51 protein-coding genes and 1 tRNA gene (2 of these 52 cut by a window edge) are annotated in these 57134 nt (G+C 63.1%); 22 read left to right on the top strand and 30 right to left on the bottom strand.

Features of this window, described 5'->3' with window-relative positions; translation table 11 throughout:
- From LB547_RS13420 to dapA, 3 genes are all read right to left on the bottom strand, one after another.
- On the bottom strand, positions 1-71 hold the start of the coding sequence (locus LB547_RS13420; RefSeq protein ID WP_140764136.1) for a GH25 family lysozyme. It extends 640 nt beyond the left edge of the window; only the first 71 of its 711 coding nucleotides appear in the window; the start codon lies at positions 69-71; its stop codon lies off the left edge, out of view.
- Positions 72-154: 83 nt separating this feature from the next.
- Positions 155-634, bottom strand: a complete 480-nt coding sequence (gene smpB / locus LB547_RS13415; RefSeq protein WP_140494616.1) for an SsrA-binding protein SmpB — start codon at positions 632-634, stop codon at positions 155-157.
- Positions 635-659: 25 nt separating this feature from the next.
- A complete protein-coding gene (gene dapA / locus LB547_RS13410) occupies positions 660-1541 on the bottom strand; it encodes a 4-hydroxy-tetrahydrodipicolinate synthase (RefSeq protein ID WP_140494617.1) in 882 nt (293 codons plus the stop codon).
- A gap of 303 nt (positions 1542-1844) precedes the next feature.
- Between dapA and LB547_RS13405 the strand changes: the two genes are divergently transcribed.
- Together LB547_RS13405 and LB547_RS13400 are read left to right on the top strand one after the other, a co-directional pair.
- Positions 1845-3890: a lytic transglycosylase domain-containing protein gene (locus tag LB547_RS13405; RefSeq protein WP_140764133.1), complete on the top strand. Its 2046-nt coding sequence runs from the start codon at positions 1845-1847 to the stop codon at positions 3888-3890.
- 175 nt (positions 3891-4065) lie between these two features.
- A complete protein-coding gene (locus tag LB547_RS13400; RefSeq protein WP_140494621.1) occupies positions 4066-4962 on the top strand; it encodes an alpha/beta fold hydrolase in 897 nt (298 codons plus the stop codon).
- A gap of 134 nt (positions 4963-5096) precedes the next feature.
- Here the strand turns inward: LB547_RS13400 and LB547_RS13395 are convergent, their stop codons facing one another.
- Together LB547_RS13395 and LB547_RS13390 are read right to left on the bottom strand one after the other, a co-directional pair.
- The gene (locus LB547_RS13395) at positions 5097-6164 is read right to left on the bottom strand and encodes a tyrosine-type recombinase/integrase (RefSeq protein WP_140517794.1); all 1068 of its coding nucleotides are present in this window, start codon (positions 6162-6164) and stop codon (positions 5097-5099) included.
- A gap of 241 nt (positions 6165-6405) precedes the next feature.
- Positions 6406-7548 carry a porin gene (locus tag LB547_RS13390; protein ID WP_140494624.1) on the bottom strand — a complete coding sequence of 381 codons (1143 nt, stop codon included), beginning with the start codon at positions 7546-7548 and terminating at the stop codon, positions 6406-6408.
- Positions 7549-8018: 470 nt separating this feature from the next.
- On the opposite strand from LB547_RS13390, the gene LB547_RS13385 reads away from it, so the two are divergent.
- The 4 genes from LB547_RS13385 to LB547_RS13370 all read left to right on the top strand — a co-directional run bounded on the left by LB547_RS13385 (position 8019) and on the right by LB547_RS13370 (position 11046).
- Positions 8019-8109 (top strand) — tRNA-Ser (locus tag LB547_RS13385).
- A gap of 96 nt (positions 8110-8205) precedes the next feature.
- Entirely contained in the window at positions 8206-8556 is a 351-nt protein-coding gene (locus tag LB547_RS13380) for a GIY-YIG nuclease family protein (RefSeq protein WP_411908948.1), read from the top strand.
- A gap of 14 nt (positions 8557-8570) precedes the next feature.
- A complete protein-coding gene (locus LB547_RS13375) occupies positions 8571-9719 on the top strand; it encodes a porin (protein WP_140520696.1) in 1149 nt (382 codons plus the stop codon).
- Positions 9720-9933: 214 nt separating this feature from the next.
- Entirely contained in the window at positions 9934-11046 is a 1113-nt protein-coding gene (locus LB547_RS13370; protein ID WP_140520697.1) for a pyridoxal phosphate-dependent aminotransferase, read from the top strand.
- A gap of 36 nt (positions 11047-11082) precedes the next feature.
- Here the strand turns inward: LB547_RS13370 and LB547_RS13365 are convergent, their stop codons facing one another.
- On the bottom strand, positions 11083-12087 hold the full coding sequence (locus tag LB547_RS13365; RefSeq protein ID WP_140520698.1) for a bifunctional helix-turn-helix transcriptional regulator/GNAT family N-acetyltransferase: 1005 nt from the start codon (positions 12085-12087) through the stop codon (positions 11083-11085).
- Between the two features lie 166 nt (positions 12088-12253).
- Here LB547_RS13365 and LB547_RS13360 point away from each other — a divergent pair, with 166 nt between their 5' ends.
- The 6 genes from LB547_RS13360 (at position 12254) to LB547_RS13335 (ending at position 18605) form a co-directional block, all read left to right on the top strand.
- Positions 12254-12538: an acylphosphatase gene (locus tag LB547_RS13360; protein WP_140494632.1), complete on the top strand. Its 285-nt coding sequence runs from the start codon at positions 12254-12256 to the stop codon at positions 12536-12538.
- 69 nt (positions 12539-12607) lie between these two features.
- Complete coding sequence (locus tag LB547_RS13355) at positions 12608-13258, top strand: TetR/AcrR family transcriptional regulator (protein WP_140567723.1); 651 nt, start codon at positions 12608-12610, stop codon at positions 13256-13258.
- Between the two features lie 66 nt (positions 13259-13324).
- Complete coding sequence (locus tag LB547_RS13350) at positions 13325-14488, top strand: isovaleryl-CoA dehydrogenase (protein WP_140555818.1); 1164 nt, start codon at positions 13325-13327, stop codon at positions 14486-14488.
- Between the two features lies 1 nt (position 14489).
- Positions 14490-16097 carry a carboxyl transferase domain-containing protein gene (locus LB547_RS13345; protein WP_140762549.1) on the top strand — a complete coding sequence of 536 codons (1608 nt, stop codon included), beginning with the start codon at positions 14490-14492 and terminating at the stop codon, positions 16095-16097.
- A 1-nt stretch (position 16098) separates the two neighbouring features.
- Positions 16099-16662 (top strand): O-acetyl-ADP-ribose deacetylase, encoded by a 564-nt coding sequence (locus LB547_RS13340; protein WP_140517990.1) that lies wholly within the window; start codon positions 16099-16101, stop codon positions 16660-16662.
- Positions 16644-18605, top strand: a complete 1962-nt coding sequence (locus LB547_RS13335; RefSeq protein ID WP_140494642.1) for an acetyl/propionyl/methylcrotonyl-CoA carboxylase subunit alpha — start codon at positions 16644-16646, stop codon at positions 18603-18605. Before LB547_RS13340 ends, LB547_RS13335 begins: the two co-directional genes overlap by 19 nt.
- Before the next feature lie 153 nt (positions 18606-18758).
- On the opposite strand, the gene LB547_RS13330 is transcribed toward LB547_RS13335, so the two are convergent.
- Both LB547_RS13330 and LB547_RS13325 read right to left on the bottom strand, forming a co-directional pair.
- Positions 18759-19880, bottom strand: a complete 1122-nt coding sequence (locus LB547_RS13330; protein WP_140494645.1) for a branched-chain amino acid ABC transporter substrate-binding protein — start codon at positions 19878-19880, stop codon at positions 18759-18761.
- A gap of 398 nt (positions 19881-20278) precedes the next feature.
- On the bottom strand, positions 20279-20545 hold the full coding sequence (locus tag LB547_RS13325; RefSeq protein WP_010915070.1) for a sel1 repeat family protein: 267 nt from the start codon (positions 20543-20545) through the stop codon (positions 20279-20281).
- 445 nt (positions 20546-20990) lie between these two features.
- On the opposite strand from LB547_RS13325, the gene LB547_RS13320 reads away from it, so the two are divergent.
- The 4 genes from LB547_RS13320 (at position 20991) to LB547_RS13305 (ending at position 24688) form a co-directional block, all read left to right on the top strand.
- Positions 20991-21332: a DUF2147 domain-containing protein gene (locus tag LB547_RS13320; RefSeq protein ID WP_140762552.1), complete on the top strand. Its 342-nt coding sequence runs from the start codon at positions 20991-20993 to the stop codon at positions 21330-21332.
- A 420-nt stretch (positions 21333-21752) separates the two neighbouring features.
- Positions 21753-21947, top strand: coding sequence for a hypothetical protein (locus LB547_RS13315; protein ID WP_140494649.1), 195 nt, complete (start codon positions 21753-21755; stop codon positions 21945-21947).
- A gap of 101 nt (positions 21948-22048) precedes the next feature.
- The gene (locus LB547_RS13310; protein WP_224655914.1) at positions 22049-23509 is read left to right on the top strand and encodes an AMP nucleosidase; all 1461 of its coding nucleotides are present in this window, start codon (positions 22049-22051) and stop codon (positions 23507-23509) included.
- A 141-nt stretch (positions 23510-23650) separates the two neighbouring features.
- Positions 23651-24688 (top strand): endonuclease/exonuclease/phosphatase family protein, encoded by a 1038-nt coding sequence (locus LB547_RS13305; protein WP_140762558.1) that lies wholly within the window; start codon positions 23651-23653, stop codon positions 24686-24688.
- Positions 24689-24701: 13 nt separating this feature from the next.
- On the opposite strand, the gene LB547_RS13300 is transcribed toward LB547_RS13305, so the two are convergent.
- Positions 24702-25295 carry a DUF922 domain-containing protein gene (locus LB547_RS13300; RefSeq protein ID WP_140762561.1) on the bottom strand — a complete coding sequence of 198 codons (594 nt, stop codon included), beginning with the start codon at positions 25293-25295 and terminating at the stop codon, positions 24702-24704.
- Positions 25296-25434: 139 nt separating this feature from the next.
- Positions 25435-27114: an electron transfer flavoprotein-ubiquinone oxidoreductase gene (locus LB547_RS13295; RefSeq protein ID WP_140762564.1), complete on the bottom strand. Its 1680-nt coding sequence runs from the start codon at positions 27112-27114 to the stop codon at positions 25435-25437.
- Positions 27115-27334: 220 nt separating this feature from the next.
- Between LB547_RS13295 and LB547_RS13290 the strand changes: the two genes are divergently transcribed.
- The 3 genes from LB547_RS13290 to LB547_RS13280 all read left to right on the top strand — a co-directional run bounded on the left by LB547_RS13290 (position 27335) and on the right by LB547_RS13280 (position 29813).
- Positions 27335-27979, top strand: a complete 645-nt coding sequence (locus tag LB547_RS13290) for a hypothetical protein (protein ID WP_140517982.1) — start codon at positions 27335-27337, stop codon at positions 27977-27979.
- Between the two features lie 109 nt (positions 27980-28088).
- The gene (locus LB547_RS13285) at positions 28089-28961 is read left to right on the top strand and encodes a uracil-DNA glycosylase (protein ID WP_140762567.1); all 873 of its coding nucleotides are present in this window, start codon (positions 28089-28091) and stop codon (positions 28959-28961) included.
- Between the two features lie 48 nt (positions 28962-29009).
- The gene (locus LB547_RS13280; protein ID WP_140517980.1) at positions 29010-29813 is read left to right on the top strand and encodes a helix-turn-helix domain-containing protein; all 804 of its coding nucleotides are present in this window, start codon (positions 29010-29012) and stop codon (positions 29811-29813) included.
- 9 nt (positions 29814-29822) lie between these two features.
- Here LB547_RS13280 and LB547_RS13275 read toward each other — a convergent pair whose 3' ends face one another.
- Positions 29823-30725 (bottom strand): DMT family transporter, encoded by a 903-nt coding sequence (locus LB547_RS13275; RefSeq protein WP_224655920.1) that lies wholly within the window; start codon positions 30723-30725, stop codon positions 29823-29825.
- Between the two features lie 282 nt (positions 30726-31007).
- On the opposite strand from LB547_RS13275, the gene pepN reads away from it, so the two are divergent.
- Positions 31008-33653, top strand: coding sequence for an aminopeptidase N (pepN, locus tag LB547_RS13270; protein ID WP_140520711.1), 2646 nt, complete (start codon positions 31008-31010; stop codon positions 33651-33653).
- Between the two features lie 101 nt (positions 33654-33754).
- Here pepN and LB547_RS13265 read toward each other — a convergent pair whose 3' ends face one another.
- Positions 33755-34168: a hypothetical protein gene (locus LB547_RS13265; RefSeq protein ID WP_140762572.1), complete on the bottom strand. Its 414-nt coding sequence runs from the start codon at positions 34166-34168 to the stop codon at positions 33755-33757.
- 243 nt (positions 34169-34411) lie between these two features.
- On the opposite strand from LB547_RS13265, the gene LB547_RS13260 reads away from it, so the two are divergent.
- Positions 34412-36736: a PAS domain-containing sensor histidine kinase gene (locus LB547_RS13260; protein ID WP_140494675.1), complete on the top strand. Its 2325-nt coding sequence runs from the start codon at positions 34412-34414 to the stop codon at positions 36734-36736.
- A gap of 44 nt (positions 36737-36780) precedes the next feature.
- On the opposite strand, the gene LB547_RS13255 is transcribed toward LB547_RS13260, so the two are convergent.
- From LB547_RS13255 to LB547_RS13190, 14 genes are all read right to left on the bottom strand, one after another.
- Complete coding sequence (locus LB547_RS13255; protein ID WP_140517977.1) at positions 36781-37260, bottom strand: hypothetical protein; 480 nt, start codon at positions 37258-37260, stop codon at positions 36781-36783.
- Positions 37261-37311: 51 nt separating this feature from the next.
- Positions 37312-40272, bottom strand: a complete 2961-nt coding sequence (locus LB547_RS13250; protein WP_140494679.1) for a bifunctional [glutamine synthetase] adenylyltransferase/[glutamine synthetase]-adenylyl-L-tyrosine phosphorylase — start codon at positions 40270-40272, stop codon at positions 37312-37314.
- Positions 40272-41747: a sensor histidine kinase gene (locus LB547_RS13245; protein ID WP_140580859.1), complete on the bottom strand. Its 1476-nt coding sequence runs from the start codon at positions 41745-41747 to the stop codon at positions 40272-40274. Before LB547_RS13245 ends, LB547_RS13250 begins: the two co-directional genes overlap by 1 nt.
- 8 nt (positions 41748-41755) lie before the next feature.
- Complete coding sequence (locus LB547_RS13240; protein WP_181175065.1) at positions 41756-42430, bottom strand: response regulator transcription factor; 675 nt, start codon at positions 42428-42430, stop codon at positions 41756-41758.
- A 341-nt stretch (positions 42431-42771) separates the two neighbouring features.
- Complete coding sequence (locus LB547_RS13235; protein WP_140517974.1) at positions 42772-44316, bottom strand: Do family serine endopeptidase; 1545 nt, start codon at positions 44314-44316, stop codon at positions 42772-42774.
- Positions 44317-44451: 135 nt separating this feature from the next.
- Positions 44452-44919: a cytochrome c-type biogenesis protein gene (locus LB547_RS13230; protein WP_140517973.1), complete on the bottom strand. Its 468-nt coding sequence runs from the start codon at positions 44917-44919 to the stop codon at positions 44452-44454.
- Positions 44916-46907, bottom strand: coding sequence for a heme lyase CcmF/NrfE family subunit (locus LB547_RS13225; protein WP_140494690.1), 1992 nt, complete (start codon positions 46905-46907; stop codon positions 44916-44918). The genes LB547_RS13230 and LB547_RS13225 overlap by 4 nt, the downstream gene beginning before the upstream one ends.
- A gap of 29 nt (positions 46908-46936) precedes the next feature.
- Positions 46937-47380, bottom strand: coding sequence for a cytochrome c maturation protein CcmE (gene ccmE / locus LB547_RS13220; protein ID WP_140494692.1), 444 nt, complete (start codon positions 47378-47380; stop codon positions 46937-46939).
- A 14-nt stretch (positions 47381-47394) separates the two neighbouring features.
- Positions 47395-48549, bottom strand: coding sequence for a c-type cytochrome biogenesis protein CcmI (gene ccmI / locus LB547_RS13215; RefSeq protein ID WP_140762575.1), 1155 nt, complete (start codon positions 48547-48549; stop codon positions 47395-47397).
- 127 nt (positions 48550-48676) lie between these two features.
- Positions 48677-49114 (bottom strand): hypothetical protein, encoded by a 438-nt coding sequence (locus LB547_RS13210; protein WP_140762578.1) that lies wholly within the window; start codon positions 49112-49114, stop codon positions 48677-48679.
- Positions 49115-49301: 187 nt separating this feature from the next.
- Entirely contained in the window at positions 49302-50690 is a 1389-nt protein-coding gene (locus LB547_RS13205; protein ID WP_318012534.1) for an ATP-binding protein, read from the bottom strand.
- 28 nt (positions 50691-50718) lie between these two features.
- Positions 50719-51384 carry a response regulator transcription factor gene (locus LB547_RS13200; RefSeq protein WP_140494700.1) on the bottom strand — a complete coding sequence of 222 codons (666 nt, stop codon included), beginning with the start codon at positions 51382-51384 and terminating at the stop codon, positions 50719-50721.
- A gap of 72 nt (positions 51385-51456) precedes the next feature.
- Positions 51457-51747, bottom strand: a complete 291-nt coding sequence (locus LB547_RS13195; RefSeq protein WP_140494702.1) for a hypothetical protein — start codon at positions 51745-51747, stop codon at positions 51457-51459.
- Positions 51748-51920: 173 nt separating this feature from the next.
- Positions 51921-52328: a DUF3168 domain-containing protein gene (locus LB547_RS13190; protein ID WP_140494704.1), complete on the bottom strand. Its 408-nt coding sequence runs from the start codon at positions 52326-52328 to the stop codon at positions 51921-51923.
- Positions 52329-52584: 256 nt separating this feature from the next.
- Here LB547_RS13190 and LB547_RS13185 point away from each other — a divergent pair, with 256 nt between their 5' ends.
- The gene (locus tag LB547_RS13185; RefSeq protein WP_140520722.1) at positions 52585-53373 is read left to right on the top strand and encodes a 2-keto-4-pentenoate hydratase; all 789 of its coding nucleotides are present in this window, start codon (positions 52585-52587) and stop codon (positions 53371-53373) included.
- Positions 53374-53418: 45 nt separating this feature from the next.
- Here LB547_RS13185 and LB547_RS13180 read toward each other — a convergent pair whose 3' ends face one another.
- The 4 genes from LB547_RS13180 to LB547_RS13165 all read right to left on the bottom strand — a co-directional run.
- Complete coding sequence (locus tag LB547_RS13180; RefSeq protein ID WP_140580854.1) at positions 53419-54225, bottom strand: ABC transporter permease; 807 nt, start codon at positions 54223-54225, stop codon at positions 53419-53421.
- A 3-nt stretch (positions 54226-54228) separates the two neighbouring features.
- Positions 54229-55062, bottom strand: coding sequence for an ABC transporter permease (locus tag LB547_RS13175; RefSeq protein ID WP_140517968.1), 834 nt, complete (start codon positions 55060-55062; stop codon positions 54229-54231).
- A gap of 16 nt (positions 55063-55078) precedes the next feature.
- On the bottom strand, positions 55079-56191 hold the full coding sequence (locus tag LB547_RS13170; protein WP_140494711.1) for an ABC transporter substrate-binding protein: 1113 nt from the start codon (positions 56189-56191) through the stop codon (positions 55079-55081).
- Positions 56192-56260: 69 nt separating this feature from the next.
- A protein-coding gene (locus tag LB547_RS13165; protein WP_140494713.1) for an ABC transporter ATP-binding protein crosses the window boundary here: on the bottom strand, positions 56261-57134 show its 3' portion. 221 nt of this gene lie beyond the right edge of the window; only the last 874 of its 1095 coding nucleotides appear in the window; its start codon lies beyond the right edge, outside the window — the gene reads right to left on this strand; the stop codon is at positions 56261-56263.

Genomic DNA, 57134 nt, shown 5'->3' with positions numbered 1-57134 from the left:
AAGCCGCCAGCGATCATGAGGATTGCAAAAACCAGGCTGACCGATCCCCAGAGGATGATCCGGTTCTTCAAGACTGTCCCCTCCGGTATTCTGGCTCCTTGGCTAGAACCCTGAAAGCCAAACACTTATCCGCTTGGCTACCGCCTGGTGGCGGTCACCCGCGCTCTTTCAAGAGCCTGCCCTTCTCACGCGACCAGTCGCGCTGCTTTTCCGTCTCGCGCTTGTCATGCAGCTTCTTGCCGCGACCGACGGCGAGCAGCAGCTTGGCCCGGCCCTGGTCGTTGAAATAGATCTTCAGCGGCACCAGGGTCATGCCTTCGCGGTCGACGCTCTGCGACAGCCTGGCCATCTCGCGCTTGTTGAGCAGCAGTTTGCGGCGCCGGCGCGGCTCGTGGTTGAAGCGGTTGGCCTGCAGATATTCCGGTAGATAGGAGTTGATCAGCCAAATCTCGCCGCCCTCGACCGAGGCATAGCTGTCCTGGATGTTGGCCTGGCCCTGGCGCAGCGACTTGACCTCGGTGCCGGTCAGCACCAGGCCGGCCTCGATCGTGTCGAGCACCTCATAGGAAAACCGCGCCTTGCGGTTTTCCGCAACGGTCTTGTTGTTGGGATCGGCTTTTCTGACTTGATTCATAATGCGGAGAGGTGGCGCCTCATCCCTAATTTATCAAGCCGGCGTGCTTCATCGCCGCGTCGATCTTTTCGGCCGTCGATTGTTCGACCGTGACCAGCGGCGAGCGCAGCACGTTCTCGACCTTGCCGAGCTTTGAAAGCGCATATTTGGCGCCGGACACGCCGGGTTCGATAAAGATCGCCTTGTGCAGCGGCAGCAAGCGATCCTGCAATTCCAGCGCCTTGGCGCTGTCGCCGGACAGCGTCGCCTCCTGGAATTCGGCACAAAGCCGCGGCGCGACGTTGGCCGTCACCGAGATACAGCCGACACCGCCATGCGCGTTGAAGCCGAGCGCGGATGCATCTTCGCCGGAAAGCTGGATGAAATCCTTGCCGCAGGTCATACGCTGCTCGGAAACCCGTTCGACCTTGCCGGTCGCGTCCTTGACGCCGACGATATTCTTGAAGTCGTGCGCCAGCCGGCCCATCGTCTCCGGCATCATGTCGATGACCGAGCGCGGCGGGATGTTGTAGATGATGATCGGCAGCTTGGTTGCCCTGGCGACGGCGGCGAAGTGCTCATAGAGGCCGCGCTGCGTCGGCTTGTTGTAGTAGGGAGTGACGACAAGTGCAGCATCGGCGCCTGCCTGTTCGGCATATTGGACCAGGCCGATCGCTTCCGCGGTGTTGTTGGAGCCAGCGCCGGCGACGACCGGGGCGCGGCCCCTGGCCGCCTCGATGCAGACCTTGACCACCTGACGATGCTCGTCATGCGACAGCGTCGGCGACTCGCCGGTGGTGCCAACGGGAACAAGGCCTGTCGTGCCCTCCGCAAGTTGCCAGTCGACAAAGGCGCGAAAGGCTTTCTCGTCGAAACGCCCGCTCTTTTCGAACGGTGTCACGAGCGCGGTCAGCGAGCCTCTCAGCATGTTCGTCCAACTCCTTGGGACTTCTTGTTCACGCATATCGTTATCCCAAAACCGGTAGCCACTTTTGGGCGATAGGCATGGGTGTTTTCGTCTCTGGTCTTAATGTCGCGCCTTCTAACCGAAAGCGAGGCGGCGCACCATAGTCTCGACATGGTTGCGCGGCAAGCATTGCCATGCTGCCAGCAAACGCAATTCGAACGGCCTCGATAACCTTTTGTTAACTGGCCCTTCATGACCTAAGTTTACGGTCTGGTCCAGGTCGCGAAGCTTCCGCGCCTGCTGGTGATGTGTAAAGGCTGAACGATGCCGACTAGGCGGCCTCATCTTTTCGCGCTCCTGGGCGCGGTCGTCGCGCTGATGCCCGAGATGGCGATCGGCGGCAGCGTCGACGTGCAGTTGACATCGGCCATTCCGATGCCCGGCATGCAAAGCTCGCAAGATGCGGGTCCACGCGATACGGCCCCCTCTGCCAGCATCGTGCAGTTGAAGAGCGGTCTGGACGCACTGGCGGCGGGCGACATTCCCGGTGCCCGCGCCGCGCGCGATGCCCTTTCCGCCGGTTCGCTCGACCAGCACATCCTTGCCTGGGCAATCGCGCTTTATGGCGGCGACAAGGTGCCGAGCGGCGACATTGCGGCCGCAGCGAAGATGTTGCCCAACTGGCCGGGGACAACCGCGCTGCGCAAGAACAGCGAACGCGCACTCTATCGCGAGAACCCCGCCCCCGACATCGTTGTGCAGGCGTTCGACGGCAGCCAGCCGCAGACATTCGAAGGCGTGATGCTTCTTGCCCGCGCCTATGTGGCCCTGGGCAAGGCAGAGGCGGCGCGTTCGGTGCTGGTGCCGTTCTGGCGCACCGCGATCCTGGAGGCCAAGGACGAGACAGCGCTGATCAAGGAGTTCGGCGGGCTGATCCCGGCCGCCGATCACCGATTCCGCATGGAGCGCATGTTCTACGCCGACCGGGTCGGCGCGGCGCAGCGCGTCGCCGGCCCGGCGCAAGCGGAGCAACTGGCCACCGCCTGGGCGGCGGCCGACAAGGGCGACAAGAACACCCCCAAGCTGCTCAAGGCGGTACCGGCTTCACAGCGTTCGGCCGGCTATTTCTTCGCGCAAGCCGAATATCTGCGCAAGCAAGACAATATTGCCGACGCCGCCGCCATCGTGATGAAGGCGCCGACGGATCGCGAAGCGCTGGTCGACCCGGATGCCTGGTGGGTGGAGCGCCGGGTACTGTCGCGCGAGCTGGTCGACAAGGGTGACATGAAGGCCGCCTACAAGATCGTCGCCATGCATGCGGCCGAAAGCACCGCGAACGCCGCCGAAGCCGAATTCCATGCCGGCTGGTACGCGCTGCGCGGCCTGAACGATCCCAGGCTTTCGGCAACCCATTTCGCGCGCATTGCCGACCTTGCGCAGGGGCCGATGACATTGTCGCGCGCCTATTACTGGCTCGGCCGCGCCGCCGAAGTTGGTGGTCCGGGTAACGCAAAGGATTATTTTGCGCGCGCGGCGGCCTACGGCACGACATTCTACGGCCAGCTCGCCGCCGAGCGCATTGGTCGTCCGGCGCTGAACATCGCCTATCCCACGCCGAGCGCCGCCGATCGCCAGAGTTTCGCGGGCCGCGAGGCCGTCGCCGCCATCAAGCGATTGCAGGAGGCGGGCTACGACCGCTATGCCGAGACGCTCTATCGTGACCTTGCAGGACAGTTGACCAGCCCGGGCGAACTGGCGCTGCTGGCCGTGCTGGCGGAAAAGCAGGGCAACCACTTCATGTCGCTCAAGATCGGCAAGATCGCCGGCGCGCGTGGCATCGACGTCGGAGCGCTGTCGCATCCTTTGGGGGTCATCCCCGACAGCGCCGATATTTCCGGTTCGGGCAAGGCGCTGGCCTATGCCATCGCCCGCCAGGAAAGCGAATTCAACATCGGCGCCATATCGAGCGCCGGCGCGCGCGGGCTGCTGCAGCTGATGCCGGCAACCGCCAAGCAACTGGCGAAGAAGGCCGGGCTGCAATTCTCTCAGGCACGCCTGACCACCGATGCCGGCTACAATGCGACGCTGGGCTCAGCCTTCCTCGGCCAGCAGCTCGATCGCTTCAACGGCTCCTATGTGCTGACCTTCGCCGGCTACAATGCCGGCCCCAGCCGCGCTGCCCAATGGGTGGCGAAATACGGCGATCCGCGCGGCAAGGACATCGACGCCGTCGTCGACTGGATCGAACGGATTCCTTACACGGAAACAAGGAGTTATGTGCAGCGCGTGATGGAGAACTACGAGGTGTACAAGATGCGCATTTCCGGCAAGTATGACATTTTGGGAGATCTTGTGAACGGGCGAAGTTGACGGCTTTCGTTTCCTTGCGAGAGGAGTTGGCCTCGCGCGGATCCACTCGCCTTGGCTGAGTGAAGGGCCTCGCCACCTTCGGCCCGCAAGAGGAGAAGTAACTGCTCCATTTGACCATCCCTTCCCTCGCCTGTAGCAGACGGACCATCCGGCGAGAGCAAGGGGCAGCATTCCAATGGCGAGCGAAGGTTTCTCCGATTTCTTCTACGCGGGACCCAATGGGCTGAAGCTCCATGCCCGGATCTATGGCGACGCAAATTCGCGACATTGGCCAGTCGTCTGTCTGCCCGGGCTCACCCGCAATGCACGCGACTTCCACGAACTCGCGCTCTATTTGGCCGGCAAAGCGGGGAGCCCACGCAAGGTCGTCGCCTTTGACTATCGCGGCCGCGGGCAGTCCGATTATGATCCCGATGTCAGCCGCTATAATGTCGGCGTCGAAGCCGGCGACATTCTTGCCGGACTGGCGGCCTTGGGAATCGAGGAAGCCGCCTTCGTCGGCACCTCGCGCGGCGGCCTGATCATTCACGTCCTGGGTGCGCTGCGGCCGGCCATATTGAAAGCGATCGTGCTGAACGATATCGGACCGGTGATCGAGCCGGCCGGCCTTGCCCATATCCAGTCGTATCTCGAACGCAAACCGAAGCCGAAGACCTTCGCCGAAGCAGTGGCAGCCCAGCGCCGCGTTCACGGCCGGGATTTTTCAGCGCTCGCCGATGCGGACTGGGAGCGCATGGTGCTGGCGCTCTACCGCGAAACGGATCAGGGCCTGCTGCCGGATTTCGACCCGAAGCTGGTCGACACGGTTGCAAATCTCGACCTGACGCAGCCGCTGCCGGCGCTGTGGCCGCAATTCGACGCCCTCTCGGCCCTTCCCATGCTCGCCATACGCGGCGCCAATTCGAGTTTGCTGTCGGTGGGCACACAGCGGCAGATGCGGGAGCGCCATCCGGCAATGCAGACGATCACCGTCGAAGGCCAGGGTCACGCCCCTTTTCTCGAAACCGGAACCTTGCCGGGCGACATCGCCGCTTTCCTCGACAGAGCCGAGCGGCTGCCGACTCGCCTTTAAAAACCGTTGCCGGCGAGGCAAACGACAGCAGGGCGACCAAGGTAGGTTCCGAAGCCGGAATAGCATGCCTGAAATAACCCGCAGATCGGGGGATCCACGGAATTGGTTGTCCACAGCGTCTTCAAAGCGTGAACTTATCGGGACTTTGAGGCCTTCTTCATTGCCTTAGCCGTGGTCTTCACGGCTGCCGGCTGGTCTGCCGCACCGCGCGCGGCAGCGCGCGGGGACGGTTCGGGCGCTGCCTTCACGCTGTCGGCGCCGCCAGACCGGGGTACTTCCAGCACGGTGACGCAGCCGTCGAGGTCATTGGTGGCCAGATGCGCATAGCGCATCGTCATCGACAGGGTCTGGTGGCCGAGCCACATCTGCACGCGCCTGATGTCGATACCGCCCTGAACAAGACGCGAGGCGCAGGTATGGCGCAGAATGTGCGGCACCACCTGGTCGTCGGCGGCCAGACCGACTTCGGCCTTCGCATCGTTCCAGATGGCACGGTATTGAGCCTGGCTGAATGTGGTGAACGGGCCTTTCGGCCGACGGCCTTCGCCGGGAGGCAGCTTGATCACTTCCTTGACACGCTCGGTCATCGGAATGGTGCGGCTTCGGCCGGACTTGGTGATCCAGAAGGAGACGCGATGCTCCTGGATGTCGTTCCAGATCAGCCCGAGCGCCTCGCCAAGGCGGCAGCCAGTGTCGACCAGGAAGACGGAAAGCCGGTAGGCATTCTCGCTGCGGCTCCTGATGGCAGCAAACAGCCTGGCCTCCTCGTCCCTTTCAAGGAAACGAATCCGTCCCGACCGCTCCTTCTGGCGGCGGAACTCGGGCAGGCTGTGGATATCTCCCATCTTGTAGGCCTTGCGCAGCAGTTTGCTGAGGGCAGCCATCTTCCGATTGATGGTTGCGTTGCTGTTGCCGCGCTGGCGCAAGGTGCCGATAAGGTTGTCCAGGGTACTCTGGTCAAAGGCGCTGAAACGCTCCCCGAGCAGAATCTCGTCTATCTCGCCGATGAACGAGCTGACATTGTATTTATGTCGCCCATCATCCCACAATATATCTCGATATGCCGAAAAAAGATCTCCAACCCTATGCGATTTTACTTCTCGTATCCTATTGTAGGTGTAGTTAAACTTTGAGTTCTGAGAAGAAAACATCGAAAAATGATCGGAGGGCTCGCCCTCTTGAATCGCTTCGGTCGTCATCATTTGCCACACCCCCGAGTGGGATAGATTCAGCCCTATCCGCTTGGGAGCGTCCTTTCAAGAGATTTGAATCACGCAGTTGTGATTTCATCCGCCATCAGCGGATCCCACGAAACCATCCCACGGACTCTATTCAGCTACCGTTACCCCCTGTTCCTTCTGTTTGCCTTGATCCAGTCACGAAACAAAAACAGCCCGGGCGTTGATGCGCCCGGGCTGGATTTCACCTGTATGGAACCAGCCCTTAGAACGAGCGCTGGAAGCGGAGGATACCGCCGATGCTGCTCTTCTTGTCGGCGCCGGTCCAGTTGGAGAAGTCGGCGTCGTCGAACCTGCCTGCATTGAGGTAGTCGACTTCGGCCGTGACCGTGAAGCCCGGGACGACGTCGTAGGCGATGTTCGCCGCGATGCCCAGGTTCTTCCAATCGTCATACGACACCTGCGCGTTGAACGAGGTCTTCTCGTTGAACTTGTAGGTACCGCCGCCCCAGACAGCCCAGTTGCCGCCCCACTGCTTGTAGAAACCGCGACCATGGGCGTCGACAAAATTGCCGGCGTCGTCGTTGAGGTTGTCATCGGTGCCGTAACCGCCCATGACCCACAGCGACAGTGCGTCGTTGACGTTCACGTCCAAGCGAACCTTGCCGGCAACTTCTTCGTAGTTGCTGTCATAAGCGACGACACCGCTGATGGCGCCCCAGCCCTGCGTCCACTTCAGACCGCCGACGACATGCGGAACGTAGCTGTCGATCGTGCCGACAACGCCCGCGCCTTCTTCGAGCGAGACCACGGCCGAGAAGCCGTTGCCAGCGTCGAAGTAGTACTGGACGACGTTGGTGTCGAAATCGCCGTAAGGAACAAGCGTATCCTGGATCACGTTGCCGGCGTAGCCGACGAACGTATCGAAGGCCGATTCGTCCTTACCAACGCGGAGACCACCGAGCTGGATCCAGGCGAAGTTCAGCGAGACGTCCTTGTTATGGGCGGTGTTGAACGGCTCGATTGCGTTGTCGTTGCCGAAGTTGAAGCGGGTCTCGGTGTAGGTCTTCAAGGTGCCGAGCTCGGTTTCCTGGCCGGTCCAGGTCTTCAGCGTGAAGCGGGCATTTTTGTGCCAGGCATCATTTACCGAGCCGTCCTGGTGATCGGCAGTCTTCGAACCGTTGAACGTGCCGACGTCGCCGCCGCCGATGTCATAACGGATGTAGCCGCCGATGCGCAGGCAGGTCTCGGTGCCGGGGATGTAGAAGTAGCCAGCGCCGTAGACGTCGCAAATCTTGACGTATTCAGCGGGCTCCGGCTCGGCGACGACGACGGCGTCGGCGGCGCGCGCACCGGAAACTGCGATCAGGGCCGCAGCGGAGCCGAGAAGAAGGCTCTTGATGTTCATTTTCTGACCTCCAGTCAAAAGTTAAAAAACGGGTCTGGGTATTCTTTGCTGAAGGACAGCGTTCCCTGCCCCATCCCCACTACCGAAAAAGATGCGCACCGCGCCGCTCCTTCGAAATCGACATTACCCATGAGCAGACGGGGTTCAACCACGATCGTACCGGCGAAAGGGCTGTGCGGCTGCTATCCCCCAGCGTTGTTGCACAAATGACACGATTTGGCCTCACTCAGAAAGCTCTCATTAACCTTCGGCCCGCCCCAGCCCCTTGTTTACGGGCGAATCCGGCGATCGGCTGACGGAATCATGGCGAGGCCTTGAGCCGCCAGCCAGGGAATCGCCGCAGAACCGCCGCATCGCGGAAGGCCGCAGGCCGGTGCGTTCTTATTTTTCCGTATAATGGCTTCTTTTTCCGAGATATTGGCTGGGGCTTGTTGATTGTGCCGGCGCTTTTCTTTATCCAGCGGCGCAACGGAGAGGTGGCCGAGTGGTCGAAGGCGCTCCCCTGCTAAGGGAGTAGAGGTCAAAAGCTTCTCGTGGGTTCGAATCCCATCCTCTCCGCCATCCTGCTTCGCTCTTCGAGCTTCGCAGGACAAGCCCAGACCAGACCTCAGCGCGAAGCAGGATGCCCTCCGAAGCCTTGGCAAAGGAGGGCCGGTCGTGTGGTATGTATACCTGCTGGAAAGCAAGACTGCCGACGGTGAGCGTTATGTCGGCATCACGTCCGACTTGAAGCGACGGCTTGCCGAGCACAATCACGGAAAATCCAGTCACACATCCAAGTTCCTGCCATGGCAGATCGTCACCTATGTGGCGTTCTCGAATCAAGCCAAGGCGACTTCATTGAGCGTTATCTCAAATCCGGTTCCGGGCACGCCTTCGCCAGCAAACGTCTGTGGTGAATGCCCCTTCCTTGTGAAAAAACCCAGGGATTCCCGGAAAAACGCAGCAATACCAATTGTTTGCTGCAAAAACACGCACCACCAAAACGGTTGTTTCGTTCGATTCTGACTGGAGGTCAGAAAATGAACATCAAGAGCCTTCTTCTCGGCTCCGCTGCGGCCCTGATCGCAGTTTCCGGTGCGCGCGCCGCCGACGCCGTCGTCGTCGCCGAGCCGGAGCCCGCTGAATACGTCAAGATTTGCGACGTCTACGGCGCTGGCTACTTCTACATCCCCGGCACCGAGACCTGCCTGCGCGTCGGCGGCTATGTCCGTTACGACATCGGCGTGGGCGACACCGGCTCGTTCGACGGTGCGAAGGCTGCCGATCACCAGGATGGCGACGACCACAACACCTACTACAAGAACACGCGCTTCACGCTGAAGACCTGGACCGGCCAGGAAACCGAACTCGGCACCTTGAAGACCTACACCGAGACCCGCTTCAACTTCGGCGACGACAATGCCTTCGACGAGCCGATCAACGCCGCCCACAACCGGGACGTCTCGCTGAACTTCGCCTGGATCCAGCTCGGTGGTCTCCGGGTTGGTAAGGACGAATCGGCCTTCGATACGTTCGTCGGCTACGCCGGCAACGTCATCCAGGATACGCTGGTTCCTTACGGCGATTTCGACACCAACGTCGTCCAGTACTACTTCGACGCGGGCAATGGCTTCTCGGCCGTGGTCTCGCTCGAAGAAGGCACCGGCACCGACACGATCGACAGCTATGTTCCGCATGTCGTCGGCGGCGTGAAGTATACGCAGGGTTGGGGCGCCATCACCGGCGTCGTCGCTTATGACAGCAATTACGAGGAAGTCGCCGGCAAGGTTCGCTTGGACGTCAATGTCAGCGACGCACTGTCGCTGTTCATCATGGGCGGCTACGGCACCGATGACAACCTCAACGACGACGCCGGCAATTTTGTCGAAGCCCATGGTCGCGGCTTCTACAAGGCGTGGGGCGGCAACTGGGCAGTCTGGGGCGGCGGCACCTACAAGTTCAACGAGAAGACCTCGTTCAACCTTCAGGTGTCTGCTGACGACTGGAAGAACGTCGGCGTTGCGGCGAACGTTGCTTATGACGTCGTTCCCGGCTTCACCGTCACGGCCGAAGTCGACTACCTCCATGCCGGCCGGTTTGACGATGCTGGCTTCGTCAACCCATCGTTTACGCCTGCCGATAAGAAGAACAGCGTCGGCGGCATGCTCCGCTTCCAGCGCTCGTTCTAACAGCTATCGCTTCGAATATAGAAACCCGGCGGGCAACCGCCGGGTTTTTTCATTGGGAGTTTCGACTGCGCGATTCCGCAGCGGACGATGATTGCTCTGGGATGCATCAGGTGTTTGGATCAGGCGGGCGGCAACGATTGCTCATTGCGCGCAACTTGCACCCGCCTACTGACCGCGCTAGCAAGAAGCCCCTTCCCTCACGCGAGCTTTTGCCATGCGTCTGCGCCCTCCCCTTATGCCGCTCGTTGCAGCGCTTCCGTCGACCGTGCCGTTTGTCGGCCCCGAAGCGCAGGAGCGCGAGCGCGGGCGTGCATTCCGCGCCCGCATCGGCGCCAATGAGAGCAGCTTCGGACCCTCGCCGCGCGTCATCGCCCGGATGGCCGAGATCGCGCGCGACATGTGGATGTATTGCGATCCGGACAATCACGACCTGAAGGTGGCCGCGGCAGCGCATCATAATCTCAAGGTCGAGAACGTCGTGGTCGGCGAAGGCATCGATGGCCTGCTTGGTCTGGTGGCGCGCATGTATGTTGCGCCTGGCGATGCGGTGGTCACCTCGCTCGGCGCCTATCCCACCTTCAACTTCCACATTGCCGGTGTCGGCGGAAGGCTTGTCACCGTGCCCTATGCGAACGACCACGAGGATTTGGAAGGGCTGCTGGCTGCGGCCGCCAGGGAGAAAGCGCCGCTGGTCTATCTGTCCAATCCGGACAACCCCATGGGGAGCTGGTGGGAAGCGGCCGAGCTGACGCGCTTCATCGAAGCGCTGCCGGAAACCACCATGCTCGTGCTCGATGAAGCCTATGGAGAATTGGGGCCGGCCTCCGCACTGCCGCCCATCGACGTCTCGCGGCCGAACGTCATCCGCATGCGCACCTTTTCGAAAGCTTACGGGCTTGCCGGCATACGCTGCGGCTATGCGGTCGCCGAGGCCCAGGTGATCAGCGATTTCGAGAAGATCCGCAACCACTACGGCGTCAGCCGCATGGCGCAGGTGGCGGGCGTCGAGGCGCTCGCCGACCAGGATTATCTGGATTCAGTGGTGGCGCGGGTGGCGGCAGGGCGCCGGCGCATCGCGCAGATAGCCGAACAGAACGGGCTGACGCCCCTGCCGTCGGCGACCAATTTCGTCACCATCGATTGCTGCCGCGACGGCGCTTTCGCGCTGAAGATCCTGCAAGGCCTGTTGTCGCGCGACGTCTTCATCCGCAAGCCGATGGCGCCGGGGCTCGATCGTTGCATCCGCGTCAGCGTCGGACTGGACCACGAGCTTGACATTTTTGCCGAGGAACTGCCCGGCGCACTGGCCGCCGCCCGTGGAAACTAAACGAGCGTTGCCATCGCGGCGACACTTGCCGGCCGGTTAGAGATCGAGCTCCCAGTTCTGGCCGGTGAGTTCCTTGCCGAAACTGTGATGGCGCTCCTGTGAAACCAGTCTGAACCCGGCGCGCTCATAAATCGCGCGGGCGGCGACCAGAATGTCATTCGTCCACAGAACGAGCTTGATGTAGCCGCAGGCGCGCGCCTGGTTCACGCATTCCGCAACCAGGCGCTTGCCGATGCCCAACCCGCGCGCCGCAGCCTCGACATGCAGCAGCCGCAGTTTCGCGACCTCGTCGTCCTGGTGAACCAGAAACACCGCGCCAAGCGGGAGGCCGGCGCGTTCGGCGATCCAGCAGAAATCGCGCCCTGGCTTGAAATTGCGGATGAAGTCGGCTCCGATTTCGGCAACCAAGGCTTCGAACTCGATGCTCCAGCCATATTCCTCGGCATAGAGCTGGGCCTGACGCTGAACCACCCAGCCAATGTCGCCGACGCGATGCGGACGCAACGTCACGACGGGGGGCGCCGCCTGGCCTTCAGCCGCCGGATCGCCCAGCAGCTCCGCTGCCTTGCGCAAGGCGTCGCCGAGTTCGGCCAAGCGGTGGTCGGGCAGGTTCTCGATAAGCCGGGAAGTGTCGCGGTCCGCCGCGGCCTGCAGACCGGCAAGGGCGTCCCGCCCCCTTGCCGTCAGCGACAGGATACGCCTTCGCCGGTCGACCGGATCGGTCCGGGTCTCGGTCAGGCCTTCGCCGGCGAATTTTCGCAGGATCCGCGTCAGATAGGCCGCGTCGAGACGCAGTTGCCTGGCGATGTCGGAGGCGGCCGGGCCGACATCGATGTCGAATGTCTCCGAAAGGAAGCCTCGCTCGCCGGCGATTTCCGCCGCCGCCGGGCGATCCCGATGACCAAGCTCGAACAGGACGCGCGCCTCGGTGAGCGTGAACGGGCTCTGCGTCAAGGTCTCGTCGAGAAGGCCGACAGTGCGGGTGTAGAAACGGTTGAAGTGCCTGATATCGGCCACCAAAGCACTGCGTTGGTCCAGCATCTGCGTTCAGCCCTTGGGTGATGATAGCCACAGTGTTAGAAATTTAGTGGACTGAGTCAATTAAATTCGAGTTCGACTCGGGCCCCCTCCATCCTCGTTCGACCGGCCTGTTGCATTCCCCGTCGCCTGCGCCAGATTCCAGCAGACGAGCCTCGGGAGAGACGCAATGGCTGACGATCGCAAGGCAGTGCGTGTGCGGGCCCACGGCAAGGTGCAAGGCGTCGGCTACAGGATCTGGGTCCGAAGCCAGGCCGCCAGCCTTGGGCTTGCGGGCTGGGTGCGCAATGAAGCGGATGGCTCGGTGACCGCTGAGATTGCCGGCACAGGCGAAGCCGTCTCGACCATGATCGGCCGGCTTTGGAAAGGACCGCCGGGAGCGTCCGTTTCCGGGGTTGACGTCGAGGATGCGGTATCCAGCAATCCTGTTACCGGCTTCCGGATCGATGCCTGATGCGGCTTCGGCATACCTCTTGAATTAATTGAACGTTCGTTTTATTAATTCGCAACAAGGGAGGCTCTTTTGGCGCGCACGACAGGATCCGATGGCGGGAAGACCGAGGCGGCAGCCCGCGAGGCGGCGGTCAACCTGATCGCGCGGCTCGGCTATGAGGCGATGTCGATGCGCCAGCTGGCATCCGAAGTAGGCGTGCAGGCAGCCGCGCTTTATCGCTATTTCCCGACCAAGGAGGATTTGCTGTTCACGCTGATGCGCGAGCATATGGAAGAGCTGATCGCAGCCTGGAACGCCGCACGGCCCGCCGATGCCGATCCGGCAAGCCGGCTTTCGGCCTATGTCGAGAACCACATCGCCTTCCACATCGCCCGCCGCCATGCGACGCATGTTTCGAACATGGAGCTGCGCAGCCTGTCGCCCGAAAGACTGACCCAGATACTGCGGATGCGCACGGCCTATGAGAAGGAACTGCGCGCCATTCTGCGTGACGGCGCCGAGGCAGGCGTGTTCGTCGTCGAAGACACCGGCCTCACCGCCATGGCGCTGATCCAGATGATGACCGGTGTCATCGTCTGGTTCCGGCCGGGCGAGCGGCTGTCGATCGCAGAAGTCACAGCGACATATCTTTCGATGACGATGCGGCTCGTCGGCGCGACGATCGACACCTACAGCGCCGCACATCCGTTTGGACGCGCAAACGACGCCGTGGGATTTTAGTTTCGCGCATGATCTTTTCCGAAAATCCAAGTCGATTTTCGGGGGTCATGCGGCAGGAGGAACCGGATGTACACGAACACGCTCAGCTTCGGGCATGACGAGGATGTCGAGGCATTGCGCGAGCTGGTGCGGCGCTTCGCCCAGGACAGGATCGCGCCGATCGCGGCGGAAATCGACCGCTCGAACGAATTCCCGGCGCATCTGTGGGCGGAACTCGGCAATCTCGGCCTCCTCGGCATCACCGCCGATCCGGAGTTCGGCGGCAGTGGCATGGGCTATCTCGCGCACGTGATCGCCGTTGAGGAGATATCAAGGGCCTCGGCCTCGGTCGGCCTGTCCTACGGCGCCCACTCCAATCTCTGCGTCAACCAGATCAACCGCTGGGCAACGCCGGCGCAGAAGGAGAAATTCCTGCCGCCGCTTTGCTCGGGCGAGCGCGTCGGCGCGCTGGCCATGTCGGAGCCCGGCGCCGGCTCCGACGTCGTCTCGCTCAGGCTGCGCGCCGAAAAGCGCAACGACCGGTACGTGCTCAACGGCACCAAGATGTGGATCACCAACGGCCCGGACGCCGAGACGCTGGTGGTCTATGCCAAGACCGATCCGGAGCGCCATGCCCGCGGTATCACCGCCTTCATCGTCGAAAAGGCCTTTGCCGGATTTTCGGTCGCGCAAAAGCTCGACAAGCTCGGCATGCGCGGCTCCAACACCGGCGAACTGGTTTTCGATAATGTGGAGGTGCCGTTCGACAACGTGCTGCACGAGGAAGGGTGTGGCGTCGAGGTGCTGATGTCTGGTCTCGACTATGAGCGCACGGTGCTGGCCGGTGGCCCGATCGGCCTGATGGCCGCCTGCCTCGACGTCGCGGTGCCCTATGTGCATGAGCGCAAGCAGTTCGGCCAGGCGATCGGGGAATTCCAGTTGGTGCAAGGCAAGCTCGCCGACATGTACACGACGATGAACGCCGCGCGCGCCTATGTCTACGCGGTCGCCGCCGCCTGCGACCGCGGCCAGACCACCCGCAAGGACGCCGCAGGCTGCATTCTGTTTGCCGCCGAAAAAGCAACGCAGATGACGCTTGACGCACTCCAGCTTCTGGGTGGCAACGGATACATCAACGACTATCCGACCGGCCGGCTGCTACGCGACGCCAAGCTCTACGAAATCGGTGCCGGCACCAGCGAAATCCGGCGATGGCTGATCGGCCGCGAGATCATGGCGGAGGGGGTATAGCATGGCCGTCCTCCGGACCCAGATCTCCCCTTCCTCCGATACCTTCCACACCAATGCCGAACGCATGCGGGCGCTGGTCGGCGATATCGCCGAAAAGGCCGCGAGCGTCGAGCGCGGTGGCTCGGAAGAGGCGCGCGAGCGACACGTCGCGCGCGGCAAGCTGCTGCCGCGCGAGCGGCTGGCGCAATTGCTCGACACCGGGTCGCCCTTTCTCGAGATCGGCCAGTTCGCCGCATGGTCGATGTATGGCGAGGACATTCCCTCCGCCGGCATCATCGCCGGTATCGGGCGCGTCGAAGGCACGGAAGTGATGGTCGTCGTCAATGACGCCACGGTGAAGGGCGGCACCTATTACCCGCTGACGGTGAAGAAGCATCTGCGCGCGCAGGAGATCGCGCTGCAGAACAATCTGCCTTGCGTCTACCTGGTCGACAGCGGCGGCGCCAACCTGCCCAACCAGGACGAGGTGTTTCCCGACCGCGAGCATTTCGGGCGCATATTCTACAACCAGGCCAACATGTCCGCCTCAGGCATCCCGCAGATCGCCTGCGTCATGGGTTCGTGCACGGCGGGCGGCGCCTATGTGCCGGCAATGTCGGACGAGACGATCATGGTGCGCAACCAGGCGACCATCTTCCTCGGCGGTCCCCCGCTGGTGAAGGCCGCCACCGGCGAGGACGTCAGCGCCGAGGATCTCGGCGGCGCCGACGTCCATACACGGCTCTCCGGCGTCGCCGACCACTACGCGCTCGACGACGAGCATGCGCTGGCGATCTGCCGGCGCATCATCAAGAACCTCAATCGGAACAAGACCGTAAGCCTTGCCGTCCAGAAACCGATTCCGCCGCTTCATCCGGCAGATGAGATCTACGGCATCGTGCCGACGGATCTGCGCCAGCCCTATGACGTGCGCGAGGTGATCGCGCGCCTCGTCGACGGTTCGGAGTTCGATGAGTTCAAGCAGAATTACGGCACCACGCTCGTCACCGGCTTTGCCCATCTCCACGGCATGCCGGTCGGCATCATCGCCAACAATGGCGTGCTGTTTTCCGAAAGCGCGCTGAAGGGCGCGCATTTCATCGAACTGTGCTGCCAACGCAACATTCCACTGGTGTTCCTGCAGAACATTACCGGCTTCATGGTGGGGCGCAAATATGAGGCAGGCGGCATCGCCAAGGACGGCGCCAAGCTGGTGATGGCAGTCGCCACCGCCCGCGTGCCCAAGGTCACCGTGATCATCGGCGGCTCGTTCGGCGCCGGCAATTACGGCATGTGCGGGCGTGCCTACTCGCCCCGCTTCCTGTGGATGTGGCCGAACGCCCGCATTTCGGTGATGGGCGGCGAGCAGGCGGCGACGGTGCTGGCCATGGTCAAGCGCGAGGGTATCGAGCGCAAGGGCGGCGAATGGAGCGCTGAGGAAGAAGCGAAGTTCAGGAAGCCGATCCTGATGAAATACGAGCATGAAGGCCACCCGCTCTATTCCTCCGCAAGGCTATGGGACGACGGCATCATCGATCCGGCCAAGACGCGCGAGGTGCTGGCGCTCAGCCTCTCGGCCGCGCTCAACGCGGAGATCGAGGAAACGCGCTTCGGCGTGTTCAGGATGTGAAATGGGCGAGGTGCAGGACAGGATCCGCATTAACGTCGGCGACATCACCAAGTTGGATGTCGACGCCATTGTCAACGCGGCCAATTCCTCGCTGCTCGGCGGCGGCGGGGTCGACGGCGCCATTCACCGGGCGGCGGGGCCGGAACTCCTCGCCGAATGCCGCACGCTCAACGGCTGCAAGACCGGCGATGCAAAGTTGACCAAGGGCTATCGGCTGCCGGCCCGCTACGTCATCCATACGGTCGGTCCAGTCTGGCAGGGCGGCGGCAAGGGCGAGGCGGAGTTGCTCGCCTCCTGCTATCGGCGTTCGCTCGAAATCGCCGCCGAGAAGGAATGCCGCTCGGTCGCCTTTCCGGCGATCTCGACGGGCATCTACCGCTATCCGAGGGATGAGGCGGCAGCAATTGCAGTCGGCGCCGTAAATAGCTTCCTGAGCGGAAATACGACGCCGCAGACCGTCATCTTCTGCTGCTTCGACGAACAAATGGCCGAACTATACCGTGAGGCCGTTGCTTCCTCGAGGCGAACGCAGTCTACGGAGGTTTCATGTTCACAAAGATCCTGATCGCCAACCGAGGCGAGATCGCATGCCGGGTGATCCGCACGGCGCGCAGGATGGGGGTGCGCACGGTTGCCGTCTATTCCGATGCCGATGCGAAATCCCTGCATGTCGAGATGGCCGACGAGGCGGTACATATCGGTGCCTCGCCTGTCAGCGACAGCTATCTGCGCGGCGACAAGATCGTCGCGGCCGCCTTGGCGACAGGCTCGCAAGCCGTTCATCCCGGCTATGGCTTCCTGTCGGAAAATCCTGATTTCGTCGACCAGGTGGCGGCCGCGGGGCTCACCTTCATCGGCCCGTCGGCGGCCTCTATCCGCGCCATGGGGCTGAAGGATGCCGCCAAACGGCTGATGGAAAAGGCCGGCGTGCCCGTCGTGCCGGGCTACCATGGCGAGGCACAGGAGATCGTGGTCCTGGCCTCTAAGGCACGCGAAATCGGCTACCCCGTGCTGATCAAGGCGCGGGCCGGCGGCGGTGGCAAGGGCATGCGCCGGGTCGAGCACCCCGACGAGTTTTCCGAAGCGCTGTCGAGCGCACGACGCGAGGCGAAATCCGCTTTTGGCGACGACCGTGTACTGGTGGAAAAATATATCGACAAACCGCGCCACATCGAGGTGCAGGTTTTCGGCGACAATTTCGGCAATGCCGTCCATCTGTTCGAACGCGACTGCTCGGTGCAGCGACGCCATCAGAAGGTTATCGAGGAAGCCCCCGCCCCCGGCATGACGGAGGCGTTACGCAAGGCGATGACCGAGGCGGCGGTGAAGGCCGCCAAGGCGATCAGCTACTGCGGTGCCGGCACCATCGAATTCATCGTCGATGCCTCGCAAGGCCTGACGCCTGACCGCTTCTGGTTCATGGAGATGAACACGAGGTTGCAGGTCGAGCACCCGGTCACCGAGATGGTCACCGGCACTGATCTGGTAGAATGGCAGTTGCGGGTCGCATCCGGCGAGAAGCTGCCGAAAACGCAAGGCGAGATAAAGCTAGCCGGCCACGCCTTCGAGGCGCGCCTCTATGCCGAGGATGCCGCAAGGGAGTTTCTGCCTGCGACCGGCACGCTGCATCATCTGAAATTTCCCGACATGGTTCCCCAAGGGGCCGCCATGCGTGTCGAAACCGGGGTGCGGGCCGGCGACGCCATTTCTCCCTATTATGATCCGATGATCGCCAAGCTGGTGGTGCATGGCGGGGACAGGCCGGCTGCGCTGGAGGCACTCGGCGCGGCGCTTGCGCGAACCGAAGTCGCCGGTTCGATCGTCAATACCGCCTTCCTCGCCGCGCTGGTGACCGATCCGGACTTTTCGGCGGGCGACGTCGATACCGGCCTGATAGGCCGCCACCAGCAGGCGCTGACCGAGATTGCGCCGCCGAGCGGCGAAACGGTCGCGGCCGCGGCCATAGCGGCCTCCGGGGCGGGCGCGCTGCCGGCATCGGATGATCCATGGTCGTCACTTGCCGGCTACACGCATTTCCATGGCATGGCACGACAGATCCGGCTGAAGTTTGGCGAGGACGATATTCTGGCAAGGGTTTCGGTACGACCAGACCGGCGTTCCCAGGTGACGCTCCATGCACCCTATGACAGCGCCAATTCGCATGACCTTCGCGCCGTTCCTCGCCTCGCCCGCTGGCCAGGCCACATCACGATATTCGAAGGCGCGGCCGGCTATACGTTCGCGGTGCCGGACCCGTTGGCCAGAGGCGATGATGCGGCGGCGGCGTCAGGCAGTTTGCGCGCGCCGATGCCGGGACTGGTCAAGCTTGTGCGGGCGACAAAGGGCGATACGGTGATGAAGGGGCAACCGCTGCTTATTCTCGAGGCGATGAAGATGGAGCACACCATCGCCGCGCCCCATGATGGCGTGATCGCCGAGATCGCCACCGAGGGCGCGCAGGTTACCGACGGCACTGTGCTGGTGCGGTTCGAGGATATGCAAGGCTGACAGCCTCGCTGCCGGACGCCAAGCGTCCCTGTCCTGCCGGACAGAGAGAGGCGCCGTAGAATGTCGACCGCCGTTATATGTCCATGGCAAGACACACAGGCAGAAATGAAATGGCCGGGACGAGCCCGGCCATTTCATCGATATAGGCAGCGATTACGGCTGGATCGGCGCATACTTGCCGTCGTGCCACTGGTTGATGTCGTAGCTGGCGTTCTTGAGGTCGCCCTTCTCGTCGAAGGTGACATTGCCGACAACCGTGCTGATTGGCTGCCCGTTCTTCAGCGCCTCGGCGACCTTGGCCGGATCATCGCTGCCGGCACGCTTGATGCCTTCCGCAAAGGCCTGGATCGTGGCGTAGGAGAATAGCGTGAAGCCTTCCGGCACGAAACCGCCGGCTTTGATCTTCTCGACGGCTGCCTTGGCTTCCGGCTTTGCCTGAGGATCCGACGGGAAGACGAACATGGTCCCTTCGCCGGCCGGGCCGGCAACCTGCCAGAATTCCGGCGAGGCTATCGAATCCGGCATGATCAGCTGGAACTTGATGCCCTGTTCCGCCGACTGGCGCAGGATCAGGCCAGCCTCCGGGTGGTAACCGCCGAAATAGACAACGTCGGCCTTGAGGTCCTTGAGCTTGGTGACGAGCGCCGAATAGTCCTTTTCGCCGGCATTGATGCCTTCATAGTCCACTTCCTTCAGGCCGCCGGCATTCATCGTGGCCTTGACCGCATCGGCAACGCCCTGACCGTAGGCACTCTTGTCATGCAGGATGACGACGTTCTTGCCGGCATACTTCTTCGCGATCCAGGGGCCGATGAAGGCACCCTGCGCATCGTCACGCGTATAGAGGCGCATGATCGTCGGCCAGCCGGCCTTCGCTGCGGCGTCGGTCAGCACCGGGTTCGAGGAGGCCGGGCTCATCATCAGGGCACCGGCTTCGGCATAGACGGCGGAAGCCGGAATGCTCGAACCCGAGCAAGCGTGGCCGTCGATGAACTTGACGCCATTGGCGACGATACGGTTGGCGACCGAAACCGCCTGCTTCGGGTCGCACTGGTCATCCTCGATATCGAGCTTGATCTGGCGACCGTCGACACCGCCGGCAGCATTGATCGCGTCGGCGGCAGCCTGCGCGCCCTGCTTGAACTGATCGCCAATGGTGGCGAGCTGTCCGGTCATCGGACCGACCACCGAAAAGGTGATGTCGTCGGCATAGGCGACCGGCGCGCTCATCATCAGGCCGAAAATGGCCGCGTTCAAAATACTTAATTTTTTCATTGCGGTATGACTCCTCCACTCACGCGCGGCCGCCCCGGCCACGCTTCTTCCAGAGAGGCCGGACAATTTCATCCTTCGTGTGGCCTGTCTAGGCGCATTGGCGGCGCTCGATTAGGCCTGCGGAGCATCTCTGGAGCAAAAAGGCAAAAGCCGCGCCGGCCTTGTTCCGGCCGGTCGCGGCTTTGCCTGTCGAGCTGTTTCTCAAGCGCCCCCGCACTCGAACCCAACTCGCCTTCCCTGTCTTCCTGCTGGCCCTGATCTTTCCGAAACCGGATCATGGCCGCCGCGCCGCTGGCCCTGTCGGGCGTGCCGCGTTCTTGGTTTTGTCACGTGGCCGTCTTACCGCGGCCTTGTCCTTGCCTGGCGGACCAGAAGGCCGCCCTGCCTTATCTCTAAATTCAGTGCATCGTCATCCATTCGCGGGCTTCGCGCAGCGCCTTGGCGATCTCGACCTTCGACATCGCAGCCGACAGTTCCGAACGCAATTCCGCAGCGCGGGCCGAACCCTTGATCGCGGCGATGTTGAACCATTTGTGGGCGGCGACGACATCGGTCTCGCAATCGCGGCCCGTCGCATACATCATCCCCAGTTCGAAAAGAATGTCGGCCTGGGCAGTTGCCCCCATGGCGCCGAAGCCTGCTTCAAGCATTTCAAAACGTGCCATTTTTCAATCCTCTCTTCCGGCCCTGTCTGGCTCCCGAGAGCTGCCTCCGTTTGTCTGCCCGGGCTGCTCTTTCGATGCTTTCGAGAATGCCGCTCAGGCTTGAATCCGTCGTTAAATGGCGTGCTTAATTTGAGGAAAACAAAGCTAAAACAATAGGTAAACGTGGAAATTCGTTAAGGATACAAAGCCAGCGATTCAGCCGGATAGCGCCAAATTTGACGAAAATTTTCGCGAGCGGAATCAACACTCTGCTAACCACGCGAAACAAACGCCGCGCATGCATGCATTCATTTCCCTGCCGACATTGCTTCCGTCGGCGCATCTGAATTGCCAAAGCTTCCGCTGCGGCACCGCTTTTGTTTTGCAGGGAGCTGGATTAGCTTACGTTTGCGTAAGCGGCAGACCGGCGAGGCGTAGCCTCCTGCCGGTATCCAAGGGAGGAAAGATGTTTCGAAAAGCAAGCCTGGCCCTGGCGGCCACTTTGATCCTGACCGGTCTGGCCTGGGCCGATCCGATCGAGGGAAACTGGAAGACGCAGGCCGGCGATACCGCGGCCATCGGGGGCTCGGGTTCATTTTCCATCACGCTGAAGTCTGGCAAATATGCCGGCAAGACCATCGGTTCGCTCAAGGCGTCCGGCGACAACAAATACACCGGCAGCATAACCGACCCGGCAAACGACAAGACCTACTCCGGCAAGGCGACACTATCGGGCACCTCGCTGAAAATGAGCGGTTGCGTGCTCGGCGGGCTGATCTGCAAGAGCCAGACCTGGCACAAGCTCTGATCGACCCCATCCTTGCGACATGAAAACGGGGCCGGCAGGCCCCGTTTTCGTTTCATGATCCTGGCATGCTGTGCCGGCAGCCATGCTCCTTATGGCCAGCGCCGCCTCAAAATCCATCAACCGATTTGAACGGCAGATGAACGTCGGCATCAGAGCCGGTTCAGTCGTGCCCGGGCATTCTCCTGCGTATTGAAGGAGACACGACCAATGCTCGCCCGCCGCTTCACCATCGTCTGCCTTGCTGGTGAGCCTGTTTGGAATGTTCTTCGCCATCCTCGTCGCCGAAGCGGGCCGTCCGGCCCGTTCCTGGGACGAGGCCAGTTCCAGAACCTGCCGCCTCGCCTGCCCGACCACCCTTCGCCCCTGAGACAGAAACCAAAGACCTGACCAAACCAAGACCTCGAAAGAAAAGCAAAGACCATGAACCGCATCGCCGCCAACCTCTTCAAAACCGTTCGGCTTCTGCCGCGGGCGGCGCTCATCCTGGCGTTTCTTGCCGCGCCGGTCCTGGCCGTGCCGATGATGCGTGCCGATGCCGGTTCCACGATCGACGCGCCAGCACTGAAGAAATCCGGCGTCGGTTTCGTGCTGCTGGTCAGCCTGCAGCGCGGATAAATTGCGCCTTCGATCGGGACACCCCTCCCAACCGCCTTTCCAAATCTCTATATTGAGCCATGGAAAAGCGAATCTATCCCCAAGCCATCGAATCTGTCGTCATGCCCGAGCCTTTTGGCCGGCAAAGCTTCGACACCGCCGAAAAGGCCGTCGCGGCGCTGCAATCCCTTTATGACCGCAACACCAAGTTCCTGCGCGACTCCTTCGCGGCGCTTGCGGCCGGCGGCGACAGCAGCAAGCGCTACCGCGCCTTCTACCCGGAGATCGGCGTCACGACCAACTCGTTCACCCAGATCGATTCGCGCCAAGCCTATGGCCACATGCCGACGCCGGGGCATTTTTCCACCACCATCACCCAGCCGAGCCTGTTCGAAAGCTATCTGGTCGAGCAATTGCGTCTGATCATGCGCAACCACGGGGTCGCGGTCACGGTCTCGGAATCGACAACGCCGATCCCGCTGCATTTCGCCTTTCTCGAAGGCACCCATGTAGACGGAACCGCGGCCGAGCGTATCCAGCGGCCTATCCGAGACCTGTTCGACGTGCCAGATCTCGACGGTACAGACGACCAGATCGCCAACGGCACGTTCGAAGTGGCGTTCGGAGAACCAAGGCCGCTGGCGCCCTTCACCGCGCAGCGGATCGACTATTCGCTCCACCGCCTGTCGCACTATACCGCGACCACGCCGCAGCATTTCCAGAATTTCGTGCTGTTCACCAACTATCAGTTCTATATCGACGAGTTCGTGGCGCGCGCCCGTGACCTGATGGAGAATGGCGGCGGCGGATATGCCGAATTTATCGAACCGGGCAACGTGGTCACCAAAGCCGGGCAGAGCGCCCCGAGCGAAGGGGTGGCGCCGCAGCGCCTGCCGCAGATGCCGGCCTACCACTTGAAGAAGCCGAACCATGGCGGGATCACCATGGTCAATATCGGTGTCGGACCCTCCAACGCCAAGACGATCACCGATCATATCGCTGTGCTAAGGCCTCATGCTTGGGTGATGCTCGGCCACTGCGCGGGCCTGCGCAATACGCAGGCGCTGGGCGATTATGTGCTGGCGCATGCCTATGTGCGCGAGGATCACGTGCTGGACGACGACCTGCCAGTCTGGGTGCCGATCCCGCCGCTGGCCGAAATCCAGGTGGCATTGCAGGAAGCGGTGGCCGAAGTCACCGGCCTGTCGGGGTACGATCTCAAGCGCATCATGCGCACCGGCACTGTCGCCACCATTGACAACCGCAACTGGGAACTGCGCGACCAGCGCGGACCGGTGCAGCGGCTTTCGCAGTCGAGGGCGATCGCACTTGACATGGAATCGGCAACGATCGCGGCCAATGGCTTCCGCTTCCGCGTGCCTTACGGCACGCTCTTGTGTGTCTCCGACAAGCCGCTGCATGGCGAGTTGAAGCTGCCCGGCATGGCGACCGAGTTCTACAAGCGGCAGGTGGCGCAGCACCTGACCATCGGCATCCGGGCGATGGAAAAGCTTTCGGAAATGCCGATGGAGCGGCTGCATTCGCGCAAGCTCAGAAGTTTTTCGGAAACGGCCTTCCAGTAGCCGATCTGCGCGCCGCCAGAGCTATTCGCCGTCTTGCCGGCGATTCGCCATCTTGCCCGCAATTCGCTATCTTGATTGAGCCGCATTTTTGCCGATAACCGGGCGAGGACCATCGCTGGCAACTCATGCAGATCTGATCCGATGAAACGCAGTCGAGACATGGCGGCTTCACTGGTATTCATCGTGATGATGACGCTCTCGGTCGCGCTGGTGGCCGGCTTCTTCGGCGCCTTGCACCCGGCGCTCGATTCCTTTTCGCATTTCCGCATCCACCTCGCCGTGCTGATGGCGGTTTGCGCGCTGCCGCTGCTGGCGACATCGTTTCGCCTGCAAGCGGCCGCGGCTCTGGTTTTTGCCGTGGCCGCTCTTGCGACCGCTTCGGCCGCCTTGCCTCGGCCGTGGCCGGTTCAGGCGGTCGCCAAATCCACCGACCAGACCGACCAGGTAGTCTACAGCCTGCTGCAGATGAATTTGCGCTACGACAACCCGACGCCGAAGAAAGTGCTGTCACTGATCGGCCGGACCAATCCCGACGTCATCACCCTGGATGAGGTGTCGGCGATGTGGGCGACGGAGCTTGGCTACATCGCCAGCGCCTATCCATACCGGATCCTCTGTCCTTATCCCAACGGCGTATTCGGCGTCGCGCTGCTCTCGCGGCGACCCTTTGTCGCCGGAACCGCGCCACATTGCGAGCGCCGGGGCGCAATGGCCATTGCGACCATCGATTTCGGCGGCAGGAGCGCCGACGTCGCCGCCATCCACCTCAGCTGGCCGTGGCCCCGGGAGCAGTATTGGCAGATCGGTGAACTCTCGGAGCAGCTTTCATCGCTCGGCCAAACCGCCATCATGGCCGGCGATTGCAACGCGGTGCCATGGAGCGCCGCGGTGCGGCGCGTCGCCGCTCTCGGCGGACTGACGGTCATGCCGTCGGCTGGGTCGACCTGGATTCACCGGAAGCTGCCCGACTTCCTGCGCCGCTATGCAGGCCTCCCGATCGACCAGGCGTTCAGCAAGGGCGGCGTGACCATTCTGTCGTCAACGCGACTGGAAGATACCGGCTCCGACCATCTTCCCGTACTCGTGGAGTTCTCGCTTCGCCCCGACGACAGGCAGCCCCATGACGAGCATGAGAGCGCGCTCGCGGCGAGCGACCTTCAAAACAATCCGCGCGGTTGATGCTTCGGCATTCTCAAGGCTTGGTCAACGCTTCGACGAGGTGCTCGACAGGCCCGCCGCCGCGATGCTCGCGCGCATCGAAAGCGTTCTGCCTGGCTTCGTATTCGACATAGATGGCCTTGATCCGGCGCCGCGCCTCGAGATGCGTGCCGGTGCAGAACCAGTTGTCCGGGCGCCGCAGTCCGGCAAGCGCGGTCTCGGTGGCCCGCATCATCCGCCTCGCGATACCGCCATGCGTCTGCTCGTGCTTGCGAACGCCGACCATGAAACGGTCCCAACGCTTGCGCAGGACTGGGCTTGCCGACGAGAGCCGCGGGAAAGTGTAGGTCAGGTTGAGCGTCCCGTTGGCCTGCCGCAGATGGCAGGCTCCATCCTCCCGGACAATATCGAGATCCCAGTGCACGGCGTAACCGGTTTCTGCGATGGCGCGCGTCATATAGCCGTGCTTGGGTCCCAGCCGGTCCATCGCCTCGACAAGGGCGGCTCCGGTATTTCCAGCGACATCATAGGTGCGGGTGTGAACGGTGAGCTTTGTGCCCGCCGATGCGGCTGATGCGCAAAGCAGCATGAAGGCCATGGCGAGCATCGTGGGGCTGGTCAGGCGCATGTCCGCCTCCTTTGTCGGAGCCGAGCAGACCACACTCGGCGGGAGGCTTCAACGGGCTTGATCGAGGCAGACGGTCGACGGCGACAGACAAGTCCGCCGCCGCTCGCATGTTCTTCGTGTCGGCTTAGCCCGGCACGGCTCACATGTTCTGATAGACCGGGCCTTCGCCGCCCTGCGGCGGCACCCAGTCGATATTCTGGTTCGGATCCTTGATGTCGCAGGTCTTGCAGTGGACGCAGTTCTGCGCGTTGATGACAAAGCGCACGTCCTTGGCCGCCGGATCGGCAGCGGCATTGCCGTCCTTGTCGACCCATTCGTAGACGCCTGCCGGGCAGTAGCGCGTCGAAGGTCCGGCAAAGACGTCATGCTCGGAACGCTTCTGCAGCTCCATGTCCGCCACCAGCAGATGCACCGGCTCGTTTTCCTCGTGGTTGGTGTTGGACAGGAACACCGAGGACAAGCGGTCGAAGGTCAGCACGCCATCGGCCTTGGGATAGTCTATTTTCTTGTGCTTCGCGGCGGGCTCTAGCGTGGCGTAGTCGGCCTTGCCATGCTTCAGCGTGCCGAAGGGCGAGAAGCCGAACAAAGTGTTCAGCCACATGTCCAGGCCGCCGATGGCGACGCCGGCGATGGTGCCGAAGCGCGACCACAGCGGCTTGACGTTGCGCACCTTCTTCAGATCCTTGCCGATGTCTGTCGCCCGCCACGCGGCTTCGTAAGCGGAGAGCTCGTCATTGGCGCGGCCGGCGGCGATTGCCTCGGCGACATGCTCGGCCGCCAGCATTCCCGACAACACGGCATTGTGCGAGCCCTTGATGCGCGGGACGTTTACGAGGCCGGCGGCGCAGCCCATCAACGCGCCACCCGGGAAGCACAGTTTCGGCACCGACTGCCAGCCGCCTTCGGTAATCGTGCGCGCGCCATAGCCCAACCGCCTGGCGCCCTCGAAAGTACCGCTGATCGCCGGGTGGGTCTTGAAGCGCTGGAACTCCTCGAACGGCGACAGCCAGGGGTTCTTGTAATTGAGGTGGACGACGAAGCCCACCGCCACCTGATTGTCGTCCAGATGATAGAGGAAAGAGCCGCCGCCGGTCTTGAGATCGAGCGGCCAGCCGAAGGAGTGCTGGACGAGACCCGGCCTGTGCTTCTCCGGCTTGACCTGCCACAGTTCCTTGAGGCCGATGCCGTATTTGCCCGGCTCGCGGCCCTCGGAAAGCCTGAACCTGGCGATCAACTGCTTGGCGAGCGAGCCGCGCGCGCCCTCTCCGATCAGCACATATTTGCCCATCAGCGCCATGCCCGGCGCGAAACCCGGGCCGTGTGTGCCATCCTTTTCGACGCCCATGTCGCCGGTGACAACACCGGTGACGGCGCCTTCCTCGTTATAGAGCAGGCCGGCCGCGGCGAACCCCGGATAGATTTCCACGCCGAGCGCCTCGGCCTTGGCCGCCAGCCAGCGGCAGACATTGCCAAGCGAGACGATGTAGTTGCCGTGATTGTTCATCAGAGGCGGCATCATCATGTTGGGCAGGCGGAAAGAGCCGGCGGGGCCAAGCACCAGGAAATGGTCCGCCGTGACCGGCGTTTTGAATGGATGGTCTTGTTCGTCGCGCCAGCCCGGCAGCAACCGGTCGATGCCGATTGGATCGACGACGGCTCCTGACAAGATGTGGGCGCCAACCTCACCGCCCTTTTCCAGCACGACCACGGAAAGCTCGGGATTGACTTGCTTCAGGCGGATGGCGGCGGCGAGGCCGGCCGGGCCCGCACCGACGATCACCACGTCGAATTCCATGCTTTCGCGTTCGATATCGCTCATCAACCCCTCCGCACTGGCTTGTCGCTATTGCGCGTATCTTGCTGGCTCATGCGCTGCATAGCGCATCAAGTCGCGACAGGAAACCGGCGCGTCTGTGACAACGCGGATTTGGCCAAAAAGTCGCGCATCGTGCCGAAGGACACCCGTTTTGCGCCGGCCTGCCCGCAACGCGTACGTTTTTAATTGTTCGACGGCTTGCTTATCGGCCATACTTCACACCATGCGCATTCCTGGGCCAGCCGGCTTCTCATCAACGCGCTTCCCATCGACGCCCGGCAGGGCCTGCCGGGCGTTCCTTTCGGCCCTCCCCCTGCTGGCGCCGGTCCATGCCTTTGCAGACGAGGTGAAGGTCTGGGCCACCGGTGCCTACTCCTTCTCCGACGAGCTTGGCGGGTTCGAAATCACCGGCGCTTCCGGCACCGGCACCAAGGACGATCCGCTCGTCATCACCGAAGAGCTGAATTCAGCGACGCCGGTGACGTTGACCATCCGTGCAACCAAGCCGATCCAGGCGTTCGGCAAGGCGGGCGAGTTCGCCAACGGCATCATGTATTTGCGCTTGGACGTGCTCAACAACAGCGGCCAGGCCTGGATCGAATTCCAGTTCGAGCTTCAGGAGGTCCTGAATCAGCCGAGCGTCTTCGGCGACGGGCTTTCGTTCGACCAGCGCAACAAGACGCCTGACAATATCTGGTCGAGCAATTTTGCCGATTTCGACCGCGATTTTGAACCGTATGACCGTCTGCTGTTCAAGAACGGCAAGGTCGACCCGCTAAAGACCGCCAGGTTCGAATTCCTGATCACCGACTATACGCCGCGCTGGACCTTTTATCTGGTGCAGGACCCGCGCATACCGACGGGTTAGGTTGCGGTGAGCGTATGACGCTGCCACAGACAGGCCGTCATTGCCCGGTTGTGCCAATGTCCCCAATCACCAACTTGCAATATGCGACCAGTCGAACGATGGTGGCGCCATGACTGCCGCTTCCCCAAACAGCCGACCTGATATCGCCGAGCTGCTCGCCTTCTATGCCAGCGCGGGCGTCGACGAGGCGTTGGAGGACGCGCCGGTGAACCGCTTCGCGGAAGCCGCGCCCAAGCCGGCGGAGCGGATGCCGGCTGCCGCGCCGAGCGATAGCAGAGCACCGGAGCGGCCCGCCCAACCGCGTCTCAATGCGAGCGCCGTGCCTAACGCTCCGCCGGCGCGCCCGCCCATTTCGGCGGTACCCGACGAGGCGCAGGCGGCGCTGGCGCGTGAATTGGCCTCGGCTGCCTCGACGCTGGACGAGCTTCGCCAGCACATGTCGACTTTTGACGGCTGCAACCTGAAGTTCACCGCCAAGAACCTGGTCTTTGCCGACGGCAACCCGGATGCATCGGTGATGCTGGTCGGCGAGGCGCCCGGCCGTGACGAGGATATAGAAGGCCTGCCCTTCGTCGGCCGCTCCGGCCGGCTGCTCGACCGCATGTTGGCCGCGATCGGGCTAGACCGGACATCCGTCTACATCGCCAATGTCATCCCCTGGCGGCCGCCGGGAAACCGCACGCCGACGCCGCACGAAACCGAGATCTGCCGGCCGTTCATTGAAAGGCAGATCGAACTGGTCAAGCCGAAGGTGCTGGTCAATCTCGGCGGGCCCTCGGCCAAAACCCTTCTGAATACAAGCGAAGGCATCTTGCGGCTGCGCGGCAACTGGCGCGCCCACACGACAGCGTCCGGCGTCGTTATTCCGGCGATGCCGACGCTGCACCCGGCCTATCTATTGAGGACGCCGGCGCACAAGAAGCTGGCTTGGCGGGATTTTCTCGAGGTGAAGGCGAAGCTAAGAGCGCTCACCTCTCCATGACCTCGCGGATAATTGAAATGCGCCTGCCGTCGCCCTAACCATGCCCTCATGATATCTCCTCAAACCTCCGCCGGCAGCCTCATCCGTGAATGGCGCACGCGACGCCGGATGAGCCAGCTCGACCTCGCCACGGAAGCCGATATCTCGCAGCGGCATCTGAGCTTCGTCGAGAGCGGGCGGGCCGCGCCCTCGCGCGACATGGTGCTACACCTGGCCGAGCAGCTTTCGATCCCGCTTCGCCAGCGCAACCAGCTCTTGCTGGCGGCGGGCTTTGCGCCGAGCTTCAGCGAAAGGCCGCTGACCGACATTTCGCTGGCACCGGCCATGGCGGCGGTCGAGACGGTGCTTCGAGGGCACGAGCCGTTCCCGGCGCTCGCGGTGGACCGGCACTGGAACCTCGTTTCGGCAAACACTGCCATTGGGCCGTTCCTGGCCGACGTTTCCGAGCCCTCGCTGCTCAAGCCGCCAGTCAACGTGCTGCGGCTCAGCCTGCACCCTGGAGGTGTCGCGCCGCGCATCGTCAATCTCGCGGAGTGGCGGGCGCACCTGCTGGAACGCCTGAAGCACCAGAACGACGCGTCAGGCGATCCGGTGCTGATCGAACTGGAGCGTGAGTTGCGCGGTTATCCCTCCGGCCTGAAGAGTGGGCGGCCGGCGCGGGTCGAGCCGAGCGGCATCGTGCATCCGCTGCGGCTTGCCCATGGGGATCAGGTGCTGTCGTTCATCAGCACCATCACCGTGTTCGGCACGCCGCTGGACGTGACGCTGTCGGAGCTGGCGATCGAGTCCTTCTTTCCGGCCGACGAGCAGACGCGGACGGCGCTGGTAAGATTGGCGAAAGAGCGGGCCTAACGGTGCTGATCACCCCTGCGGCGGGGCGGCCTTGCGCGTGCGGGTGCGTTCCAGGCCGAGTTGACGCTCGCGCCAGATGATGAAGATGCCGGCGGCAACGACGATCAGACCGCCGGTCAGCGTGTTCAGCGTGGCGACATCGCCGAAGACGAGATAGCCGACCAAGACGCCGAGGATCATCGAGGTGTATTCGAACGGCGCCACCACCGATGCCTCGGCATGGCGGTAAGCCGAGGTCATCAGGATCTGGCCAAGGCCGCCGCAGAAGCCGGCGGCGACAAGAAGGACCGCCTGCCGCGGCGTCAGCGCCTGCCACCCAAACGGCAGCGACAGCAGCGCCATGACGCTCGCGGTGACCGAAAACCAAAGCACGATCGTGGCGGTGCGCTCGCTTTGCACGAGATTGCGCACGAGCAGCATGGCGACGGCCGAAATCGCCGCCGCTATCAATGCGGCGATGACGCCGAGCACCTCCTGGTCATCGAGCGCCTCGCCGGAACTCAGGAGCGTCAGCTCCGGCCAGGAGATGATCAGCACACCGACGAGGCCGACGGCGACCGCGCTCCAGCGATAGACACGAATGGCTTCGCCGAGGAAAATCGAGCTGAACACCACCACCAACAGTGGCTGGGCGTAATTCAGCGTGATTGCTTCTGGCAGCGGCAACCGCGTCAGCGCGAAGAAGCCGAGCCCCATGGCGCAGACGCCGACGACGCCGCGCGCGATGTGGTTGAACGGACGGCTTGTACTGAAAGCCGTGCCGAGATTTCCCTTCAAAGCCAGAAAGGCAATGATCGGAAAGATAGCGAAGAAGGAGCGGAAGAAGACGATCTGTCCCGCCGGCACAGTGCCCGCCGCCTTGATGCAGGTCGACATGCCGACGAAGACCGCCACCGAGACGATCTTCAGCATAATGCCGGTGAGCGTGTTGTGCCCTACGGTATTGTCACTGTTGTCGCGGCCTGCTGTCACGCTCCCGCCGCTTCCCTCGTCGTTGCCCAGGTGCGCGCCGGCGTTGCCGGTCTCTCGATATGCCTGACGTCGTAGACGGCGGCCATGACTGCCTCGCGATGCTGGAAAGGAAGGTCTGAATAGACCTTGTCGCAGTTTTGTCGAGCCGCCGGTTCGTGTAAAGAGCGCGGACTTCAAAATTTTGGACGGGCAGGACAGGCCCGGAAAGACAGGAACCAAGGAATGCGCACCGACACTGGCCAGGTCTTCAAACTCGAAGACTATCGCCCCAGCGACTATCTCATTCCGGAAACGAACCTTGAATTCCGTCTTTCGCCAGGCGCGACGATCGTCACGGCAATTTTGACCGTCGAGCGCCGGGATGGCGTCGCGGCCTCTACGCCGCTTGTGCTGGATGGCGACGGGCTGACGCTCAGGCGCGTCGAGATCGACGGCAGGAAAGCCAAGCCGACGGATTTTGCCGTGACGCCCGACCGACTGACCATCCTCAGGCCCCCGGCGGCGCGTCGCTTTCGGCTGTCGATCGAGACCGAGCTGGCGCCGTCGGGCAATGAAGCGCTGATGGGCCTCTACCGCTCAAGCAACGTCTATTGCACGCAATGCGAAGCAGAGGGCTTCCGCCGCATCACCTATTTCCTCGACCGCCCCGACATCCTTTCCGTCTACACCGTGCGGATCGAAGCCCGCCGCGACGAGGCGCCGCTGCTTCTGTCCAACGGAAACCCGGTCGACAAGGGCAATCTCGGCGATGGCTGGCACTATGCCATTTGGCACGATCCCTTCCCCAAGCCATCGTATCTGTTCGCGCTGGTCGCCGGCAATCTCGGCCGGGTCGCCGACAGTTTCGTTACCATGTCCGGCCGCACGGTCGAGCTCGGCATCTATGTCGAGCCCGGCAAGGAGAAGCTCGCCGGCTACGCCATGGATGCCTTGAAGCGATCGATGCAATGGGACGAGGAGGCATTCGGCCGCGAATACGACCTCGATGTCTTCAACATCGTCGCCGTGTCCGACTTCAACATGGGCGCGATGGAGAACAAGGGCCTCAACGTCTTCAACGACAAATACGTGCTGGCCGACCGAGAGACCGCGACGGACGCCGATTTCGCCAATATCGAGGCGATCATCGCGCATGAGTATTTCCACAATTGGACAGGCAACAGAATCACTTGCCGCGACTGGTTCCAGCTTTGCCTGAAGGAAGGGCTGACCGTTTATCGCGACCACGAATTCTCGGCCGACCAACGTTCGCGTGCGGTCAAGCGCATCGCCGAGGTGCGCACGCTGCGCGCGCATCAATTCCCCGAGGACCAGGGGCCGCTGGCGCATCCGGTCAGGCCGCGCCGCTATCGCGAGATCAATAATTTCTACACGGCGACCGTCTACGAAAAAGGCTCGGAGGTGGTGCGCATGATCCGTACCATCCTCGGGCCTGATAGCTTTCGCGCCGGCATGGACCTCTATTTCGAGCGGCACGACGGCACGGCGGCGACGATCGAGGATTTCCTGACAGTGTTCGAGGAGGTGTCCGGCCGCGACTTGTCGCAATTCGCGCTCTGGTACCATCAGGCCGGCACCCCTAACCTGGCGGTGAGCTCGACCTATAACCGGGCGGAGCGGGAATTCACTCTGGAAATCGAGCAATCGGTGCCGCCGACCCCGTCGGAAAGCCGCAAACGACTGATGCACATACCGCTCGCCTTCGGTCTGATTGGCGCCGGTGGCGAGCCGGTCGCCTATGACACGGTCGACGGCGCCAGCGTCGAGGACGGCATCATCCACATCCGCAAGCGCCGGCATGTGGTGCGCTTCTCAGGCGTCGCCGAGCGTCCGGCGGTTTCGCTGAACCGCGGCTTCTCGGCGCCGATAACGCTTGCCGTCGAGCAGAAGACCGATGACCAATTCTTCCTTGCCGGCCACGACAGCGACAGCTTCTCGCGCTGGCAGACCTTCAACACGCTGCTTACGGATGCATTGATCTTGGCCTTCCGCCAGATTCTCGACGGCGCCGAGCCTGGCTTCACCGCGCGGCTGACCGAGCTTGCCGGCAGGATCGCGAGCGACGAGACGCTGGAGCCGGCCTACCGGGCGCTGGCGCTTTCGCTTCCGGGCGAGACCGACATAGCGCGCGACATCGGCAAAAACATCGAACCCAACGCCATCTTCGCTGCGCGCGAGGCGCTGGCGCTGGCAATCGCCAGGGCTAACCGCGACGCGTTCGCCGGCCTCTACGAGCGGCTTGCCGACGCCGGCCCGTTCAGCCCGGACGCAGCTTCCGCCGGACGGCGGGCGCTGCGCAACGTCATGCTCGATTATCTCTCGCTGCTGTCAGATGGCGCCGGGCTTGCGGCGGAGCACTTCCGGTCGGCCACCAATATGACTGACCGCGCGGCGGCACTGACCGTGCTCGCGCACCGCCACCATGGTTCGCCGGAGGCAAACAAGGCACTGGCGGCTTTCGAAGCGACATATGCGTCCGACCCGCTTGTGATGGACAAATGGTTCCAGATTCAGGCCAGCGTACCCGGTCCGCAGGCGGTGGAGACGGTTCGCGCCCTGACCACGCATCCGGCCTTCTCGATGGCCAATCCGAACCGGGTGCGCTCGTTGATCGGCACATTCTCCAGTGCCAACCAGACCGGATTCCACCGCGCCGACGGCGAAGGCTACCGATTCTTCACGCAGACCGTGCTCGAGGTCGAAAAACGCAATCCGCAGGTGGCGGCAAGGTTGGCAACGGCGCTCCGGTCGTGGCGTTCGCTCGAACCTGGCCGGCAGGCCAAGGCCAGGGAAGCGCTGCTTTCGATTGCCAATGCCGAAAACCTGTCGGCGGATTTAAGCGATATCGTCGAGCGTACGCTGGCGTGAGCCAGACCCAAGCGGCCACCATGGTGGTCGGCGGCAATGCCAAGGCAACGCCACCGGCCCGTCAGGCTGTGCTTCTGCTGCTCGAACGGATTCCCGCCTCCCTACGCGGGTATCAACATGGCGATGCGATGCACGCCGACCTCGGCGCTCGTATTCGTCGCCTCGTCGGTCTTGCCCTTGGCGCAAGTGTATATGTCGCCTTCCTTGAGCTTGAACTCCCTGTCGGCCTTCTTGATCGTGAATTCGCCCGCAGTGATGGTGCATACCATGTCGTTGTCCATCACCATCGCCGGCGCATGTGTGCCGGGCTGAAACACGACATCGACGATTGAGATGCTTTTGTAGGCAGGAATGTCTGAGTTTCCCGTGCCTACCTCCACCACTCTGATGCCGGGCGCAATCTCCTTGCCCTCCTTCGGGCCGTATGTCCTCGTTTTTACCGACGCCGCCAGGGCGAACAAAGGCGTTACCGCTGCCGCTGACACGCCGAGAGCAATTGCAGTTCTGCGATTCATGCTTTCCTCCCAATGTGCAATCCCGCACGGAATATGCGTGATTTCTAATATTATTCCCTTTCCACGGTAATCGCCATCGCATGCCTCTGCTCGGTTGGCGGAAAAGCCGCTATTTTAGTCGATTTTTAATCTTTTTTCGCCGGACCACTGGACAAGGCGAATCACCTTTGATTCTTTAATGGCGATTCGGAAGTGCGGCGTTTGCCGGATCATCAAGCATAGGCAAATCGGGGAGTGCCATTTATGGCGAAGGCGGACGCGTGGGGCGCGCCCGGAGGGATAGCTTTTGCGCGTCGCGAGACGCCGCGAGGCGACGGCCTTGCCGGGAATACGCGGCTCATCGCCGAACCGGCCTACAAGCGGCTTCTGGCGGCGGAGCCATTGCTGCGCCGATCGATACCGGCTCTCATCGTCATCTTCCTGATCGCGATCGCGGCGCTGCGCGTCCTGTCGCTGATGAACGAACGCGACGATATCGAGCGCAACGCCAAGGCGATCCTGATGCTGGCGTCCGGTCAACTGGCGAGTTCGCTGGCCACCACGTCCGACACCGCGCCGGGCGCCATCCAGGACCTGTTGGAAACGACCAGCCGCCAGGGCGCGATGAGCCGCGGCCACGTTCTTGTCATCACCGACAGCGCCTTCAAGATCACCGCGGTGACGCCGCGCTCGATGTCCTGGCAAGGCCGTTCGCTGGATAGCCTCGCCCAGGGCGGCCAGCCTCTGTTCATGTTCGGCGACCGCGCCGGAGTGATGGAGGTCGATATTGGCGGGCAGGACTGGTATGCAGCGGTCAGCCTGACGAACGGTCGCAAAGGCGCGGCAGCGGCGCTGGTGCCGCAGGACGCGGTTTTCGACGCCTGGCGCAAGACAGTCTCGCTGAATGTGACGCTGTTCGTACTGACGGCCGGCGTGCTGATCATCATCCTCTATGCCTATTTCGGCCAGGCGGCGCGCGCGCAGGCGGCCGACCGCATCTATCTCGAAGCGCATCAACGCATCGACATGGCGCTGGTACGCGGCCGCTGCGGCTTGTGGGACTGGGACATGGTGCGCGGCAAGATGTATTGGTCGCGCTCGATGTACGACATGCTGGGCTACGAGCCATGCGACACGATGCTGTCCTTCGGCGAGGTCGACGAGATCATCCATCCCGATGATGGCGACTTGTTCCAGCTCGCCAACAAGATCGTCGCGCGCGAGATCGATCATATCGATCAGGTGTTCCGGATGCGGCATGCCGACGGGCAGTGGGTATGGATGCGCGCAAGGGCGCAGGTCATGGATCCGGAAGCACCCGAAATCCAGTTGATCGGCATCGCCGTCGACGTCACCGAGCAGCGTCACCTGGCGCTTCGTTCCGAGGCAGCCGATTTGCGCCTGAGGACGGCGATCGAGAACATCAACGAGTCCTTCGTGCTGTGGGATGCCGCCGAGCGGCTGATCATGTGCAATTCCAAATACCAGAAGGACAATGGCCTTTCGGACCGTGACGTGATGCCAGGCGCCGTGCGCGCCACGCTGGAAGAGCGCATGCTCGCTTTCGCTTCCGATCGGCGGCTTGCCAACAGCAATGGACCGCAGGGCGGCGCGACGTTCGAACGGCAGCTGGCCGACGGCCGCTGGTTGCAGGTCAACGAACTCAGAACCCGCGACGGCGGCATTGTCTCGGTCGGATCCGACATCACCCAGATCAAGCTGCATCAAGAAAAGCTGGTCGACAGCGAGCGCCGGCTGATGGCGACCATACACGATCTCAGCCTCGCCCGCCGGGCCGAAGAGGAGCGCGCGCGCGAACTGGTCGAGCTCAACCGCAAATACATGAAGGAAACCGAGCGCGCCGAAGCGGCGAACCGGGCCAAGTCCGAATTCCTGGCCAACATGTCGCATGAACTGCGCACGCCCTTGAACGCCATCATCGGCTTCTCCGAGCTGATGGAACAGGGGCTGTTCGGCCCGCTGGGATCGGAGCGCTACGAGGAATACGCCACCGACATCAACAGCAGTGGCAAATATCTCCTGGGCGTCATCAACGACATTCTCGACATGTCGAAAATCGAGGCCGGCCAATTCTCGCTCGACCGCGAAGAGATCGATCTCGGCCCGCTGATCAGCGAGACGGTCAGGGTCGTCTCGCTGCAGGCCGCACAGAAGGCGATCACCGTGGAGACCCGCATCGCCGACGCGCTGACGCTGTTTGCCGACCGCCGAGCGATCAAGCAGATCGTCATAAACCTTTTGTCCAACGCAGTGAAATTCACCGGCCAGGGCGGCCACATATCGGTCAGGGCCCGCAATACCTCAGGGGCGCTGGTGCTGACGATCGAGGATAATGGCTGCGGCATCCCGAAGGAGGCGCTCGGCAAGCTCGGACGGCCCTTCGAACAGGTGCAGAACCAGTTCTCCAAGAGCCATGCCGGGTCCGGCCTCGGCCTCGCCATCTCGCGCTCTCTGGCCGAACTGCAAGGCGGTGCCCTGAAAATCCGCTCAACCGAAGGTGTCGGCACGATCGTGTCGGTGCGCATTCCGGTGAAGAAGGCGACGCCCGTGGTCAAGGTCGCGGCTTAAGCAACGGGCTCCGGCGATGTCGCCGAAGCCCGTGCCGGAAGGCGTTATTGCATGCTGCCGTCGTCGCCTTCGTCATCCCACTGACGGTGTAAGCCAAAGCGGCCGCCCTTTGGCAGTTCGCCCTTCTTGATCTTTCCGTCGTTGTTCTTGTCGAGCAGGGCAAAGAGCTTCTTGTCGCGACTGGCGATGTCGTCCGTCGTCAGCGTACCGTCGCCCTTGTTGTCGTAACGCGCGATGATGCGCCTGGCCATGTGCTCGAAGCGGGCCTTTTCCAGCGCTGCGGTGAGCTGCTCCACCGTGAGCTTGCCACCATTGTCGGCGACCAGCTTCTTCAACCGCGAATCCATGACGCTTGAGAACTGGTCGAAGCTGATGGTGCCGTCATTGTCCTTCATCGCCTTGTTGAGGCGCATCATCGTGCGCTCACGCATGTTTGCGCTGTCGATGTTCTCGGCATAGGCCGCAGTGCCGACGGCTCCTGCCAACGCGATGAAGGCGAACGCGAGCTTGGTTGTCTTTCTCATGGTCTTCTCCTGTTGCATCGTCACCCCCGATGCGATCCGCACGGCCGTTGATCACGGCCGCCCGGCACGAAGCAGAAGGTTGAAATCCTTCCTGACCTTCCGCGACGTCTCCTTGAGATGTGCTTCCAGCACACCGAAATCCGGCAAGTCGGTGACCGCCAGAAGCAGATCCGAAAGCCCCGGCGGCACATCGTCCCGCTCGAACTGGCCGGTGAGGCAAAGCCTGATCATCTGGGTCAGCGCCAGATAGAGGCGGTAGGCCTCGCTAAGCTCCTCCCTGACATCGGCGGCTGCGAATTGTGGCGCAAGGCGCGACAATACCTCCGCGGTTGCCGTGACCCTGCGGCCGGACTCGACATTGCCCGTGACGACGGCCACCTGGGCGATGAATTCGAGATCGATCAGGCCGCCGGCAATGAGTTTGATGTCCCAGAGGTCGCGCGGCGGCTTTTCCTTTTCGATCATGGCGCGCATGTCGGACGCTTCCGCTTTCACCTTTGCTGCGTCGCGCAATTGCCCGAGCACCGCCGCAACGTCGGCTTCGACCTCGGCACAGAGCCTGGCATCTCCGGCAATGGCGCGCGCCCGCGACAGCGCCATGTGCTCCCAGGTCCAGGCCTCCTGGCGCTGGTATTTCTTGAAGGCGTCGACGTGGGTGGCCACTGGCCCCTTGTTGCCGGACGGCCGCAGCCGCAGGTCGAGTTCATAGAGCACGCCTTCCGCGGTCGGCGCGGAAACGGCCGAGATGAGGCGCTGCGTCATCCTGGTGTAGTAATGCGAGGGCGCCAGCGGTTTTTCACCGTCGGATTCCTCGGCGTCCGCATCGTGATCGTAGAGCAGGATGAGGTCGACATCCGACCCCGCCGTCAATTCACGGCTGCCGAGCTTACCCATGCCGAGCAGCGAAACCACGCCGCCGGCGATTGTACCATGGCGCGCCTCGAATTCGGCCATAACCGCGCGCAACGCGGCCTCAATGGTGAGGTCGGCCAGGTCAGAAAAGGCGCGGCCTGCGCGGGCCGGATCGATCGAGCCGGCGAGCAGCCGCACGCCGATCAGGAATTTCTGCTCGGAGGCAAAGATGCGCAAACGATCGAGAACGTCCTCATAGGCGCGGTCGCCTTCGAGGAAAGCGGTAAGCCGTGCCGATAGATAGCCACGATCCGGCAATTCGGTGAGAAGAGCGGGATCGAGCAGGCCATCGAACACATGTGGCCGGCGCGTGATGATCGCGGCCAGTCGTGGCGCGGCGCCCATGATCGTCGCCATAAGCTTCAGCAACGCCGGATTGGACTGGAGCAGCGAGAAGAGCTGGATGCCTGCAGGCAGGCCGGCGAGGAACTCGTCGAAACGGATCAACGCCTCATCGGCCCGACGCGTCTGGCCGAAAGCCTTGAGCAGCGCCGGCGTCAGTTCCGTCAGTCGCTCGCGCGCCTCAGCCGACTGGGTGACGCGGTAGCGACCGAAATGCCAGCCACGGATCACGCGGCAGATGTCGCTCGTTCGCTGGAAGCCGAGACCGTGCAACGTCTGCAGCGTATCGGGGTCGTCGACGTCGCCGGTGAAGACCAGATTGCCGATGCCTGCCGAAAGCTCCGGCGCGGTTTCGAACAGCGCCGCGTAGTGACGTTCGACCTGCTGCAGCGAGGCGCGGAAGCCCAGGGAAAAAGCAGCCGCATCGGCAAAGCCCAGCATGCGCGCGATTCGCTCCAGCCCTTCATCATCCTCCGGCAGGGTGTGCGTCTGCTCGTCGGCCACCATCTGGATGGCATGCTCGACCCGGCGCAGGAACCAATATTGCCGGGCCAGTGCGTCGCGTGCCTCGGCGGTGATCCAGCCGCGCGCGGCCAGTTGGCCGAGCATCGGCACGGTCTCGCGGCCTCGCAGTTCCGGGAAGCGGCCGCCGGCGATGAGCTGCTGCGTCTGGACGAAGAACTCGATCTCGCGGATGCCGCCGCGCCCGAGCTTGACGTTGTGGCCCTTGACCGCGATTTCGCCATGCCCCTTGTGGGCGTGGATCTGGCGTTTGATCGAGTGGACGTCGGCGATCGCGGCATAGTCCATGTATTTGCGCCAGATGTAAGGTTGGAGCTCCTTGAGGAAAGCGGTGCCGGCGTCCAGATCGCCGGCCACAGGACGCGCCTTGATCATGGCAGCGCGCTCCCAGTTCTGGCCGCGCGCCTCGTAGTAGCGCAGCGCCGCCTCGACCGGGATCGCCAGCGGGGTCGAACCGGGATCGGGACGCAGCCTGAGGTCGGTGCGGAAGACATAACCATGTTCGGTGCGGTCCTGCAGGATGCGCACCAGACGGCGCGTCAGCCGCGAAAACAGCTCCGTCGCATCGAGCGGATCGACGACGGCCGACGCTTCCGGGTCGAAGAAGACCACGAGGTCGATATCGGAGGAAAAATTGAGCTCATGCGCGCCAAGCTTGCCCATGCCGAGCAGGATCCAGCCCGACCGGTTCGAGGGATTGGCGGGATCCGGCAACTTCAGCTTGCCCTGGCCATGCGCGTCGCGCAGCAGAAAATCGACGGCGGCGCGCGTGCACGCATCGGCAAGGTCGCTCAACCGCCGCACCGTAAGCGAGGTCTCGGCCTCGGCGGCCAGATCGGCCAGCGCGATCAGGAAATGCGCATCGGCCTTCCATTGCCGCAGTTCCATCATCAATCTGGATTCGGAGATCGTCTCGGAGAACGATGCCCGGTCGATCGCCACGATGATCGCCTTCAGCCGGGCCTCGACCGGCTGGTCGAAAAGCCCATCCAATATCTGCGGCCGGCGACGCGCCATGTCACGCAGGAACGGCGACAGGTCGAAGACAGCGGCCAGGAAGTCCTGCGCCTCACCCGTTCCAGCCAGGAATTTCGCCAGCCGTGTCAATCCTTCTTCGCGTGCCAAGGTGGCGATCTCGGCCAGCTCCTGCCGGGCCCGGCTGTCGTCCAGAGGAGCAAGCCTTGCCGCGGGCTTCAACAGCCAGTCCTTCGCCGTCCGCTTTGCAGCCGCCGCCATCAATGATCCTCCCGCGCGGGAAAACTCATGACCACGGATAATCCGGGATTACCAGGCAACAGATCAAGCCGGCCATAGTGGAATGTCATGACCGCCTTTGCGAGGCTGAGGCCAAGCCCGGAACCTGGCTGGGAACGGCTCTTCTCGAGCCGCACGAACCGTTCGGTCGCCCGGGCGCGATCGGCATCGTCCGGAATGCCCTGGCCATTGTCGGCGACGACAAGCCTGATTTCGCCATGCGTGCGTTCGAGCGTCACGCGGACAGTCGGCTTGGAGGTGGAATCGGTCGAGTACTTGATCGCATTGTCGACGATGTTAGACAGCGCCTGGCCGATCAGCTCGCGGTTGCCGTCGACAAGGAATGCGCCATTGACCGCGGCTTCGAGCGAAACGCCAGCCTCTTCCGCCACCGGCTCGTAGAGTTCGACGACATCGCGCACGGCTGCGGCCAGATCGACGCGACTGGTGCTTTCGGAGGAATAACCCGCCTCCAGCCGGGAGATCATCAGGATGGCGTTGAAGGTCTTAATGAGCTGGTCGGACTCGGCGATGGTGCCTTCCAGCGCCTGGCGGTAGTTCGACGTCTTGTGCTTGCCCGAAAGCGTCGCCTCGGCGCGGTTGCGCAGCCGGGTCAGCGGCGTCTTCAGATCATGCGCGATGTTGTCGGAAACCTGCTTCAGCCCCTCGTTGAGCATGGCGATCCTGGCCAGCATGGCATTGAGGTTCTCGGAAAGCCGGTCGAATTCGTCACCGGCGCCGGTCACCGGCAGCCGGCCCGAAAGATCGCCGCCCATGATGCGGCGGCTGGCTTCCGAAACGCCATCGATGCGCTTCAGCGCGGCGCGGCCGACGAAAAACCAGATCAACAGCCCGCCCAGCCCCATCATGCCGAGCGCCAGCATCAGGGAGCGGCGGATGACGGCGCGGAACCGCTCAGGTTCGCCCAGATCGCGGCCGACCAGCATGATCATCTGGTTCGGCAGGCGCAGCACCAGGGCGATCGCATTGTGGCCCTTCTCGCCTTCGGATCGGACCGCCGTATCGCCGGCTTGGGGCGTGGTCTGATCGGAAGGTGTGCTGCGCTGCCGGTCGAGCTCGCCTTCGCCGAAACGACGGTAGGAGAACGGCTCGGTCGTCCAGCCTTCGGTTTCGATCACCCCCGGCTCCAGGCTCTGCACGTTGCCGGTCAGGATCTGGCCGTTGGCGTCGGCGATCAAATAGAGATTGGCGCCGGGCTGGCGCGAGCGCTGCTCCACCACGCGCACCAGGACCGGCAGGCCGCCGCGCTGGTAGGCGCGGGCAAGGCCGAGCACCTCGTCGTTGATGGTCTCCTGCGTCTGCGCGGTCAGCATGCGCGCCGAAAGCGAGGTCATGTAGAGGACAAGCAGCACGGCGCAGAGTGCGAAGAGCAGGAGATAGAGCGCCGAGAGCCGCGCAGCCGTCGTCTTCATGATGGCAGGCACGGAAAGGGCCATGCCGCCGCCTAACCGGCCCTAAGCATGTAGCCGGCGCCGCGAATCGTATGCAGGATAGGCTTGTCGAAGCCTTTTTCGATCTTGCCGCGCAGTCGCGAGACATGGACGTCGATGACGTTGGTCTGCGGATCGAAATGATAATCCCAGACATTTTCGAGCAGCATGGTGCGCGTCACCACCTGACCGGCATGGCGCATCAGATATTCAAGCAGGCGGAACTCGCGTGGCTGCAGCGTGATCTCGCGTCCGCCGCGCCTGACCGAATGCGAAAGCCGGTCAAGTTCGAGATCGCCGACGCGGTAGACGGTTTCGGCTTCCTTGGCGCTGGCCCGGCGGTTCAGCACCTCGACGCGGGCGAGCAGCTCGGAAAAGGCATAGGGCTTGGTCAGATAATCGTCGCCGCCGGCGCGTAGGCCGGTGACCCGATCGTCGACCTCGCCCAGCGCCGACAGGATCAGCACCGGCGTGGCGTTCCCCCTGGAGCGCAGGCCGGCGATGACCGAAAGGCCGTCGCGGCGCGGCATCATGCGGTCGATGACCATCACGTCGTAGTCGCCGGCATCGGCGAGCGCGAAGCCGGTCTCGCCGTCACCTGCGACATGCGCGGTGTGCCCGGCCTCGGTAAAGGCTTTCTGCAGATAATCCGCAGCCTCGCGATCGTCTTCTATGACGAGAATCTTCATAGGACCGTTATACGCGATTTCGCTGGAAGATTGAGTAGCCGGCATCTGCATTTTAGCCTTCGCCAAAGCGCATCGCGATCAAGATGATCCAGGCCGCGCGCGATAAAGTCTTGGTTCTCTGGTGTTACTGTCCCAGCATGCTGCCGGCATGCCGTTGCCACCAAAGCGCTCCGCTTGTTCGCTCAGCCTGAGCGCATGGTCTGCGGGTGAGTGCGGCAGCGGGCGATGGGAAGCCCGCTGCCGCCGGAGGGGAGCACGATGACTGACTAACGTGCTCGGCTCCATACTTCCCGTGCGGCGGCTCGGGGGTGTTTGAAACCGCCGCACTGGAAAAGTCGTTGTCAGCCCTTGGCGACGGGCAGCGCCACAAAGCGGTTGTTGTCGTCGCGGGTGATCTGCATCAGGACAGCCTTGCGCCCGGATTTCACCGCTTCGTCCATGGCCTTGGTGACGTCGTCGGTGCCGTTGACTTCCATCGAATTGACCGCGGTGATGATGTCGCCCGGCTGGATGCCACGGTCGGCGGCATCGCTGTCGGGATCGACATCGGTCACCACCAAACCCTTGCCGTTCTCGGATTTGGTGACGGTCAGACCGAGATCGGCGAGCGTATCGGCCTTGGCCGGAGCCGCAGGCTTGTCGTCGGCCGAGGCCTGCTTGTCGCTTGAAGGCAGCTTGCCGAGCTCGACCTTGACGCTCTGGCTCTTGCCGTCGCGCCAGACCGTGACGTCAACCGACTTGCCCGGCGAATAGGCGCCAATCAGGCGGGCGAGCTCCTTCGGCGAAGCAACATCCTTGCCGTCGACCTGGGTGATCACGTCACCTGCGGTAATGCCGCTCTTCTTGCCGGGGCCGTCGTCCTGTGCGCTGGATACCAGTGCGCCGTTGTTGGACTTCAGGCCGAGCGATTCGGCGATATCTGATGTGACCGGCTGGATCTCGACGCCGAGCCAGCCGCGCTGCACGGCACCGCTCTTCATCAGATCCTCGACGACCTGCTTGGCGGTCGAGGCAGGAATGTCGAAGGCGATGCCGACGCTGCCGCCGGAAGGCGAGAAGATAGCGGTGTTGATGCCGACCACCTGACCGCTGAGGTTGAAGGTCGGGCCGCCAGAATTGCCGCGGTTGACCGAGGCGTCGATCTGGATGAAATCATCATAGGGACCGGCGCCGATGTCACGGCCCCGCGCCGAGACAATGCCGGCGGTGACGGTGCCGCCGAGACCGAAGGGGTTGCCGACGGCCACGACCCAATCGCCGACCCGAACCTTGGAGTCGTCGGCGAAGTCGACATAGGTAAATTTGCCGCCACCCTCGACCTTGAGCACCGCGAGGTCGGTGCGCGGGTCGGTACCGACCAGCTTGGCGTCGAGTTCCTTGCCGTCATTGGTCACCACGGTGAAGGCGGTGCCCTCTTCGACGACATGGTTGTTGGTGACGAGATAGCCATCCTCGGAGATGAAGAAGCCCGACCCTTGAGCCACCGGGCGCGGCTCGCCATTACCGCGGTCACGATGCCCGAACCGGCGGTGGCCATCGTCGTTCTGGCCGCCCTGATCGCCAAACCCGCGGAATTCCTTGAAGAAGCGGCGCAGCTGCGGATTGTTGGGCAAATTGTCGAAACCGTCCTGGCCGTCGGAGCCGTCATCGGCGGTGGGCTGGACCTTGGCCTTGACCTTGACGCTGACCACGGCGGGCGAAACGCGCTCGACGACATCGGCGAAGCTGGGGACCTGCGGCGCCTCGACGCGCACGGCATCGGCCAGAACGGGGCTGGTTCCGCTGGTCAACGCACCAACGCCGATCGCGCCGGCAACGGCGACGGAAGCGACGGCAGCCAGGAGACGCTTGCGGGTGCGGGAATATGAATTGGGAGCAATATTCATGGGGTCTCGTATCCTCTTTTCGAAGGGACGCGCCTTGTCGGCATCCTGAGGAAGAGAATTAGAGCGGCGTACATTACGACGCCATTTCCGACGCATGAAACTTTGGTAATGTTGGCGAACGATCGCCGCCTGCGCTCAATCGCGGCGCAGGATCGCCTCCAGTGCCGCCCGCTCGTCGGCGGAGAGGGATTTTGTCGCCAGTGTCCGACGCGATCTCGCGCTGATCACGACGAACAGGCCGCCGGCCAAAAGCAGGATCACCGGCGTGCCCCAAAGCAGAGCGTTGCGCAGGTCGAAGCGCGGCTTCAGCAGCACGAACTCGCCGTAGCGCGAAACCACATAGTCCATCACCTGCTTGTCGGTATCGCCAGCGACCAGGCGCTGGCGCACCAGAACGCGCAGGTCACGGGCAAGGTCGGCATCGGATTCGTCGATCGACTGGTTCTGGCAGACCATGCAGCGCAGCCCTTCCGACAGCGCTCGCGCCCTCGCTTCCAGCGTCGGATCGGCAAGCATCTCGTCGGGCTTCACCGCCAGCGCCGTGCCGGCAAAGGACAGCGCCAGCACCATCACGAGCGACGCGATGGACAACTTCGCCTTCATGGCAGGCCCGCGGGGCTCATGGCGCCGGCCTGCTTGCGGCGGCGCGAGGGTGCGCCGACGCGCAGGCGCCTGTCCATCAGCGACATGGCCGCACCAACCATCATGACCAGACCGCCGCCCCAGATCAGCGTCACCAGCGGTTTCCACCACAGGCGCACCACGACCGATCCGTCATTGCCCTCGTCGCCGAGCGAAATGTAAAGCTGCGAAAGGCCCATCGTCCTGATGCCTGATTCCGTCGTCGTCGTCTGGCGTACCGGATAGAAGCGCTTGGCCGAGCTGATTTCGCCAACCGGACTGCCGCCGACGCCGATCAGTTGGAAGCGACCGCGATCCTCGCTGTAATTCGGTCCCTGCGCCGGATGGAGCCCGACGAAACGCAGAGTGTGGCCGGACAATTCGACGGTTTGCCCGGCATGCATCGACAGGATCTTCTCGGTGCCGAAGCAAAGCGTGCCGACGATGCCAAGCGTGGTCAGGCCAAGACCGAGGTGGGCAAGCGCTGTGCCGAAGACCGAGCGCGGCAGGCCGAGCAGGCGCCTGACCATGACCCTCGCAGCCACATTGCCGAACCCCGCCTTGACAGCGAGGTCGGTGAGAGCGCCGAGGATCAGCCAGACGGCAAGACCCACGCCAAGGGCTGCGAATACCGAAGCGCCGTTGATGAACAGGGCGGTGACCAGCGTTGCCAGAAGCGCCGCCGCGAAGGCCGCCATCAGGCGCTGCGCGACGGCGAAGACGTCGCCGCGCTTCCAGGCCAGCAGCGGCCCGAACGGAACCATGGCCAGCAACGGCACCATGAGCGGTCCGAAGGTGAGGTCGAAGAACGGCGCGCCGACCGAAATCTTGTCGGCCGAAAGGGCCTCGACGGCCAACGGATAGAGCGTACCGACGAGTACGGTGGCGGTGGCCGTGGTCAGGAACAAATTGTTCAGCACCAGCGCGCCTTCGCGCGAAACCGGATGAAAGAGGCCGCCGGCCGTCAGCCTCGAGGCACGCAGTGCAAACAGCGTCAATGATCCACCGATGAACAACGTCAGTATGCACAGGATGAAGATGCCGCGCGTCGGATCGGTGGCGAAGGCATGCACCGAGGTCAGGACGCCCGAACGCACCAGGAAGGTGCCGAGCAACGACAGTGAAAAGGTCAGGATGGCGAGCAGCAGCGTCCAGATCTTCAGTGCCGAACGCTTTTCCATGACGATGGCCGAATGGAGCAGCGCGGTGCCCGCCAGCCACGGCATGAAGGAGGCGTTCTCGACCGGATCCCAGAACCAGAAGCCGCCCCAGCCGAGCTCGTAATAAGCCCAGTACGAGCCCATGGCGATGCCGCCGGTCAGGAACATCCAGGCCACCAGGGTCCACGGCCGTACCCATCGCGCCCAGGACGCATCGATGCGTCCGTCGATGAGCGCGGCTACCGAGAACGAGAAACAGATCGAGAAGCCGACATAGCCGAGATAGAGCAGTGGCGGGTGCACTGCGAGGCCGAGATCCTGCAAAATGGGATTGAGATCGCGCCCTTCGATGGGCGCCGGCGAAAGCCTGGCGAAGGGATTGGACGTTGCCAGGATAAACAGGAAGAATGTCGCGCCGATCGCACCCTGCACGGCAAGCACGTTGGCGCGTAGCGTCGCCGGCAGGTTGGAGCCGAAGGCGGCGACCAGCGCACCGAAGAAGGTCAGGATCAACACCCAGAGCAGCATCGAGCCTTCGTGATTGCCCCAGGTTCCAGTGATCTTATAGATCATCGGCTGCAGCGAATGGGAATTTTCCCAGACGCTGGCGACCGAGAAATCGGAGCTCGCATAGGCGCTGACCAGTGCGGCGAAGGACAGCGCCGTCAGGGCAAAGCCGGTGATCGCGACGGGAGCGCCGACCGCCATCAGGCGCTGATTGTTGGTGCGGGCGCCAAACAGCGGCACCACCGTCTGCACCAGCGCCAGCGCGAAGGCCAGGACCAGCGCGAAATGTCCGGTCTCAACCATGATCGCCAACCCGGCTATATCGAGCCTGCCTATTCACTCTTGCTCTCCTGCCAAACGCCCTTGGCCTTCAGCCCATCGGCCACTTCCTTGGGCATGTAGCGCTCGTCGTGCTTGGCCAGAACGCTGTCGGCCACAAAGACGCCATCCGGGCCGAACGTGCCCTCGGTAATGACCCCCTGCTCCTCGCGAAATAGGTCAGGCAGGATGCCTGTATAGGTGACCTTGACCGATTTATGGGTGTCGGTCACAGAAAACGCCACTGTCGCCCCCTGCCCGCGCTGGATCGTGCCTTTTTCCACCAGGCCGCCCAGCCTGATGCGCTGGCCCGGCTGAACCGTCGCCGTGGCCAGATCGGCGGGCATGTAGAAATAGGACGCCTTCTGGCCGAGCGCATAGAATGTCAGGCCGGTGGCGGCGCCGAGGAAGGCCAGGCCGCCCGCGATCACCGACAATCGTTTCTGTTTGCGTGTCATTGTCCGGTCCAGCCCTATTGCGTCGCCGTCAGGCCGAGCGAAGCGGCAAAAGCGGTGAATTTCCTGGCTTCGTCACTGTCGGCTCCAAAGACGGCAATAGCTCGGCTCAGCGCCTCGCGCGCCTGGTCGGCCTTGCCCAGCACGATGTAGGAACGAACGAGCCGCATCCATCCTTCCGGGTCGCGCGGATTCTGCCGCAGCTTCTCGTCGAGCCCGGCGACCATGGTGTTGATCATGGCTTCCCTGTCCTGCGGCGACATCGATGAAGCGGCATCGATATCGCCTGCGGTCGGTCCGTTTGCCGGCTCGCTCGAAGCGACGCCTGCATTGCCGGCGCCGGAACTATCGGACTTGGCCAGCGCCTGCTCGATCGCGCCGCGCCATGGCGAATCCTTCGGCAGCGTGCCCAGCATCGCCTGCCAGGCCGCGGCCGCCTCCTTGCTGCGGCCCTCCTGCGCCAAGGCCATAGCCAGGTAGAAGCCGGCCTTGGCATTGGCCGGGTCAAGTTTCAGGGCCGCCTCAAAGGCCTCCTGGGCATCCGCCGAAACGATGCCGCCGGCCGCGCTGGCGATCGCCTCGCCGAGACCGGCCCGGCGAACAGCGCTGTCGCCGTCGAGGCGAATGGCGTTGCGATAGGCGGCGACCGCGTCGGAAAAGCGCTGCATGCGCAGATAGACCGGCGCCAGCACGTCCCATCCCCTGCCGTCGGACGGATTGGCGGCAAGATGGGCTTCGGCGCGAGCCACAAGTTCGTCGACCGAGCTGTCGGCCGGATTCTTGGCCAAGCGCTCGCTGAGCGGCTGCGAGGGCAGATCAGGCGAGCCGATGTTGATGTAGAGGCCCCAACTGACCAGCGGCACCGCCAGCACGGCCGCGGTGGCGACAAGCCGCGTCGCGACGGATGTGCGTCCGACGGATGCGCTGCCGGCCTGGTCCGCATTGTCGAGGCGAAGGATGCGCCGGGCGATCTCGGCGCGCGCCTCATCGGCTTCGGCAGGCTTGATCAGGCCACGGGCGGCGTCGCGGTCGAGTTCGGACAGTTGATCGCGATAAACTTCCAGATCGTGCTCGCCGCTCGAAGACGCGCTTCTGGCGCCACCGGCCAGCGGCAGCAGCACCGCCAGGCTGGCGCCCAGCGTTAGGATTGCGGCTATGACCCAGAACAGCATGGTTCTTCCAATAACGTCAGAGCCTTGCCCTGCCAACACAAGCATACTGCGACGCTTTGACGGCGGGCGCGCCGCATATCCTTCATCGACATCAACCGGCCGGGTCCGAAATGGACCGGCTAGCCTGTCAGGTGAGCGGCGTCCAACTGCCATCGGCGTTGCGGCAAGCCGTTCCACGCGCCGTGACCCCTGCCCCGCCGATAAAGACGGTCTGCGTGTACTGGCGGCAGTCCTGTGAGCCGACGCGGTAGGGCTGAGCCGGAACCACTTCGCCATAACGAGACGCCTGGGTGCCCTTCCACGTCACCTTCTGGCCGCTCGTGGTGTATTCGAGCGCCTTGTATTCAGCCTCGAGCGCGCTGCGCTTTTCGGCGTCGCTAAGCCCGCTGCCGATCGACCCGCCGATGAGGCCGCCGCCCATCGCAGAGATAATCGTCGTGGCGACTTTGCCGCCGCCGGATGGCGTCGAGGCCGGCGTCGCAGCGATGGTGGGAGCCTTGCCGCCCAAGGTGGTGCAGCCAGAAACGGCCATCAATGCGGAAACAAGCGCGACGCGAATCTTCATGCCAACAACCGGTTTTCTTGAGCTGGAGCCTGTCATGGATGAGCCGGGGGCCGCGTCATCGGAGAAGTCGGCGAGCCTATAATGTTGATATTTGTCGGAAATTTGGCCGTTGGGCCCGCTACGGAGCCAATCGGTGCGCCGCCATAACATGCCCAGCCCGTCAATGTCGATCGGCCGGGGAAAGGCATCACTGAAGGCTCCGCAATCGCACTACCGCCTTCAATCCGCCCATGCCGGACCGTTCGAGCAGCAGTATGCCTCCATACTCGTTGACGAGGTCGGCGACAATGGCCAAGCCGAGACCCGTGCCCGGCTTGGTCTCGTCCAGGCGTCGTCCGCGTTTCAACGCTTCGCGCGCTTTTTCCTCGGGTATGCCCGGTCCGTCGTCTTCGATGGCGATCTCGAACATGTTGTCGTCCTTGTCACCCACGGGAACGACGGAAATCGAAACCGCGCTCTTCGCCCATTTCATCGCGTTTTCGAGCAGATTGCCGAGCAACTCCTCGAGGTCCTCGCGCTCGCCGGCAAAGACGATCTCGATCGGCGGCAGCGACAACGACAGGTTGGTCTGCGGATTGAGCTTCTGCAAGACCCTGACCATGCGCTGCACCAACGGCGCTATCGGCGTGCGATAGACGACGCTGTCGCGCTGCGCCGCGACGCGGGCGCGCTGGAGATAGTGATCGACCTGCTTCTGCATGGAAGCGGCCTGTTCGGCGATCAGTTGCCCCTTGGCGCCACCAAGCGCCCGCCCCTCGTTGAGCAGCACCGCCAGCGGCGTCTTCAGGGAATGGGCGAGATTGCCGACCTGAGTCCGCGAGCGCTCGACGATACGCCGGTTGTTCTCGATCAAGGCATTGGTTTCGTTGGCAAGCGGTTCAATCTCGGCTGGAAACTGGCCGTCAAGTCTTTGCGCGGTGCCTTCGCGCACCATGGCGAGCGCGTTCCTGACCCTTCGTAGCGGTTGCAGGCCGAGCAGGATGGCGATGGCGTTGATGGCGATCATGCCGACGCCGAACAGGGAAAGGTAGGTCAGGAGGCGGCGCTGGAAGGTGGCGATCTCCTGTTCCAGTTCGGTCTTGTTGCCCATGACGCGAAAGCGGGCGGCGCGGTTCTTGGCATCGAGAACGAATTCGCTCTCGAACACGACCAACTCCTCGCCATCGATGCCTTGCGCCGCGTAGCTGCGCTGGAAATTGGCGTTGAAGGGAACGTCCGCCACATCGGGCGACGGGATCGTCCTGGTCATCGACGATGAGTGGAGATTGCCGTGCACGCCTTCCGAAGCGGGTTCGACGGACCAGTACCAGCCCGAATTCGGTTCCGAGAAGCGGAGGTCGCCGAGATCCGGAGCGCCGGTGAGCGCGCCGGTGTCGGAAATGCCGATGGAGCCGATCAGGTTGAACAGATGCGCAGAAAGCAGGCTGTCGAAACCGCGCTCGCTGGCCTGGCGGTAGAGCGTGGTAATGAGGGTGAAAATGACGATGAGGGTCAGGATCGCCCAGACCGTGGAAAAGGCGATGACGCGGAACGTCAGCGAGCGCGGCCACAGGCGCAGCGAGAGCCGCTTGCTCACGGTTGGGTTGGTAGGGAGCGGTTCCGCCTTACGCCTCCGGCTCACGCATGCGATAACCCATGCCGCGCACGGTTTCGATCATGTCGATGCCCATTTTCTTACGGAGCCGTCCGACAAACACCTCGATCGTGTTGGAATCGCGGTCGAAATCCTGGTCGTAGAGATGCTCTACCAGTTCGGTCCGCGAGACGACCTCGCCCATGTGATGCATCAGGTAGGCAAGCAGGCGGAACTCATGCGATGTCAGCTTCAACGGCACGCCGGCGACATCGGCCTTCGAGGCCTTGGTGTCGAGGCGTAGCGGCCCGCAGGTCAGTTCGGATGAGGCGTGGCCGGCGGCGCGGCGGATCAGCGCCCTGACCCGCGCCAGGACCTCCTCGATGTGGAACGGCTTGGTGACATAGTCGTCCGCGCCGGCGTCGATGCCGGAGACCTTGTCGCTCCAGCGGTCGCGGGCGGTCAGGATCAGCACCGGCATCTTGCGGCCGCCGCGCCGCCAGCGCTCGACCACGCTGATGCCGTCCATCTGCGGCAGGCCGATGTCGAGCACGACCGCGTCGTAGGGCTCGGTGTCACCGAGAAAATGGCCCTCCTCGCCGTCATATGCCCGGTCGACGACATAGCCGGCGTCGACCAGCGCATCCGATATCTGCCGGTTGAGATCCTTGTCATCCTCGACGACCAGTACGCGCATGCGAAGACCACTGCCTGTTGACCGATTGCTTCAGCTATAGGCCGATTCCGCCGGCCTGGGAAACGACGGGGGTCAGTTCTGCGGGACGACGATCTCGGAGCGGCGCGGACGCTGCCCGTTCTTGCCCGGAACGAGCACGACGATGACGCAGACCGGCTGCCCGCCTCGCGTCGACTGCGAGGCCTTGGCAAGCGTCCCGCCATTCTGCTCGGCCACCTGCTGGCCGATCGCGTAGCAGTCGGCCGCCGCCACGACAATCGATTCATCCTGCGCGGCTGCCGGCGCAACGCTTGCCGGCACCGCAAGCAGCCCGGCGCAGAGCGCCAGGGTCGCGGTTCGGAAATGGGAGCGAAGCGTTCTCATGGCCAGCGTTGTAACGCATCGGCGCTGAACGTGAAATGAACGGTGATCGCCGCTGAAACCATGCTCGCCACCCCTGCAATGCGAGACAAACAAATTGAGATTTCACCGCCCAACCCGATGAAACCCATGAAGTTCCAGTCTAGACTCCGTTTCGTTCATATTGAAAGCGCGCGTCAGGCGTTTTCCTGGGTCAGCGCCCGAAAACGCAGCAGGCCGTGATGGACAAGCAGTTCCTCGTCATACCGCGCCTCGCTGAATTCGAGCGACAGGCGTGTCTGGCCGCGAGCACCGACCTCCAGCACCGCGTCGGCAAGGCGCGCCTCGATGGCATCCATGATAGCCCGCGTTTCGGCTTCGCCATGGGCCTTCGACCAGACATGCAGCGTAATAAGTTGATCGTCGCGGTTCTCGGCGCCAGTGTCCCAGTCAAAGGCGCAAGTCTGGCCGCATGTGACATAGGGAAAGGCGACGTTGTCGGTTGGTTGTTCGCGCAGTCCGGCGCCGCCCAGCAGAGCCGACAGGGACGGATCGCTTTTTAGCCTCAGAAACAGTGCCTGTTGCAAATCGCCGGGCGCCGTCATCGTTTCTCCCTCACCCGGTGCGCTATCGACCCTGCTCGCCAGAAGCTCTTCCGCACTCCAGACGCTTTGCCATATAAAGCCATTTACCGAACGAACACGATTGCCGATTCGTTGTCACGATGATGAATGTCGATGATCTCGAAAATACGACTTCCCGACAATCTCGTCAGCGACGATGAATAGCGGGTACCCTTTGCGAACCGCAAGCATCAGCAACGCCCGGCAGCGCCGCATTTCCTAATTTCAGGAGCTGATCATGCTCGATCCAGAAAAGGCCAGGGCCGCGTCGCGCCTCCTGGTAGGCCATTGGGACAAGGGCACCCGCCTCGACGCTATACCCGAGGAATTGCGGCCGAAGACGCGGGCCGAAGGCTACGCCATCCAGTCGCACGTCATGGATCGCTCAGTGGCTCCGCTCTTCGGCTGGAAGATCGCGGCAACCAGCCTGGCCGGCCAGCGGCATATCAACGTCGACGGCCCGATGGCCGGGCGCCTCCTCGCCGAGAAGGCGGTCGAGGTTGGAGGCTCCGTTTCCCTGGCGACAAGCAAGATGCGTGTCGCCGAGATCGAATTCGCGTTCCGGTTCGGCCGTCAGTTGCCGCCTCGCCCGGCGCCTTATGAAATCGGTGATGTAGTGGACGCCGTGGCGAGTTTGCATCCGGCGATCGAAATACCGGACTCCCGCTATGACGATTTCTGCGCTGTCGGCGCGCCGCAGCTCATCGCCGACAATGCCTGCGCCAATCTGTTCGTCATCGGCGAGGCGGCGGAAGACGATTGGCGTGACGTAGATTTCGCGAAGCACCCGGTGGCCGCTTCTGTCTCTGGAAGGTCGCAGCATATCGGATCAGGAGCAGCCGTGTTGGGCGATCCGCGTGTTGCGCTGACCTGGATCGTCAACGAATTGTCGGGGCTGGGTATAACGCTCCAGCCGGGGCAAGTGGTGATAACCGGCACCTGCGTGACGCCGATAAATGTCGAGGCCGGCGACGAAGTCATCGGCGATTTGGGCAGGTTCGGCCGGGTCTCGGTGCGCTTCTGCTAGCAGTTTTACCCCTGTGACAATCCCCTGAGGCAGACAGGCCCCCGGTCATTGTCCTCCACGCAGCCGCACCACAACGCTGCGCACTGCAAGCACCAGCACGGTGATGACGATCAGGATCACTGAAAGGGCCGCGATCGCCGGGTCGATATTGTCGCGCAGACCCATCCACATCAACCTGGGCAGCGTGATGGCGTTGACCGAGGTGATGAACAGCGTGACGCCGATTTCCTCCCAGGAGAGCACGAAGGACAGCAGTGCCGCGGTGACGATGCCGAATTTGATGTTGGGCATGATGATGCGCGTGGCGCGCTCCCAGACGCTGGCGCCAAGGCCACGCGCTGCGAGGTCGATACGGCGGTCAAGCTGGCTGAGGGAGACCAGGATCAGCACCGTGGCGAAGGGCACCGTCATCACCGAATGCGCCATGGCCACACCCAGCCAGGTGTCGTAGCCGAAAAAGGAACTGACGCCGGAGATCGAGGTGAGCAGGAAATAGAGCGTCACCGCCGAGACCACCGGCGGCACCACCATCGGCAACAGCACGAAGCCGACCAGAGCCGCGGTGAAGCGCGGCTGGAACATCCACACGCCAAGGCTGAAGCACAGTGCCAGCACCGTCGAGATAACACTGCTGACGATGCCGATCCTGATCGAGAGCAGGATGGACTGAAGCCAGCGCGGATCCTCGACCAGCGAGCGGTAGTGGCGCAGCGACAACTCGCCCGTCGGCATCGCCAGCATCCGGCTGGGCGTCAGCGAGACCGGGATCACGGCCAGCAGCGGCAGGAGCAGGAACAGCGCCACCATGACGGCGAGGGCAAGCGAGACGGGACCGGGGCGATAGGTCGGCATAGGCTACACCAATTGCTTCGGTCTGACGTAGCGGAAGAGCAGCGCCATCAGGATGCCGACGAACAACACCAGCACCACGCTGATGGCAGCACCCAGCCCCCAGTCCGGGCTCTGGAAGATGCGGAGATAGATCAATTCGGCGATCATGACGCTGCGGCCACCGCCAAGGATCGCCGGCGTAACGAAGAAGCCGAGCGAGAAGACGAAGACGATCAGCGCGGAGCCGATGATGCCGGAGCGCGTCATCGGCACGAACACCGTCCAGAAGGTGCGCATGCGGCTGGAACCCAGCCCGCGCGCGGCGAGCAGCACACGCTCGTCGAGGCTGCGCATGGAAGACGCCAGCGGAAAGACGGCGAAAGGAATGAGGAAGTGCGTCATGCCGACGATGACGCCGAATTCGTTGCGCACCAGCGTCAGCGGTTCGCCAATGAAGCCGATCGACTGCAGCCAGGTGTTGATCAGGCCGCGGTTGGAGAGAAGCGCCACCCAGCCGAAGGCGCGCGTCAGCACCGATATCCAGAACGGCACCAGGATGCAGAATTCGGCCAGCACCCGCTGCGCCGGGCTGCCGCGCACCCAGACCACGGTGATGGCGTAGGCAGCGGCAACCGACACAACGGTGACGATCGCCGCGATGCGCAGCGTGCGGACGAACACCGACTGTACCAGCGGGTCGGTTATCAGCGCGCCGTACTGGCCAAGCCCCGGCGTCGGCAGTGTGAAGCTCCACTTCACCACGCCGAGGAACGGCCAGGCATAGGCGAGGCCAAGGAACAGGAGCAGCGGCGCCATCAGCAGCGCCGCGCCCATCCTATCCGAGAGAACGCCTCTCATGTCAGCCCAGCGCCGGTCAGGCGGAGATGATCTTGGTATATTCGTCCAGCGCCGCCCCGTAATTCTTGGCGTACCAGTCCATGTCGAGCGGGATCTGCTTCTTCATGTTCTCGGGATCGACCGGGTTGATGCGCTTCTTGTCGGCGGGAACCAGAGCGTCGGCAGCCGGGTTGGCCGGGCCCTGACCGAGCTTGTCGAACATGACAAGCTGCTTTGCAGGGTCCTGCGCGCTGGCGATGAACTTCATCGCCGCGTCCTTGCCGCCGGGGTTGTTCTTCAACACGGCCAGTGCGCCGGGCGAAATCAGGCCCTGGTCCCAGATGAACTTGATCTGACCGCCCGAATCCTGCTCGATCAGCGAGGCTCGCGTCGACCAGACGATCGCCATCGAGGCTTCGCCGTTGAGCAACACGCTCTGGCTTTCCGCGCCGCCGCCCCAATAGGCGACGACGTTCTCCTTGAACGCGGCGATCTTGTCATGCGCGCGCTTGAGGTCGAGCGGATAGAGCGACGCCGGCGCGATGCCGTCGGCGAGAAGAGCCGCCTCCCAGCTCGACACGCCCCATTTGTAGAGGGAGCGCTTGCCGGGGAATTTCTTCACGTCGAAGAAATCGGCCATGCCGGTCGGGGCATTGCTGCCGTATTTCTGCGAATCGTAGGCGATCACATAGGAGAAGAAATAGGTCGAGGCGGCGTAATCCCAGCCGAAACCCGGCCGCATCTTCTTCTTGTCGACTATTGTGTAGTCGATCGGCTCGAGCATGCCTTGCGCGCCAAGCGTGATGGCCGAGAACGGGTCGACGTCGACAAGATCCCAGGTCGGCGCACCGCTTTTAAATTGTGCCGCGATGGCCCCTTCGGTCGGGCCGGAGCCATCCATCTTGACGGTGATGCCGGTGTCCTTGGTGAAAGCCTGGCCATAGGCGGCGTCGTAAGCCGTGATGGCGTCGCCGCCCCAGTTGACCAGCACCAGTTCCTTCGCGGCGGCGAAGGACTTGGTCGAGCGCAGCAGCAGCGGCGTGCCGGCAAGCACGAGGCCTGCAAGTTGCGTGAATTGCCGGCGCGAGATCTCACCGCGCCTTGTCCTTTCGGAGAGCGTTTCGATGGCCTGTTTCTTGGTATCGTTCATGTTAGTTCCCCTTTGTTTTCGTTGATCGAATCCGGAATCCGGTGCGGCGAATTCAGGCCGCGCCGGTGCTCATTGCCCTCCGTCCGGAAGGAGGAAACCCTTTTCCGCCGGCCAGGTCAGCCAGACGGAATTGCCTTTGCTGAGTGCCGCGGCCGCGACCTCGTTCGGCACAGAGACGGTCACCTTCGCACCTTGGCGTGTCGTAAGGTCGAGTTTGGTCGCCGCGCCCAGATAGGTCGATCCGATCGCGGTGGCAGCTATGCCGTTCTCGCCTGCCGCCGCCTCGCGCGCTATCGACATATGTTCTGGCCGGATCGCCAGGATGGCATTGCCATCCACTGCTTCGGCGTTGCCGCGCAGCTTGATTGCCCGGTCTTCGCAGAGCGCGGTCGCGCCATGGTCGGCGACGCGCACGCCCTTCAGCGGCAGCATATTGATCTCGCCCAGGAACTCGGCGACGAAGCGGTTGGCGGGCCGGTCATAGACCTCGTCAGGCGCTCCGACCTGCAACAATTTGCCATGGTTGAAGATGGCGACACGCGAGGACAGCGCCAGCGCCTCGCTCTGGTCGTGGGTGACGAAGACGAAGGTGGTGCCGGTCTCCTGGTGCAGGCGCTTCATCTCGGCCTGCATCTGGCCGCGCAGGCTCTTGTCGAGCGCCGAGAACGGCTCGTCGAGCAAAAGCACGCCCGGCTCGAACACCAGCGCGCGGGCCAGCGCCACGCGTTGTTGCTGGCCGCCGGAAAGCTGCGCCGGCAGCTTCTTCTCGTGGCCGAGCAGACCGACGCGCTCTATCATCTCGCCGACGCTACGCTTGATCTCGGCGGCAGATTTCTTGCGCACCTTGAGGGGAAAGGCGATGTTTTGCTCGACGCTCATATGCGGGAAGAGCGCATAGCCCTGGAACACCATGCCGGCGGCGCGCTGCTCGGCCGGCCGGTCG

The sequence above is a fragment of the Mesorhizobium sp. B264B1B genome, from assembly GCF_020165765.1.
Classification (GTDB): Bacteria; Pseudomonadota; Alphaproteobacteria; order Rhizobiales; family Rhizobiaceae; genus Mesorhizobium.
This window is presented reverse-complemented; position numbering and strand designations above follow the sequence as displayed.

Bases quoted from the DNA above. Each gene is read 5' to 3' on its own strand.
- LB547_RS13210 (WP_140762578.1), bottom strand. From the start codon at position 49,114: ATGAAGATTCGCGTCGCGCTTGTTTCCGCATTGATGGCCGTTTCTGGC.
- LB547_RS13350 (WP_140555818.1), top strand. From the start codon at position 13,325: ATGTACACGAACACGCTCAGCTTCGGGCATGACGAGGATGTCGAGGCA.
- LB547_RS13340 (WP_140517990.1), top strand. From the start codon at position 16,099: ATGGGCGAGGTGCAGGACAGGATCCGCATTAACGTCGGCGACATCACC.
- LB547_RS13365 (WP_140520698.1), bottom strand. From the start codon at position 12,087: ATGCTGGACCAACGCAGTGCTTTGGTGGCCGATATCAGGCACTTCAAC.
- LB547_RS13345 (WP_140762549.1), top strand. From the start codon at position 14,490: ATGGCCGTCCTCCGGACCCAGATCTCCCCTTCCTCCGATACCTTCCAC.
- LB547_RS13310 (WP_224655914.1), top strand. From the start codon at position 22,049: ATGCCCGAGCCTTTTGGCCGGCAAAGCTTCGACACCGCCGAAAAGGCC.
- LB547_RS13265 (WP_140762572.1), bottom strand. From the start codon at position 34,168: ATGAATCGCAGAACTGCAATTGCTCTCGGCGTGTCAGCGGCAGCGGTA.
- LB547_RS13295 (WP_140762564.1), bottom strand. From the start codon at position 27,114: ATGAGCGATATCGAACGCGAAAGCATGGAATTCGACGTGGTGATCGTC.
- LB547_RS13320 (WP_140762552.1), top strand. From the start codon at position 20,991: ATGTTTCGAAAAGCAAGCCTGGCCCTGGCGGCCACTTTGATCCTGACC.
- LB547_RS13200 (WP_140494700.1), bottom strand. From the start codon at position 51,384: ATGCGCGTACTGGTCGTCGAGGATGACAAGGATCTCAACCGGCAGATA.
- LB547_RS13190 (WP_140494704.1), bottom strand. From the start codon at position 52,328: ATGACGGCGCCCGGCGATTTGCAACAGGCACTGTTTCTGAGGCTAAAA.
- LB547_RS13315 (WP_140494649.1), top strand. From the start codon at position 21,753: ATGAACCGCATCGCCGCCAACCTCTTCAAAACCGTTCGGCTTCTGCCG.
- LB547_RS13180 (WP_140580854.1), bottom strand. From the start codon at position 54,225: ATGCCGACCTATCGCCCCGGTCCCGTCTCGCTTGCCCTCGCCGTCATG.
- LB547_RS13335 (WP_140494642.1), top strand. From the start codon at position 16,644: ATGTTCACAAAGATCCTGATCGCCAACCGAGGCGAGATCGCATGCCGG.
- LB547_RS13395 (WP_140517794.1), bottom strand. From the start codon at position 6,164: ATGATGACGACCGAAGCGATTCAAGAGGGCGAGCCCTCCGATCATTTT.
- ccmE (WP_140494692.1), bottom strand. From the start codon at position 47,380: ATGACACGCAAACAGAAACGATTGTCGGTGATCGCGGGCGGCCTGGCC.
- LB547_RS13390 (WP_140494624.1), bottom strand. From the start codon at position 7,548: ATGAACATCAAGAGCCTTCTTCTCGGCTCCGCTGCGGCCCTGATCGCA.
- dapA (WP_140494617.1), bottom strand. From the start codon at position 1,541: ATGCTGAGAGGCTCGCTGACCGCGCTCGTGACACCGTTCGAAAAGAGC.
- LB547_RS13170 (WP_140494711.1), bottom strand. From the start codon at position 56,191: ATGAACGATACCAAGAAACAGGCCATCGAAACGCTCTCCGAAAGGACA.
- LB547_RS13300 (WP_140762561.1), bottom strand. From the start codon at position 25,295: ATGCGCCTGACCAGCCCCACGATGCTCGCCATGGCCTTCATGCTGCTT.
- LB547_RS13245 (WP_140580859.1), bottom strand. From the start codon at position 41,747: ATGGCCCTTTCCGTGCCTGCCATCATGAAGACGACGGCTGCGCGGCTC.
- LB547_RS13290 (WP_140517982.1), top strand. From the start codon at position 27,335: ATGCGCATTCCTGGGCCAGCCGGCTTCTCATCAACGCGCTTCCCATCG.
- LB547_RS13285 (WP_140762567.1), top strand. From the start codon at position 28,089: ATGACTGCCGCTTCCCCAAACAGCCGACCTGATATCGCCGAGCTGCTC.
- LB547_RS13175 (WP_140517968.1), bottom strand. From the start codon at position 55,062: ATGAGAGGCGTTCTCTCGGATAGGATGGGCGCGGCGCTGCTGATGGCG.
- pepN (WP_140520711.1), top strand. From the start codon at position 31,008: ATGCGCACCGACACTGGCCAGGTCTTCAAACTCGAAGACTATCGCCCC.
- smpB (WP_140494616.1), bottom strand. From the start codon at position 634: ATGAATCAAGTCAGAAAAGCCGATCCCAACAACAAGACCGTTGCGGAA.
- LB547_RS13375 (WP_140520696.1), top strand. From the start codon at position 8,571: ATGAACATCAAGAGCCTTCTTCTCGGCTCCGCTGCGGCCCTGATCGCA.
- LB547_RS13185 (WP_140520722.1), top strand. From the start codon at position 52,585: ATGCTCGATCCAGAAAAGGCCAGGGCCGCGTCGCGCCTCCTGGTAGGC.
- LB547_RS13235 (WP_140517974.1), bottom strand. From the start codon at position 44,316: ATGAATATTGCTCCCAATTCATATTCCCGCACCCGCAAGCGTCTCCTG.
- LB547_RS13400 (WP_140494621.1), top strand. From the start codon at position 4,066: ATGGCGAGCGAAGGTTTCTCCGATTTCTTCTACGCGGGACCCAATGGG.
- LB547_RS13405 (WP_140764133.1), top strand. From the start codon at position 1,845: ATGCCGACTAGGCGGCCTCATCTTTTCGCGCTCCTGGGCGCGGTCGTC.
- ccmI (WP_140762575.1), bottom strand. From the start codon at position 48,549: ATGCTGTTCTGGGTCATAGCCGCAATCCTAACGCTGGGCGCCAGCCTG.
- LB547_RS13255 (WP_140517977.1), bottom strand. From the start codon at position 37,260: ATGAGAAAGACAACCAAGCTCGCGTTCGCCTTCATCGCGTTGGCAGGA.
- LB547_RS13280 (WP_140517980.1), top strand. From the start codon at position 29,010: ATGATATCTCCTCAAACCTCCGCCGGCAGCCTCATCCGTGAATGGCGC.
- LB547_RS13330 (WP_140494645.1), bottom strand. From the start codon at position 19,880: ATGAAAAAATTAAGTATTTTGAACGCGGCCATTTTCGGCCTGATGATG.
- LB547_RS13275 (WP_224655920.1), bottom strand. From the start codon at position 30,725: ATGCTGAAGATCGTCTCGGTGGCGGTCTTCGTCGGCATGTCGACCTGC.
- LB547_RS13370 (WP_140520697.1), top strand. From the start codon at position 9,934: ATGCGTCTGCGCCCTCCCCTTATGCCGCTCGTTGCAGCGCTTCCGTCG.
- LB547_RS13230 (WP_140517973.1), bottom strand. From the start codon at position 44,919: ATGAAGGCGAAGTTGTCCATCGCGTCGCTCGTGATGGTGCTGGCGCTG.
- LB547_RS13305 (WP_140762558.1), top strand. From the start codon at position 23,651: ATGAAACGCAGTCGAGACATGGCGGCTTCACTGGTATTCATCGTGATG.
- LB547_RS13360 (WP_140494632.1), top strand. From the start codon at position 12,254: ATGGCTGACGATCGCAAGGCAGTGCGTGTGCGGGCCCACGGCAAGGTG.
- LB547_RS13195 (WP_140494702.1), bottom strand. From the start codon at position 51,747: ATGAGAACGCTTCGCTCCCATTTCCGAACCGCGACCCTGGCGCTCTGC.
- LB547_RS13250 (WP_140494679.1), bottom strand. From the start codon at position 40,272: ATGGCGGCGGCTGCAAAGCGGACGGCGAAGGACTGGCTGTTGAAGCCC.
- LB547_RS13225 (WP_140494690.1), bottom strand. From the start codon at position 46,907: ATGGTTGAGACCGGACATTTCGCGCTGGTCCTGGCCTTCGCGCTGGCG.
- LB547_RS13260 (WP_140494675.1), top strand. From the start codon at position 34,412: ATGGCGAAGGCGGACGCGTGGGGCGCGCCCGGAGGGATAGCTTTTGCG.
- LB547_RS13325 (WP_010915070.1), bottom strand. From the start codon at position 20,545: ATGGCACGTTTTGAAATGCTTGAAGCAGGCTTCGGCGCCATGGGGGCA.
- LB547_RS13240 (WP_181175065.1), bottom strand. From the start codon at position 42,430: ATGAAGATTCTCGTCATAGAAGACGATCGCGAGGCTGCGGATTATCTG.